Source organism: Mesorhizobium tamadayense (assembly GCF_003863365.1).
In the GTDB taxonomy this organism is placed as follows: Bacteria; Pseudomonadota; Alphaproteobacteria; order Rhizobiales; family Rhizobiaceae; genus Mesorhizobium; species Mesorhizobium tamadayense.
Genome location: NZ_RQXT01000019.1, coordinates 50,001 through 107,671 on the forward strand (window position 1 = coordinate 50,001; position 57,671 = coordinate 107,671).

Below are 57,671 nucleotides of genomic sequence, written 5' to 3' on the forward strand. Positions count from 1 at the left end.
TTAATATTCGTGGGCCTGGAGGTAGTGACGGATCACACAAGTTGTCCAATCTTATCGGATTGAAAGGGCAGCGGAGTGGTTCCAGGAAATAGCTCCTCCTTATAGACCGTACCCGAAACCGACACTGGTGGTCTGGTAGAGTATACCAAGGCGCTTGAGAGAACTATGCTGAAGGAACTCGGCAAATTGCACGCGTAACTTCGGAAGAAGCGTGACCCTTTTCTGCGCAAGCAGAGGAGGGTGGCACAGACCAGGGGGTAGCGACTGTTTATCAAAAACACAGGGCTCTGCGAAGTCGCAAGACGACGTATAGGGTCTGACGCCTGCCCGGTGCTGGAAGGTTAAGAGGAGGGGTGCAAGCTCTGAATCGAAGCCCCAGTAAACGGCGGCCGTAACTATAACGGTCCTAAGGTAGCGAAATTCCTTGTCGGGTAAGTTCCGACCTGCACGAATGGCGTAACGACTTCCCCGCTGTCTCCAGCATAGACTCAGTGAAATTGAATTCCCCGTGAAGATGCGGGGTTCCTGCGGTTAGACGGAAAGACCCCGTGCACCTTTACTATAGCTTTACATTGGCATTCGTAGTGGCATGTGTAGGATAGGTGGTAGGCTTTGAAGCCTGGGCGCCAGCTCAGGTGGAGCCACCCTTGAAATACCACCCTTATTACTATGGATGTCTAACCGCGGCCCGTTATCCGGGTCCGGGACAATGTATGGTGGGTAGTTTGACTGGGGCGGTCGCCTCCTAAAGAGTAACGGAGGCGCGCGATGGTGGGCTCAGAACGGTCGGAAATCGTTCGCTGAGTGCAATGGCATAAGCCTGCCTGACTGCGAGACTGACAAGTCGAGCAGAGACGAAAGTCGGTCATAGTGATCCGGTGGTCCCGCGTGGAAGGGCCATCGCTCAACGGATAAAAGGTACGCCGGGGATAACAGGCTGATGACCCCCAAGAGTCCATATCGACGGGGTTGTTTGGCACCTCGATGTCGACTCATCGCATCCTGGGGCTGGAGCAGGTCCCAAGGGTATGGCTGTTCGCCATTTAAAGCGGTACGTGAGTTGGGTTCAGAACGTCGTGAGACAGTTCGGTCCCTATCTGCCGTGGGTGTAGGAATATTGAAAGGATCTGTCCCTAGTACGAGAGGACCGGGATGGACGGATCTCTGGTGGACCTGTTGTGGCGCCAGCCGCATTGCAGGGTAGCTATATCCGGACGGGATAACCGCTGAAGGCATCTAAGCGGGAAACCCACCTTGAAACGAGTATTCCCTGAGAACCGTGGAAGACGACCACGTTGATAGGCCGGGTGTGGAAGAGCGGCAACGCTTGAAGCTTACCGGTACTAATAGTTCGATCGGCTTGATCGTTCTCATTACTAATATCCATTGAGGCGCAATCCGAAGGATTGTCGCCGGCACGAATAGACAGCTTCTCGATTTGAACGTGCGTTTTGCCGACCTGGTGGTTATGGCGGAGCGGCTGCACCCGATCCCATTCCGAACTCGGCCGTGAAACGCTCCAGCGCTGATGGTACTTCGTCTCAAGACGCGGGAGAGTAGGTCGCTGCCAGGTCTGCCAAGCGCACGTTCACCTCACATCCGGATCAGGATCCAGATGGAGACAAATCTTCTCCTTACGATAAGGCCCGCCAAACGGGATCTTGGGCCGCGCAAGCGGCCCTTTCATTTGGCGGTCCCTTGAATTCGGTAAGCTCAAGCTTACCTCTATGGTTGACGCGGGGTGGAGCAGCCCGGTAGCTCGTCAGGCTCATAACCTGAAGGTCACAGGTTCAAATCCTGTCCCCGCAACCAGTCTCGACCAAAAACTCCAGCAAACTCAATGAGTTGCTGGAGTTTTTGTTTTTGGCGGCGCAATTGCTCTCAACAAAATCAAATACTTAGTTTGCAGGTTCAAATCACAACCAACCCACGTCGGCCCCAAAGCCCAGACTTTGGCTATGGTCTCAATCTGAAATTGTCGCCGGTTGAGTGCGGGTAGCCGAACACTGGCCGCCCTCTGGATCCACTACCGTATCTCCTTGGGTCAAACCATCCCCTTCGCACGTTGTCGCGCCGATCACCGCACGGATCGCTGAGCGGCCTTTCGACGCCGCTGCGGGGATATGTGTTGCCGTATGCGGGCCCCTCGGCACGCAAAGAGCAATAAAAGGACATCTTGGCATTGGCCCCGGCCATCGGGTGCGCGCTTCGCGCGCTCAAAGATGGATCATAACAATCGGGAATGATGTTATCTCCGCGGGGAATTAGATAGCCGCCGCGCCGGTGGCTAGCTGTTTAGCATCTGATCCCGTGCGCCTAGGTCAGCAGCGCGAATTCACCGGGGAGTTCGACGGTGCAGCCTCCGCGAGCCGATTTTTCAGCAGCAAGGCCCATGACGACGGCCCACCAGCCGTCTTGCAGGGTTACCTCCACTTTGCCTTGTCCGCGCACCGCCGCGACGAAGCGAGCATGTTCGAAATAGGTGGAGCCGTTGTGGTCGCCGGCTGCCAGCAGCCGGGCATCGACCGGAATCTCAAGCGCGCGCGGCCCCGGCGGTTTGCGAGGACTGACGATCAGTTCCGGCGTGGGGGCGGCGCCCAGATGCCGTGGCCAGAAGCGACCTGGTCCGGGAACCCGGCATTCGATCTTGCCGTTGCCGCCGACGGCGCAGAGTTCCTCCTGATAGCGACTGCCTTCGCCGAACATGCACAGCTCCAGCATGGCGCGGGCGCCGCTGGCGAAATCGATCAACACATAGCCGTGGTCGAGAATATCCGGCGTTTCGCCGGCATAGCGTTCGTCGAGATGGTTGACGGCCTGTCCCGCACTCGCCATCACGCGGACAGGGTCGGATCTGAGGATCAGCCGCATCAGGTCGAAGAAGTGGCAGCACTTTTCGACGAAAGTGCCGCCGGTATTGCGGTTGAAGCGGTTCCAGTCGCCGACCTTGGCCAGGAAGGGAAAACGGTGCTCGCGAATGGTCAGCATGCGAATGCCGCCGGTGGCGTCGCCGGCCTGTTCGACGAAGGCGGCAACGGGTGGCATATAGCGGTATTCCATCGCCACCCACACCAGCGGAAGCCTTGCCTTTACCGCCGCTATGCGCTTCTCGTCTTCGGCGGCCGTGAAGAGCGGTTTTTCGACCAGGACCGGCAGCGGCCGGCGCGCGGCGATCTCCTCCAGTTGGCCGAGGTGGCGGTGGTTGGGGCTGGCGATCAGAACGCAGTCGACCCCGTCCATGGCCAGCAATTCGGCGATCGACGCCGCCGGTCGTGCATCTGGCGCCAGGGCCAACGACGCTGCCAACATGCCTGGATCCGGCTCGAAGATCGCGGCCACATGCGCGTCCGGCAAAAGGGCGATGTTGCGGATATGCTCCTGGCCCATCATGCCGCAGCCGACAATGCCGTAGCCGATCGATGATTTGGTCACTCGGCGCCTTCCTTCCAGCTCTTATTTGAAACGCGTCACATAGCGCGCCACGCCGGGATCGAACCAGCTGCGCGAATATTCCACGCTGGCGCCGTCGCCGGCCCAGGCGATGCGTTCGATGAACCCCACGACAGTTTGCGGCTGGGGCTTGAAGTCGGCCGGAGCCCAGTCGGGCACAGGTGCTACGGCAATGTGATCCTCGGCGCGAGCGATCGAGAAGCCGAGCGCCAGCCGGTAGTGGAGATAGAGCGATTCCGAAAGATCGTCGCGCTCGAGCCGCTCGGTGCGGCTGGCATCGAGCCATATCTCCTCGATGGCTGCCGGCTGGCCGTCGAGCCGCCGCAGCCGACGGATGCGGTGGCCTTCCCGCGCGCTGCCGAATTCCGGTAGGTCGGAGGGCTTCCGGAGCCGCTCGACCGACAGGATTTCGGCGGTCGGCAGTCCGCCACCGCCGATACGCTCCAGCCGGAAGAAGGCATAGATTCCGATCAGCTCGGCGCGCGCCCGCACGTAGTTCCCTGACCCTTGGATGCGGTCGAGAAGCCCTTTTCCGGTCAGGTCGGCAAGGGCGCGTCTCAGCGTGCCGACAGCGATCCCGAGGCTCGCAGCCATCTCGCGCTCGGGCGGCAGTCGCGCTCCGTCGGCCAGCCGTCCGGCGGCAATCTCGCGGATCAACATCTCGCTGATCTGCAGGTGCACCGGCAAGGGGCCGCGCATCTGGCTCGATCGGTGGCCGGGGTCGGCCCTTGTCAATTGCATTCCGCTTCCCAATCCAGGCTGTCGGGCTGGCATCCCAAAATTGATACAGTATTGATCTACATCAAAACGGATGCTACGCAAGCCCCAATCGCAGCACCGAAACCGACGAACGTCCTCAAAGAGCGACCATGACCATCGTCCCAATCACCTCGCCGGATCTCGATGCGGCCGAAGTCGCCTGGTTCGCCGCGCTCTGCTCGGATGACTATCGCTACCTTGGCGTGCCGGACGGCGCGCTGCGCTCAAGCTGGGCGCATTGCTCGCAGATCGTAACGACGTCGGAGGAACTCGGCTTCCGCAACATCCTTTGCCCGTCGTCCTATCAGGTCGGCCAGGACACGCTGAGCTTCGTTGCTGCCTGCGCGCCGATCACCTCGAAGATCAATCTGCTCGCCGCCGTGCGCTGCGGCGAGATGCAGCCGATCATGCTGGCACGCACCATTGCGACGCTGGACCACATGCTGGAAGGCCGGCTGACGGTGAACGTCATCTCGTCGGACTTTCCGGGCGAGACGGCCGACAGCGCCTACCGCTATCAGCGCTCGCGAGAAGTGGTGCAGATCCTGCGCCAGGCCTGGACCAGGGACAGCATCGATTTCGAGGGCGAGGTCTATCATTTCAAGGGGCTCTCGACAGCGCCGGCAAAACCCTATCAGCAGAATGGCGGCCCGCTGCTCTATTTCGGCGGCTATTCGCCCGACGCGCTCGAGCTTTGCGCCGAACAGTGCGACGTCTACCTGATGTGGCCGGAAACGAAGGAGGAACTCGCCGGCCGCATGAGAGCCGTGCATGAGCGCGCCGCGCGCCATGGGCGGACGCTCGACTACGGCCTGCGCGTCCACATGATCGTGCGCGATACCGAGGCCGAAGCGAAAGACTATGCCCGGGAGTTGGTGTCGAGGCTGGACGATGAGCAGGGCAGGGTGATCCGCGAGCGGGCGCTCGATGCCCGCTCGCTCGGCGTGTCGCACCAGGCCAGAAACCGCGAGATCGCCAACGCGGAAGGCTATGTCGAGCCGCATCTGTGGACGGGCGTCGGACGGGCGCGCTCGGGCTGCGGCGCAGCACTTGTGGGCTCGGCCGATCAGGTGCTGTCGGAGATCGAGGCCTACATGAAGATGGGCATCCGCGCCTTCATCTTTTCCGGCTATCCGCATCTCGACGAGGCGCGGCACTTCGGCACCAAGGTGCTGCCGCAGCTCAAGACCTGCTCGCTGCCGCATGCTTATGGCCGGGTGCCGGACAAGACGCCGGCGACGCCATTGGGAACCGGGGAGCGCCGCTGATGGAGCATGTCGTGTGCGATCCGCGCCTGTTGCGCAACGCGTTCGGGCGCTTCGCCACAGGTGTTACCGTGGTCACCACCGGCGCGCCCGACGCGCCGGTCGCGATCACCGCCAACAGCTTTTCGTCCGTGTCGCTCGATCCACCTTTGGTGCTGTGGTCGATCGGCCGCCACTCGCGCCGGTTCGATGCTTTCGCCAACGCAACCCATTATGCCATCCACGTGCTGGCAGAAGATCAAATGGATCTGTGCTGGCGCTTTTCGAAGTCGGGGACCGACTTTGCCGGTCTCGACCTTGCGTGGAACACACACGGCGTGCCGCTGCTGCCGCGGGCACTGGCGCGGTTCGAATGCAGCGTCGCCGACCGCTTCCCGGCAGGGGATCATCTGATCCTGCTTGGACGCGTGCTCGAACTGGAGACGCAAGACGGTTCGCCGCTGCTCTTTGCCGGCGGCTCGTCGCGGCCTCAAGGTGCCGGCTGATGACGACCCACGCCGACACGGGCTGGCGCCGTCGACTGGCGTTCCACGAGGTAGCAGGCGAGCTCGACCCGGCGCGGCGGGAGCACCGAATGGGCCATGTCGTCGAGCAGCAGGCTGAGCGCGGCCGATCCGATCTCGTGCATCGGAATATGCATCGCCGTCAGCGGCGGGTTGCAGAAGGCCGCCAGCGGCAGATCGTCCATGCCGACGACGGACACATCGCCGGGCACCGAATACCCGGCTTCCTGGATGCCGGCGATGACGCCGAAGGCGAGGCTGTCGCCGGCTGTCAGCACGGCGGTGAAATCGAGACCGCGCGTGGCGATGCGCTCCTTCACCGCTTTGCTCGCAAGCTCCGGCAGCCAATCCTGCACCTCGATCACAAGATCCTCGAAGTCAGCGACACCGCCCGCGATCAGCGCGTCGCGCCAGCCTTCGTAGCGGCGCTCGATCGTGCGCCGGCCGCGTCGCATCAGGAACAGGACGCGGTGGTGGCCGAGGCCGATCAGATGCTGAGCGGCAAGCATGGCGGCGGAGCGGTTGCAGGGCGTCACGCTCGAATGGCGCATCGAGGGATCGTCGCCGTTGACGAGCACGATCGGCTTGGAGAAGCCGGCCGCACGCGTCAGAACATCGTCATCGTCCAAGGTCAGAAAAAGGCAGCCGGCGACGCTGTCGTCGCACTCGGATTCGCGCAGAAGGGCTGTTTCCTCTTCGGGCGTCGCGACTGGCCGGGTTACCAGCTCGACCCCGAGCATGCGGGCGCGTTCGTTGAGCCCGTCGAGGACATGATAGGTAAACTGGTTGCGGGCACTGTCGACCATGGCGACGCTACTTGCGGCCAGGATGACCTTGCGGCCGGCGACCGAGGCCGGGATGGCATAGTTCATCGACTTCGCGGCTTCGATGATCGTGGTGCGCAGCTCATCCCTTACGCCGCCAACGCCGCTCAGCGCGCGCGAGGCGGTGCTGACCGAAACACCACAGCGCGCCGCGATCTCCTCGAGACGGATGCGGCGGCTGGGGCGACCGCGTTTGCCTTGTATGGTCATGTTTTGTCGCGCTCCAGCAAAGCTGCTCCAATCTGCAAAAAATTTTCAGATTGCGCAAGAAAAATGCCTGTGGGACAGTTCTGATGGGAGTGGAGGAACGGGAGGAGTGATGCCGCTGTCGGCTGAACGCCTGAATTCCGCGCTTGCCAGCCTCGTGGCCGGCATGACGGGCTTGCGCCATGACGGGCGGTTCCACGAGCCGAATCTCGACGGGACACCGGGCGACTATGTCAGCTTCGACAGCTGGGAATGGCCGCAAGGCATCGGGCTCTATGGGCTGGTCCGGCTATGGGCGCAGACCGGCGAGGAGGATCGGCTGCTGCAGACGATCGAGGCCTGGTACGACCGACGCATCGCGGCCGGTCTTCCTGCGATGAACGTGAACACCACCGCACCCCTGCTGGCGCTGAGCGAATTGTGGCGGCGCCGGCGCCAGCCGCGCTTCGAGCCGGTCTTGCACGAATGGGCCGAGCGGGTGGTCACCACGATGCCGCGGACGCCAGAAGGCGGCTTCCAGCACAATGTTTCGGACCGGGTCAACGACGACGAATTGTGGGACGACACGCTGTTCATGGTGGCGCTGTTTCTTGCGTCCTACGGTCAGGCCGCCGGTCAGCGCCGCTTCGTCGAAGAGGCGGAACGGCAGTTTCTCGTCCACGCCCGTTATCTCGCCGACCCGGCATCCGGGCTGTGGTTCCACGGCTGGACGTTCGACGGCCGGCACAATTTCGGCCGCGCGCTTTGGGGCAGGGGCAACGCCTGGATCACTGTGGGCATCCTCGATCTGTTGGAATTCGCCGAGATCACGCCCTCAGTGCGGGCTTATCTGCTCGGCGTGCTGGAGACGCAGCTCGAGGCCTTGCTGAAGGTGCAGGCTGGCTCAGGCGCATGGCACACCTTACTCGACGATCCGAGCTCCTACGAAGAGATCTCGGCCACGGCCGGTTTCGGTTATGGGCTGATGAAGGCCGCGCGGCTCGGAATCGGCCCGACGGAATGTCGTGCCGCCGGGCTGCGCGCCTTGGAAGCGGTGGTGGCGAACATCGACGATGAAGGCGTGGTAGCGAACGTCTCATACGGCACGCGCATGGGGCACGACCTGCAGTTCTATCGCGACATCCCGATCCATCCGACGGGCTACGGGCAGGCGCTGGCCATCCTGTGCCTGACCGAAGGCGCACGGCAGTCGAAGGTGGAGGCCGCATGATGCGGACGCTCTACGGCGCATCGCCGGCCGACGTTGCCGGCATGGATACGGAGCGGCTGAGAGCCGAATTCCTGGTCGACGGCCTGTTCCGGCCAGGCGCGATCGAATTCGTCTATACCCATGTCGATCGCATGATCGTCGGTGGCGCGGTTCCGCTCGCCAATCCGTTGACGTTCGGCAACGGGGCCGATGTCGGCACACCGCTCTTCTTTACGGCGCGAGAGATGGGTATCGCCAATCTCGGCGGCAGCGGCTCTGTCACTGTCGACGGCACGCGCTTCACTGTCGCCAACCGCGACATCGTCTATATCGGACGCGGGGCGCGCGAGGTGACGTTGGAGACCGACGATCTGCAGAGGCCGGCGCGCTTCTATATGAACTCGGTGCCGGCCGGCGCCGACATTGCCCATCGTTTCATCGCCAGCAGCGAAGCCAAGCCACTGGTGCTGGGTGAAGAGGCACGCGCGAACCGGCGCACGCTGCGCATGTACATTCACCCCGAAGTGGCTCCATCATGCCTTTTGCTGATGGGCATCACCGACCTCGCGCCGGGTAGCGTGTGGAACACCATGCCGCCGCATCTGCACGAGCGGCGCATGGAGGCCTATTGCTATTTCGATCTTGCCGCTGTCGACCGTGTCGTTCACCTGATGGGCCGGCCTGACAAGACCCGCCACATGATGGTCGCCGACGGCGACGTCGTCCTGTCGCCCGCCTGGTCGATCCATATGGGGGCCGGCACCGGGCCCTATGCCTTCGTCTGGGGTATGACCGGCGAGAACCGGGCCTACACCGATGTCGATCCAGTTGCCGTGAAGGATTTGCGATGAGCGAGGCCGCGCAAAACGTTCGGGCGGACTTTACGCTGCGCCGGCCGCTCATGGCCGGGCAGCCAATCGTCTATTGGCGGCTCGGGTCTATCGCCGAGCAGCGCTATGATGTGGCCGATCAGCCCATGAAGGGGGAGATGGACCCCTTCTTCTTCCTGACCAAGCACAAGAATTTCATTCCGCATGAATATCCGTGCCGCACGCAATTCGCAGCGGAACGTCGTGGCAAGCGGCCTCTGGTCAGCTCCGAATTCAACGTCGAGCGCGTCTGGCTGCCCTTCGCCTCGCCGCGCATCGATCTGTCGGGCTTCTGGTTCCGGCCGACGGTGCTTGGAACCTGGGCCGAGACCACGATCGAGGCGGCCTCGACTGGCGAGGCGCTGTTGCGGCTGCGCACATGCGGCGGCGCCATACTCTTTGCCAATGGTGAGGAAGCCGGCTGGATGGCACCCTACGGCCGCAATCTGGAAAGTGCCGAGCATTTCAAGATAGCGCTGAGGGTCGGCCGCAACGACATTCGCATATGGTTCGACGATCTCGCAGAGCGTGACGCCCGCTACTATTTCCAGCTCGACTATCTGTCGGGTCCGGCTGCTTTGGTCGCACTGCCGATCGAGGTGGAGGGCGACGCCGCCGGTGCGATGGAGGCGGCTCTCGACGACATGCATTTCGAGCGGCCCGCCTATGACGGCGGCGAAGTGGCATTGATCACCAGCGTGGCCCTGCCACGCGACGCGCAAGTCGAGGTCGAGATCGAGGGCGATTTCATGTCGATAGAGGCGCCGGTGCGCTTAGCTTTCGATCTGCCCAAAGGCCAGACGCGTCTGCCGATTGCCGAAACAGAGCAACTGCCCGCCGACTTTCGTCACTTCAAGGTGACGTTGACGGTTGGCGACTACAGCGCATCCCGCGTGTTCGGCGTCGAGATCTGCCACGCGCGCCGTCAGGGGGACGCCAAGGAGGCGCTTGCCGCGCGCATTGATGAGGCGCTCAGCGAAATCGCCGGCCACGCCGAAGCCGACACGGTGCGGGCGCTGGCGCGCCTGGCGATCGGGCAGGCGGGCGCCGAGACCGACGCCATGATATCGGGCGCGCTGCCGGCGATCGAGGACTGTCACGATTGCGCCGACTTCATCCTGGTGCCGATGCTGTGGTGCCGCAAAGTCTATGGCGAAGGTCTCGACGCAGGTGTGCGTGCGCGCGTCGACAACGCGATCCTCGGCTATCGCTACTGGATGGACGAGCCCGGCAACGATGTGCAGTGGTATTTCTCCGAGAACCACGCGCTGCTCTTTCATACCGCCGCCTACATTGCCGGCGGGCTTTTGCCAGAAGCGCGCTTCGTGCGGTCGGGCCGCCTCGGCCGCGAGCAGTCGGCGGTGGGCGCAGCGCGGGTGCGGGCTTGGCTCGACCATTTCGAGGCATGGGAGATGGCCGAGTTCAATTCGGCGCCCTACTTCCCGATCGACCTCAAGGGCCTGTGCGCGCTCTATGCCTTGGCTCCGGACAAGGACATCGCCGAACGTGCCGGAAACGCGGTCATCCGCCTGCTGGAAATCGTCGCACGCTCGGCCCATCACGGCATCCTCACCGGCGCGCAAGGGCGCTCCTATGAGCATACGCTGCGTGCCGCGCGCTCGCTCGAACTGTCGGGCATCTGTCGCATGATGTGGGGCAAGGGCAATTACGGGATGCGCTTCCATGCGCTGCCGCAGCTCGCGCTCTGCCTGCGCGACCACGGCTTGAGCGTTCCGGTCGAACTGGCGGCGATTGCCTCGCTCGCCGACGATACGGCGTGGGAATGGACCTTCGCACAAGGACAGGACCGCTTCGCGCGGCTCTATCACCACAAGACGCGTGACCATGCGATGGGCAGCGCGGCCGGTTATCGCTGGAACCAGTGGGGTTATCAGGAGACCGTCATTCACGCCCGGCTCGGCAGGAATCCGGACGCGCAGATCTGGATCAATCATCCGGGCGAAGTGCTGCAATCGGGATATGGCAGACCGTCCTACTGGGGCGGTTCCGGCACCTTGCCGCGGGTTCACCAATACCGCGACCTCGCCGTCGTCAGCTTCTCCTGTTCGGACGAGCAGCCAGACTTCACACACGCCTGGTTCCCGGCAGGTGCCTTCGATGCCGTGCAGGTGGATGGCCATCGGGCGTTCGCACAATCGGGCGACGCCTTCGCAATGCTGAAAACGGATGTACCGCTCAATGAGGTCAAGGGTGGTCCAACGGCCGGCAACGAGTTGCGGGCGGCGGGACGCAGGACCACTTGGATCGTCCGCCTCGGCGACCGGGACGCCGATCTGCCGACGCTCGACGCCTGGGCAGCCGCCATTGCGGACCTGTCGGTGCGGTCAGGCCAGGACGGCGAGCTGATCGTCGAGGATCCGGAGTACGGCACTGTGCGCTTCCTCGCCGACGCGAGGGTCGTGGCTGAGGGTCGGACGCTCGATCCGGCCAACTGGACCGTGCGCGGCGAGGCGACACGCATGAAACGCCGAGAATAGGGAGGAATCGGCTGCGGCCCTCAAGAGGAGAGGGCGGGGCGGCCTGAACGGTCGGGGCGCGGCCCCGGATAAAGGAGGAGACGAAGCATGACCAAGACCCGCACTTTGCTGGCCGCGCTATCGGTCAGCCTGCTCGCATCGACCAGCGCGTTTGCCGGCGACGTGCGCATCATGTGGTACTCGGACGGTGTCGAAGGCGATGTCATCCAGGACCTTCTGAACCGCTTCATGAAGGACAATCCCGACATCCACGTCACGCTCGACAACGTCGCTTACAAGGTGATTCAGGAGCAACTGCCCATCCAGCTCGAGGCCGGCCAGGGGCCGGACATCGCCCGCGTCACCAACATCAAGGAACTCGCCCAGCACTGGCTCGATCTCAGGCCGCTGGTGGCCGACCCGAAATACTGGGACGACAATTTCGGCGACACGCTGGACTGGATGCGCCCAGACGGCTCCAAGGCCATCACCGGTTTCATGACCCAGCTCACGCTCACCGGCGGTTTCGCCAACAAGACGCTGTTCGAACAGGCCGGCGTGGCGCTGCCCGGCGAGAAGGCAACCTGGGACGACTGGATCAACGCCGCCGCCGAGGTGGCGAAGAGCCAACAGCTTCCGGCGGCGTTTGCCATCGACCGCTCCGGCCACCGCATTTCCGGTGCGAATGTTTCCTATGGCGCCAACTATATCGGACCCGATGGCAAGCCCGCGAAAGTAGACGACGGCACCAAGGCGTTTGTCGGCAAGCTCGTCGACTGGACCGCCAAGGGCCTGATGCTGAAGGATACCTGGGTTTCTGCGGCGGGCTCGACCTACCGCGCGGCCGCCGACGATTTCATCAACGCCCAGCTCCCGTTCTATTATTCGGGGAGCTGGCAGGTCGCCAATCTGTCGACCAAGATCGGCGATAGCTTCGACTGGGTGGCAACCGGCTCGCCCTGCGGCACGGCCGGCTGTTCGGGCGTCAAGGGCGGCGCGGCACTGGTCGCCATCAGATACACCAAGAACCCCAAGGACGTCGCCAAGGTCATGGATTACCTAGCGCGCGAGGACATCGTGAAAGAGTTCAGCGAGCGCACGCTGTTCCTGCCGGCGCACAAGGGCGTCATCGCGAAAGGTGGACTGAAGTGGGGCTCGGCCGACAAGAATGTCGGTCCGGCGCTCGACAAGTTCGTTAAGGCGGCGGGTGAAACCCTGCCGGCCGCCGACGCGCTGCCGCCGTGGAAATGGGCCAACGCCTACTTCGCCGCGCTGGTGACCCGCGTCAGCCAAGTGATGGCCGGCGAGCTCACTCTCGACGATGCCTGGGGCAAAATCGACCAGGATATCGCCGACAAGGTTGCCGAGGCCAAGTGAGCGCCGCCGCGACGCTGAAGGCATTGACTGGCGCCGCTCTCGCGGCGCCGGTCGTCTGGCTGGCGTCGATCGTCAACGTGCCGCTCAAGTGGTGGCAGCGCGTGACGGGAACCGGCGGCATGGCCGCCTTCTTCCTTGCCCCGAACATGGCGATCTTCGGCATCTTCGTGGTGGTGCCGCTGGTCATCAATTTCTTCTATTCGGCCACGTCAGGAACGGCCTATTTCCTACAGGACCGCAGCTATGTGGGGCTGGAGCAATATCAGCGCCTGCTCGATTGCGGCAGCTATCTGGATACCGCCACCTGCCGCGAGGATCTTTTCTGGAAGGCCGTGCACAACACGGGCCTGTTCGTCGTCGTGCAGGTCGCGCTGATGACGATCGTGTCGATGATAACGGCGCTGATCCTCAATCGCGAGATGGTCGGGCGCAGCTTCTGGCGCGCGGTGTTCTTCTTTCCAGTGCTGCTGTCGCCTGTCGTAACCGGCCTGATCTGGCGCTGGATCCTGCAACGCCAGGGCCTGCTCAACCTCATCGTCCATGATCTGGGAGGCGAGCCATACAACTGGCTGACCGACCGGTTCTGGGCCTTTACCGCCGCCGTCAGCGTCTCGGTCTGGGCACATATGGGCTTCTACACGCTCATCCTGCTTGCCGGATTGCAGGCGATCCCGCGCGACCTCTACGAGGCGGCCGAGATGGATGGCACCAGGCCGGCGCGGGTGTTCTGGCGCATCACGCTGCCGCTGTTAATGCCGAACCTGCTTGTCGTCATCGTGCTGGCGCTGATCCGCGCCGTGCAGATCTTCGACGAAGTCTATGTGCTGACGGGCGGTGGCCCGGGAACCTCGACCCTCTATCTCACGCAGTACATCTACGAGATCGGCTTCGCCTCGCTGCTGCGCAATCCGGGACTGGCTTCGGCGGCTTCCATCCTGATGGGACTGGTGCTGGTCGTGCTCACCCTGCTTCAGCTGCAGGTCGGGCGCCGGGGCGAACGGAAGGGGGCGCGCGAATGAGCGGCGTCATGACGTTCCTGACCCGCCGGCGCGGCGGCCGTTTCTGGCACTGGACGGATATCGTCAGCTGGCTGTGGCTCGCCGGCGGTCTCGTCATCATGTTCGGCCCGGCCGTCTGGCTGGTGGGCTCCTCGTTCAAGACACCGGCGCAACTTGCCGAGTTCCCGCCGACCATCCTGCCCTATGTCAGCCAGCAGGCGACGGTAGAAGGTCACGACAAACCGCTCACTCTCTACAGTGTGAAGCTGCCGGACGGTTCGACCAAAGTGCTGGCCGAGTTGCGCCGTATCGGCATCGTGGCGCAGATGGTGGACCCGAAGGCGCCGGACGATATCGTGAAGGTCAACATCGCGAACCGTGAACCGGTGCGCGAAATCGGCTTCGCGACGGAGAACTACACCGAGCCCTTCGTCCATTTCGAGTTCCTGCGCTATCTGCGCAATTCGGTTTTCGTGACGGCAATGGCGACGCTGATCACGCTGCTGACCAATTCGATGGCTGCCTTCGCCTTGTCGAAATACAGGTTTCGCGGCCGCGATCTCACCATGCTATTGATCGTCGGCACGCTGATGGTGCCGCTGTCGGTCATCCTGGTGCCGCTCTATTCGGTGGTGAGCGCTGCCGGCCTGCTCGATTCGCTGTGGGGTGTGATCTTGCCGACGGTAGCGACGCCGACCGGCGTGTTCCTGCTGCGTCAATACATGCTGACCATCCCGGACGAGCTGCTCGATGCGGCGCGCATGGACAACGCCTCGGAATGGCAGATCTACTGGCGGATCGTGTTGCCGCTTGCCGCGCCGGCGCTCGCGGTGCTTGCGATCTTCTCGGTCGTCTGGCGCTGGAACGACTTCTTGTGGCCGCTGGTGGTGCTGTCGCGCAAGGAACTCTACACGCTCCAGGTCGGGCTCAACACCTATGCCGGTCAGCTCAACGTGCAGTGGCACTTCATCCTGGCGATGACCGTGGTGACGATGATCCCCGTCGTCCTCGTCTTTGTCTTCCTGCAGCGATACATCACCTCCGGCATTGCCGGCACCGGGTTGAAGTGAGGGCGCCATGGGACGGATAACCCTGACCAACATCGATCGCGCCTACGGCAAGATGAAGATCCTGCACGACATCAACCTCGACGTCGGCGACGGCGAGATGCTGGTTCTTGTCGGCCCTTCGGGTTGCGGCAAGTCCACCCTGCTGCGGCTGATTGCCGGGCTCGACCGGCCGACCGGCGGCAGGATCGAGATCGATGGCGCCGACGTCACTGACGTCTCGGCCGCCCAGCGCGGATTGGCCATGGTGTTCCAGTCCTACGCGCTCTACCCGCATATGAGCGTGCGCCAGAACCTTGCCTTCGGTCTCGAGAACGTTCGCATGCCGAAGACCGAGATTGACGCGCGCATCGCGGAAGCGGCGCGCATGCTAGAGATCGCTCCCTATCTCGACCGGCGGCCCGGGCAACTTTCAGGCGGCCAGAAGCAGCGCGTGGCGATCGGCCGTGCGGTGGTGCGCAATCCGACAGCCTTCCTGCTCGACGAACCACTATCCAATCTCGATGCTGAGCTACGCATCTCGACGCGCGCCGAACTCGCGGCCCTGCACAAGCGCCTGGCGACAACGATGATCTATGTTACCCACGATCAGGTCGAGGCGATGACGCTGGCGGATCGTATCGTCGTCATGCGGTCAGGGCGGATCGAGCAGGTCGGCCGGCCGCTGGATCTCTACAACGCACCGGCAAACCTGTTCGTCGCCGGCTTTATCGGTGCACCGCGCATGAACCTTCTGCCGGTCAAGGTGCGTTCCGCCAACGGCTCGCAAGTGCATGTCGAAGGTCCGGGCGGACTTTCAGCGGTGGTCTCGGCCGACGGGACTGCGCTGAAGCCGGAAGACGACGCGACGCTTGGCATCCGGCCGCACGACATCGAACTCTCGGACGGCGGAAAGGGCGCGGTCAGCGCGAAGGTCACGCTGGCCGAAGCGCTAGGCCCGGAAACCGTCATCCACGCCACCATCGCCGGCGACAACAAGCTGGTCGCCGTGCTCAAGCGACAGGACGTCGAAGCGCAAGATGCGCCGATCAGCCTGACCCTGCCGTGGGAGCGGATGCATCTCTTCGATGCTGCCGGACTGCGCGTCGCTTCGCGTTAGCCGGCGGCGCCCAGGATGGTCAGGCGAACCGGTTCGGCTCCTGCCGCAAGCAGCAGCCGGTCGCAATGAGTCCGGCCCCGTCCGCGAGTACAACCTCGCCAGAACGTGCATCGATGCTGGCGACGTTCGCATTGAGACCCAGGTCGATCTCGTTCTTTGAGCAAGAGCTTCCCCGCGGAGCGGATTCCAATCCTCCGGTGCTTTGCCGGTATCCGATCCGACCGCGATCAAACAATGGTTAGTTAGGTCCGCTTCCAAGTCGCCTTGCCCACCCGTCTTATTCTCGCAATCCGCAAGATAAATCGCCTCGTCGGTCAATATCTGGCGGGTTCGCTCTCAAATCGATAACTGAAGGACGACCGCAGATTTTCGCCTCAAGTGAGTCCATGCCGGACAAGATGGCGAACGACTGGTGAGAACATCTCATGGCCGATAAATGTTCCAGTATTCGCATGCTCGAAAAGTGGTTCGGCCACCGCCGCGTCCTCGACCACAGGGATGCCTGCCTGGCGCGCTTGAGCCATTATCTCGTCGGCCGCGCGGCCCTGGCCCTTGCCGACGACCGTCGGCACCGGCGTTTCGCCCTTGACGTAACGTAGCGCCACGGCCTGGTCGCCGGATAAGAAGACGATGACCGCATTTTTCACGCCTAGCTTCGCCGGTTGCATCACCGCCTCGCGCCGCTGCCGCTGCTGTTCATGGCGGATCAAGGGATCTCCCTCGAGATCCTTGTGCTCGCGCTTGTATTCGGTTGTCGTCATGCGCATGTCGCGGAGGAACAGCCAGCGTTGAACGGGAACATCGATCAGGCCGATGACGACGAAGGCCAAGCCGGCGGCGATTCCGAGAGGCGTCAGCACTGCTCTGATCATCGGGGCCAGGCACGACGGACCGCAACCCGGCGCATCGAAAAGCGGCTGCAGCCATGTGATCAGCACGAACACGAAGAGGCATGCCAGCAGCACCAGTTTGATCACGCCTTTGGCGAACTCGATGACGTTGCGCAGTGACAGGATCTTCTGGAGGCCCTTGGCCGGGTTTATGTAGTCGAACTGCGGCTTGAGCGGCTCGAACGAGAAGACCGGCCCGAACGTCCCCAGTATGCCGAAGGCGGCGGTGAGAACGACAACGATGCCGGCCAGCGGCAGCGTGGCAAGCATCAGCAGCGAGAACGAATGACGGATGGCGCGCAGGCTTACATCCCCGAATGAGCCGCTGGGCGCGGTTACGGTCTGCACGAGTTCCGATAGGTGCTTGAAGAGCGTCGGCCAGAAAAAATAGAGATACGCGAGCGCTGCGAAAAAAGTGAAGCCGGAGATGAGGTCGCGGCTCTGTGGAACTTTGCCTTTGCGGCGGGCGTCGCGAAGCTTCTTGTCGGAAGCCGGTAGTTTCTTTTCCTCAGCTTCTTCGGCCATGTTGCAATCTTACCGCACTGTTGTGGTTCCAGTCTGTCGATGCTCTGTGTAAGGTGGGGGCGGGCTTGAATACGGAGAGGTGGATATGCGGTTGCATGTCGTATTCTTGCCAATCGCCGTCACGCTGGCGCTGTCCGGTTGCCAGACGAGCAAAACCAGCTCGATCAACGCGAAGGCCCAAGCCCCGTCCTCGCAGTCGGATCGACTGATCAAGCTTGCCGACGATATCGATGCGCGCGGGGACAATGGTACCGCGATAGCGCTCTACCAGCGTGCGGCAGCGATGCCGGACGCCAAGGCGAGCGCGTTCGTCAAGGCGGGCGACGCCTATATGCGGGCGGGATACCCGGCCGATGCCGCTAAGGCCTATCAGGCCGCGCTCGCAAAAGCTCCCAACAACGGCGGGGCGATGCTCGGTCTTGGCTCGGCCATGATAGAAGCCGGCGATATCGATGCCGGCATGCGTGCGCTCACGCAGGCGGCGCCTTTGGTCAATAGCAGCGCCGCTTACAACCGATTGGGCGTAGCGCAGACATTTGCCGGCCAGACTGCCGAGGCGCAGGCGACCTTCGCCCAGGCGTTGAAACTTGCGCCTGGCGATCTCGACGTCGAGACCAACATGGCGTTGGCGGCAGCCCTTGAGGACAATTCCGCCACGGCACTTCCGATGGTGCAGAAGATTGCCGCCGCACCCGGCGCGCAATTGCACCATAAGCGCAATGTTGTGATGGTCTATGGACTTCTTGGCCAGGCCGATCAGGTCAAGGCCTCGCCACCCATCGGTCTGACGACCAAGGAAGTGGCCACTTTGCTCGCGCGTGCCAGAACCATCCGGTCGAAGGGCAGCACGCAGGCCAAAGCCAAAGCGCTCGGCTCCATCCTCGGCTAAAGCACTTCCAGGAAAGGTGCGAAACGGCTTTCCGTCCGGAATAGCGTCAAAACAAAGAGATAGAGCGGTTTGCCGTTTCAGTGAAACGGTGAACCGCTCTGATGCGCGGGAACGGAAGGCCTGAAGCGTTCTTCCGCCGGGCTTGACGCGCAGAGCAATGCCACGCGGGCGATGACCGAGGCGGCTCACTCGACTGGAAGCGTCGTTTGCGGCGTTGCCGGCGCGCTGTTGGCGCCGCCGATAGGAGCCTCCTCGCCGTCAAGGTAACGACGGGCCGCGCGCGCGGTCGGCGCGGCGGCCGCCGGCCCCATGCGGCGGCCCTCGACGAGGTCACGCTGGCTTTCGGCCATGCGCTGAAGATTGTAGGCATTGGCGCAGCCGGCCGGCAGATGGGAGCCGACGCCGGAGACGATAGTGAGGTCGGTTCTGGCGGCGGAGTTGTCGTCGTCGGCCGGTTCGGCCAGACATGCATTGGGAGCCAGGATGGAGCCGCTGCCTTTCTCGGAGCCGCCGGCATCGGTCGAAACATAGCTGTAGCCGGGCGAATAATCCTGCCGCTGTTGCGGGCTGTTCACGCAGCCGGCAAGAAACAGCGCGGGAAGCACGGAGCAGAAAGCGGTGCGCAATGTCATGGTCGTTTCCCGCTATTTGATGATCAGACCGGTCGCCGACGCGTCATTGGCGTGCTTGCGACTGAGCCGCTTGGCAGCCGGACGATCGAGTGGGGTGGCGAGACTGTCCCGCACCGGCGCCACCAGATAGGGCGTGATCAGGATGACCAGTTCGGTCTCTTCGTGCTGGAAGCGCTGCGATTGAAATAGCGGACCAAGCACGGGCACATCGCCCAGAACCGGAAATTTCTCCAGGTTGCGCGAGGTCCGCTGCTGGAAGAGGCCGGCGATCGCAAAGGTCTGACCGCTCGCCACCTCCACCGTCGTGTCCGCTCTTCGGACCACGAAGCTCGGCATGGCAAAGCCGTTGGCGGTTACGGAGCCGGCATCCGACAAAGAGCTGACCTCCGGCTGGACGTGGAGCGCGATGCGATTGCGGCCGATGAGCGTCGGGGTGAAGCCGAGGGATACGCCGAAAGGTTTGTATTGAATGGTTGTGACGTCGGATCCCTGCGCAATAGGCACCGGAATTTCTCCACCGGCTAGAAAGTTCGCCGTCTGTCCGGTCACGGCGGTCAGGTTCGGCTCGGCCAGTATCTTGACGACGCCATTGCGTTGCAGGGCTTCGATGAGGACGTCGAAATTAAGGCCGTGCCCCTGGTCGAGGCTCAGACCAAAATTCCCATCGCCCGAAGGCACGCCATTGTCCTGGAACATGTTGAATTCGAAGCCGCCGCTCTTGTATCCGACAGACCAGTCGACGCCGTACGACTGCAACTCCGTGCGCGAGACTTCGGCGAAACGGACGCGGATGTTGACCTGCTGCGAACCCTGCACGGTCATGTTGTTCAGTGGCGGCTGTTCCGGCGGCGAGAATGTGCGTGCGACATTGTCCAAATCCTTTGCTTCATCGACGCCTCGTGCCTCACCCGTGATGACGATGCGGGTTCCGAAAATGTGGAGATTTGTCGCCGAATTCGGCTGCATTGCATGCTTGGCTTCGGAGGCGGGTGTGACATCGGGTGTGACGCGGAATTGAGCCGTTGCCTCGATCCGCTCGTCGGCAGTGACCGCAATGAGATTGGTCAGGCCGGGTTTGAGGCCGAAGACATAGACCATGCTTGGCGACACGACTTGGAGGTCCGCGATCGTGGTGTCCGCCACCAGGACGGATTCGACCGGTTCATTGAACCGCAACAAGCGCCCTTGCCCGACCGGCAGGTCGAGCGATGGCTTGCTCGGCAATGGCGATGCGTTCTGTGCCGTCGCGTCGGCAGGTGTAAACAAAAACGCCAGCAAGAAGCCAACCGTCGCGATAGCGAGCCAGCGCATATCCGACCGCCCGGCGGAAGCAGCGGATCGAGCGCGTGCTGCGGTATCGTGGATTGTCATGCCGTTCCTCTCCTGAGCATGTGAATTCCCCAACTGTCCCCCTCCGTCGGCCTCGCGTCATGAGGCAGCCTCTTGCGCGGCTTTCGCCTGAGCCGACGGCAGCGACTGGGAGGCATTGCGCGCGCCAGCCCTGCCGGAGCGTCCGGCGATCGTGGCCAAGGGCTGGACGTTGAATTCCTGAGCGAGTTCCTGGAAGGACAGAACCGGAAGCTCGATGGCATTGTGCGTGAGCAGGCTGCGCATGTGACGGCGCACATCCATCGCGGCGAGGACGACCGGGGAGACATCGGTGGAGTTCTGCGACTGCGCTCGCTCGATTTCGGCCACCAAAGCCTGCGCATCATCGTCCGAAAGGTTCAGGAATGTGCCGGTCGATGTGCTTTGCACAGCGTTGCGCAGAACATCCTCCGCCGACCGCTGCAGCACATAAGCCGCGATGATGTTGTTGCGGCCGGCGGAGCGGAAGCTGATCTGGCGCTTCAGGGATGTGCGGACATATTCCGTCAGCAGGACGACGTCCTGTTCGCGTTGGCCCCATTCGATCAGCGCTTCGAGGATCAGGCGCAAATTGCGGATCGGCACGTTCTCGCCGACAAGCCGGCGAAGCACTTCCGCGATCTTCTGCAACGGCACGATCTCCTGTGCCTGCCTGACCAGATCCGCATAATCCGGCTCCATGTCCGACAGGAGCCTGCGTGTCTCCTGAATCCCGACGAAATGGCCTGCATAAAGCCGAAGTGCATTTCCGGTCCATCTGGCCGCTGTTTCCGCCGGTGCTGAGAAGACGAAACCGGCTTCTTTCAGTGCCGATATCTGGCTGTCGTCGACCCACACGAATTTGCGCTGACCGGCAATCGAAGCACCTTTCTCGTAGGTTACTTCGAGCAGATCGAGATGCGTTGCGTCCGCTTCGACAAGAACCCGGTCGGCAGGAATCTCGGCACCCAGGATGGGCGCGCCCTCCAGGTCGACACGGATGCATCGTGGCGAAAGCATCTCGTCGACCTGCATGCCGATAGCCGGAACGTCGACGCCGAGATCGCCGAAGAGTTCGCGGCGCACGCCGTCGGCGAGCGCGGCAAATTCGGACTCCGGGATCGAGCGTCCGAGTTCGGTTCCGAGGCGTACGACGATGCGATAAGAGGCGGGTAGCGTTCCGGCGGGGATTGCTGAAAGCGACGCGGAATTCCCCGGTTGTTCGTGGAGGGTGATCGGGCCGATGTCTTTAGCTTCGGATTCCTGGGCGGTTCGGCGATTGATTGCATAAGCGCCGGCTCCGAAGCAGGCGCCAAGGATCAGGAACACGATGGAAGGGAAGCCTGGCACCATGGCAAGGCCGACCATGATCACCGCGGCGAGTGCCAGCGCTCGGGAGTCCCGCAGGAGCTGGCTGGTAATTTGCCGGCCAAGGTCGCCCGTTCCATCCGCGCTGCCGACGCGCGTCACCATCGTGCCGGCGGCGACAGCGACGAGCAGTGCCGGTATCTGCGCCACCAGTCCGTCACCCACGGTGAGCAGCGAGTAAGTCGCAGCCGCGTCCCCCAGGGACATATCGTGCTGCAGCGTTCCGACCGCGAAACCGCCGACAAGGTTGACCAGAATGATCACGATGCCGGCGATGACGTCGCCCTTGACGAATTTCATGGCGCCGTCCATCGCGCCGAACAACTGGCTCTCGCGCTCCAACTGCTGGCGCAGACGGCGTGCCTCCGCCTGATCGATGTCGCCGTTGCGCAATTCGGCATCGATACTCATCTGCTTGCCAGGCAGCGCATCGAGTGTGAAGCGCGCGGCCACCTCGGCGACGCGTTCCGCACCCCGCGCAACCACGATGAACTGTGCGACGGTGATGATCAGGAAGATGACCAGGCCGACCGCAATGCTACCGCCGACGACGAAGGTACCGAAGGCGGTAATGATCTCGCCCGCATCGGCCTGGAGCAGGATCAGTCGCGTGGTCGTGATCGTGATCGCCAGCCGGAACAAGGTGGCGATGAGGATGACCGACGGCAGCGACGAGAACTGGAGCGGATGAGAAACGTAGAACGAAGCCAGCAGGATAAGCACGCTGATGGCGATATTCGCGGTGATGAGAATGTCGACGAGAAACGTCGGCAATGGAATGAGCATCATCACCACAGCGAAGAGCATCAGGACGGCAATGACCAGGTCGCTGCGGCGTGACAGCCTGGCAAGGAATTGCAGGAGGCGCTCCGACACGGTCATCCGACGCCTCGTTGCGACAGGAAGTTGAGCAAGGCACTGTGCGCCTCCGCCTTGCGGCCGGCCACGAGCAAGGCGCGGCTCTTCAGCAATGCAAGCGCCGGGTGATCCATTCCTTCCAAGGTCTCCAGCCTGGCAATCGTGGCGAGCGCCTTTTCCGCCTCGCCATCAAGTATGAGCAGGTGCGCCAATGTCCTGAGGACGCCGGCATTTCCCGGCGCGAGCTGTGCGGCGATAAGCAGGTACGCCGCGCCCCGCTTTGCCTGCCCGTGACACCCGTAGAGATAGCCCAGGACATGCAGCAGATGGACCGTGTCATGCGGGTCGGTCAGATTTCGATTCCTTCCTGCATGCGACCGAGCAGATCGCGATGACGCTCGATTTCGTCCTCCATCAGCGTTCTGGCTAAAGTCTTGAGTTGCTCGCCGCCCTCAAGGTCTGGGACCAGGTGCGTTACAAAATGCTGGAGGATAGGGACAGAGCGACGCAGGATGGCTGGCTCGGGAATAGTGGGCATGACGAAGTTGATGAGGATCTCGTCGAGCGATTCGCCGGTCGCACCTTGAGAGGGGTGGAACTCCGCGGTTTCCGGCTTTTCCGTACCAGCCGCTGACTTCGTCCCCTGAGCACGGTTCGCGGCTTTGTCGACGCCATTCATCCGCCGCCGGTTAATTGCCTGACCGCGCACACCTTCCGCCTGCCGCGCCTCACGGCCGGCCGTGTCCATCCTTGCCGAATCTAGTCGCGGCCCTTCGAGCCGGCGGTTCAAGGATATTTCAGCGCGACCGTGGCGCCGCCCTTGGTCAGGAGAAGTTCCGTCTCGCCGATGTGCTTGATGGTCCAGCCGTCATTCGTGAATGCGCCTTCGTGATAGCGTGCACCGTCGGCGGCGATGACGTAAGGCCGCTCACCATACCAGATTGCCTGCAGCGTCAGGTGCGGAGCCTGCTCCGCGCTGCCGACCATGACTTTGGAAACGAGCGGCACGTGAGCGCCGAACGCCTGATCGAACCAGGACTGCGTTTCCGTCCAGACGCTACTCTTGTCATTCGGGATCATACCCGAGACCACGAGCCGTCCCGGCGAACGCTGAACGGTCAATGTGTTTATGCTGGACTGCTCGAGACGCAGCCTGAGCTGGCTTTCCGCTTCGGCTGCGGTCTGCATTTGCACCGGCGATGAATCGTCCAGAATCTCTTGCCTTGGCTCGCCGGCGAAGGCCAGTCTGACCGGTTCGCCGTCCTGAGAAGATGCCTTTGCACCAATGTCTGGCTTGGCGAAAGAGAACCCGTTCGCAGCAACGGAGACGGTGAACACGGCAAAGAGAACGCTGCCCGCTACCAGGAGAGGGCGATTGGAAAAGGACCACCGTTTAGGAGGGCGTTCCGGGTTGACCAGCCGGATACGGGCGTCGCCGACGCTTATGGTGAGCGGCAGCCTGCAGCGGCTGCCATGTCCCTCATGGATGGTCTCGCCTGTTGCGAGCGTGACATCGCCGCCCACGGCTTCGATTTCAAACTGGCTGCCCTTGCGCCGCAGCCTTGCGTGGATCGGTGCGATGCCGGCATCCCTGAGGACGATGTCCGATTCCGTGCCGGAGCCGATCGTATACTGCGGTTCGACCAGGCTGAGTTCGGCGCCGGCGTGAAATCCATGGATTACGCTGAGCGCAATGGAATGTCCGGATGCCGGGGAAGGGGCGATCATCGATCGGAGCCGGCGCGCTGGCGCCGCATCCAAATATCTGCCGATAGGACTAGCGGTCATGCCACTTCATCTCCCGCCGATGACGATTTCAAATGCAGCCTGACGATGGCGTTGAAAGACTTCTGCCGCGCAAGTACGCCGCCGTTGCTTGCGGCGGCGTATGGGTTCGAGAATCCTCTGCCTAGGCCTTTTCAGCCGACTGGCCGAGCGTCCTCGCGGTGCTCATCAGCATGTCATGCTGGGATTTCGCGATCTCTTTCGTGATCTCCAGCCCAAACATGCGCTCTTGGTGCTTGATCATCTTGTCCAGGTTCTGTTCCGGCGATCCTGCAGAGCTGGACGTAATGGGAGGGGTAGCAGCCATCATTGTCTCCTTGAGGGACTATTCAAGTTACAAACTCCGGACTCACACCGCTGCGATCCGGCAGGTTGCGAAACCAACTTAAGGCAGCATGACCGAAATTGAAAGTCCAGTTGGAATATTCGAGCCACTTCAGTTCCAACTGTTGCGTTGCCGGCGTTCCAGGAGTAACCTGCCAGCCGGGTGAATGGGGTATTTCAGGATGGAAAAAGGTCCTTTGGCGGAGCTGTTGGTCGAACGGTTCGAGAATATGCCGCCGCAACTACGTGTCGCCGCGCGTTTCGTGCTGGATCATCCCAAGGATGTCGCACTGATGTCGATGCGCGAGCAGGCGCACCAGGCCGGTGTTTCGCACAGCACGATGATGCGGCTGGCGCGATGGCTTGGCCTTGAAGGCTACGAGGACATGCGCAGCCTTTATGCGCACGCGCTGCGCGAGACGATCGCCGGTGAGCCGGCGCGACGGGATATCGGACAGCATGGCGACCCGGGATATTCGACCACCGGGGTCGTTGCCGACACGCTAGCGGCCCAGATCTCGAGTCTCGGTGAATACGGCAATGCCATGCAATTCATCGCCGCTGCCGGGCTCCTTGCGCGATCACGCAATCTGTTCGCTCTCGGCTCGCGCTCCGCCTATCCGGTCGCGAGCCATTTCGTTCAGATCATGTCGTTTGTGGCTGGCGGCGACCGCAAGGTGACGCTTGTCGGCGAGATGGCCGGACAGGGTCTGGATGCCCTTCAGCACGCGGGACGTGGCGACGTGCTCCTTGCTGTAGGCATGTCGCCTTATGAACGCACGACGATCGATGTGGCGCGCCAGTCGGCTCGCCAGGGCGTCGGCGTGGTGGCAATCACCGACAGCAGCGTGTCGCCGCTGACCCGGATCGCGCGGGAAACAATCATCGTCACGTCAAATTCGCAGTCGTTCTTCCGCAGCATGGCGCCGGCGTTCGCCGCTGTCGAAATCCTGACGGCGCTGACGGCTGCGCAGTCTGAAACGAATGCCGCAGAACGAGTGAAACAGTCGGAAGAGCAGCTTGCTGCTTTCGGCATTTATTGGAAGCCCCCTCGATAAGACCTGAAAGGGTTGCGATCGGGCGGGCGTGACGGCGGCCAGGCTGCCGGCAACAGTGATTTCCGGAGATCGTCCAGATGGTCCGCCCGATAACGCTCACCAAGCCGCCCGTCCAGCCACAAAAGGTCAACGCCTCGGCAAACGCCACGCAGATAGCGCGGATGGAGGCGCAGGCAGCGCAGCTTAGGGAGCAGATCAGGCTTGCCAATAGGATGGGCGAGCGTGATTGGGCTGCACAGGCTCGCCAGGAGCTGGCACAGGTCAATACGCAACTAAGTTCCCTTCAATCGCCGCCAATTGCGGCTCAGGCGGCGCCAGGTGTCAACGTCGAGAACGCCAGCAATGGCACATCAGGCAATGGCACGACGGTGACGCCGGCTCTCTACGTGCGGTCTGATCTCGCAGCACCTGCGCTGACGCCGGTGAAGCTTGACGAAGGTAAGCCCCAAGACAGTGCCGAGGAAGCGACGACTGCCCGCAATATAGTCAACGACGTCACCGGCGGCAAAAGCATCGACCAGATTGCGTCTGCCCGCGGCATGACGCGCGAACAGGTCATCGCTGCGCTCAGGTCTGGCGGCATGACCGTGTCGACCACCGATCCGACCAGCGGCAATGGCGACGTGCAGACGACGAAGATCACCGATGCCAGCGGCCGCACCGTCACGCAGTACTACGATTACCAGCACGACAGCTACTACACGAGCGTCCAGCAACAACCCAACGGCGCGGCGACCACCACACCGATCCGCGATGGGCTCGGACGCAAGGAAACCAGCAGCTACAATCCCGATACCGGTGCCATCACGACGCGGTATGAAGACGATCTTGGCACCGGTACCGTCACCGAGCGGACGTCGCTGCCCAACGGCGCTTCGGTGGAAACGGTGACGCCGGGCGCCGGCCCGTCCCTTCCAGTAACCACCGTCATAGGACCGGACGGCCACAAAACCATATTGGCGCCCTCCCAGGACCCAGGCGGATCCAGCACGCAGGACATCAAACACGATCTTGCCGACGGAAAAAGCATCGACCAGATCGCAAAGGAAAATGGCCTCACCGACGAACAGGTGATCGCCGAATTGCAAGCCGCCGGATATCAGGTTACGAGCACAAGCAGCAGCGACGCGCAGTCGATCGAGATCATCGATCCGCGCTCCGGCGACAAGACTGTCTACTCTCACGACTACCAGCACGACGTACGCACCGTCACGACCACGTCGGACGGCAAGGAAACGTCGCTATCCATCGATGGCAATGGAACCGAAACCAAGACGGTCACCGACAAGGACGGTCGGGTGACGACGACCACCACCGAGAAGATCAATGGCGGCAAGCCCGTCGAGTACGAGGTCAAGCCGGACGACAACCTGACCCAGATTGCGCGGCAATATGGCGTTACGCTGGATGACCTCAGGCGTACGAATCCGGAGCTTTTCGATTCGCCCCGAGATCCGGACATCATCAACCCCGGAGAAAAGGTCACCATCGAAAACGGGACGCGCACGACCGTGGCGGTCACTTTCAACGGCTATACGCTGACCACCAAGCCCGACGGCAGCTCGACCTTGCACAACAATTCAACCGGCGTCGACCTGAAGATCGAGGCAGGAAGCACGCAGGAGGCCCTGGCCCGGACGCTGCTGGCTGTGAATCCCAACAGCAGCAATGCCGAGGAAGCAAAAGAAGGACAGGTCGTGAAGACCTTCGTCGAGGGGTTGTTGGCCGGGGAGACCTTGCCAAGCCTGATCGATGCCGCGGAAAAGGCCGGACAAGACAAACAGGACCTGATCGAGAAATACGGTCTGGGTACGCCCGCCAAGCCCAAACTTGACGGGCAGAACAGGGTTGTCGATCCATTCGGCGATCCACCGCAGGGCAACGCGCCGTCCGGGGGAAAATGGGTGCCGATGAAGATGGATGGCGTCTGGACCTGGGTCGATCCCCAGGTCGCGCAAGCCATCATCAACGGGAACGTCGCGCTGTCCCGCATCACCGAGACGCGGGCTCTGGCAGGCCAGCGGCAGGAGCAGTTCAACGTCGATATGCTCGATCCCGCGTACAAGGATGCCATCGACGGCGCACAGACTATCCTGAACAAGGCACTGGCACCTCACGGCCTGCAATGGAACGCTCAAAAACCGAAGGGCACGCTTGCCGATGCATGGGAGCGGCTGACCAAAGCCAACACCTTGCTTCAGAACGCGCAGGATGCCCGCGGCGAATATGAGAATGCTGGACGCGTCCTCAAGGATGCCATCGCCGGGCAGAGCCCGCTGACGCCCCTGGGCAATCCGGATGCACCAGCCGTTGGCCCTGTGAACGGCCCGAACCGACACACGCAATATGCCCAAGGCGTTGCCGACCATGCCGCTGTCGACAAGCTGTTTTCCGAAGTCGGCCTGCATCTGAGCAAGGGCGACAAGCTGACGATCGACTATCTGGTCGGGCAGGCCGAGCTTGCCGGCGTTCCCGCGGACTCGAAGGAATACAAAGACCTGATAGCGCTGCAGACGACAGCAGGCAACCAGCTCGAACTGGCGCAGGCCTATCAGAACTACTTCGACGCCCATGCCAGTGCCGCGCAAGTCGGCGCGCAGCAGACGGATCTCGAGCAGAAGCTGCTCAGCGAGTACCTTGGCAAACAGAAGTTCGACCCGAATGAAGAATACAATCGGTACAGCGGTGACTACCTTGGGCACTACAAGACCTCGACGCTCGAGATCCGCGACGGCCAGCTTTGGGTCGTCAACCAGTTCGACAAGGGAACGACAGAACAACAGCTTACCTACAGCCTGAACGACAAGAACGTCAGGGACGAATATCGGGACCGCCAGCTCAACAAAGACTGGCAGCAACTCCTGAGCGGCTACAGTTCCAGCGCAAAGGTCTGCACGGCAAATGGCCTGCAATCGGTGAAGGCCGGCGAGGAGCAGGCGGCCAAGAGCCTGAACGATGTCCTGGATAAGCAGCTCGGCGACAGCATTGCCGATCTGAAGACCCAACTGACGACTCTGCAGACCGACTTCGACAATGCGCTGACGCAACACAAACCAGGAACAGTCGATGCGCCTCCGGGCACGCTGCCCGATGGTGCGCAGCCGGTCGAGATCGACGTCGGCGGGCAGACGATCAAGGTGGCGCCCGACGTTGCCCAAAACTACGATCAGAAAGGGATCGATGCGCTGACCCGGGGCGGGAAGGCGATCTGGATCGACCTTGATACCAAAGACGACGATGCCAGCGGCCGCTGGGTCGATCCCGAACTGGCGGTCGCCAAGCTCAAGCTGGATGCCGTTAGGCTTCAGATATCGCAGGCCGAGGACCTGCGCCGGGTGGTGCAAGGCTTCAGCGATTATCACGAGCTTCGGCTCAGCGATCCTTCGCTGTTGGCCGACCAAAACACCACGGTCGACAAGACCTATCTGGACAAGCATGAGCCGCAGGCGCTCGACGGCATCTACCAGCCGAAGTTCCAGGAACTGCTCGCCAAGGGCTACGACAACGAGTTCCGGGAACAGCGTGGCACGGATCTCGATAACACGGTGGCCAGGACGCTCGGCCTGGACAGTTCGACCGATGACGGCCGTGACGCGGTAGAGAATGTGACGGACGAGATCCGCGATATCGGCGGCGACAATCCGTATGTGCGCAGCGTGCCGATCTTCTATGTCGACGACCAGGTCGGAACGCAGCAGGTCACGCTCTTTGCGGTGCGGGACGGGGACGGCAACACCCGCTACGTCGACGCGACCGGCAAGAAGTTCGACGACCTCGGCGATTTCCAGGACAACAACAGCCAGTTTGGCGAGAATGGCAAGCTCGTCGTTCCCAAAGGCCTGGAGATGAAGGCCGGAGCCGACGGCAAGATCGCGCTTGAAGTGGTGAAAGCGCGAAACGTCTCTGTTTGGGACAAGGTCGTCGATCCGCTGGTTGGCATCGGCACCGGCATTGCCACCATCCTGTCGTTCACTCCGGCCGCGCCGGTCGCGGCACCGCTGGCCTATACGGGCGCGGCCTATCTCGGGACTAGAGCCGTCATAAACGAGGTCAACCACCTCGACCATGGCGGCGAGTGGGACGATACCGAGTCACTGACGAACATCGCCAGTGCGGCAACCACGGTTCTGCCCATGGCGTCCAGCGGCCTACGCACGATCGGCATGGCGGCGAAGAGTGAGTCTTTCTTGGCAGGCGTTGTTGCCAGTCCCCGCGCCTTCGCTGGCAGCATCGGCGCAACACGGTCGAACTGGGCGTTGGCATCCGAAACCCGCACCTATATGCAGTCGACCGCTCGGCTGAACAAGGCGGCGTGGGGAATGGATGTCGGCTCGGTGATTGTCGGCGCACCTTTGCTGGCGACATCTGCCTACGATCTCGCCGTCAACGGGGACCAGATGAACGGTCTCCAACTTGCCAACGCGCTTACGGGTCTTGGCACCGGCATCACCGGCACGGGACTCGGCATCCATGGTCTGCGGACGCTGCGGCCAGGAACGGGCACTGAGGCGAATCCCAACGCTCCCGGCGCCAATTTGCCGCCGGGCAACGGCGGACCGCATCAGCAGCCGCCCGGCGGCAAAGGACCGCGTCCGCCGCAACCGGCGCTGGGACCCGGCCCTTCGGGTCGTCCGATGAATGTCTACGAAATTGGCGCCGACGGCGTTTACAGGCCGACGGGAGAGCAGGTCTTCCACGACCCCAGCCACCCGGTGATCCCAGGAGAAGTGATCAAGACCGATGACGCCAGCGGCAATGGCTCGACGGCGCTGCCGGGCCGCGATCCGGATGGCTCGACTGTCTCCGGCACACCGCACCCCGCCGATGGCGATCCCATCGTCGTGCCGGGCGCGCCGACAGGAAAGGACAGGTCGGTACGCCTTGTCTGGGATCCGGAGACACGCAGCTTTACCGGCATGCCCGAACGCGACACGAGCGGCTACATCTACACCAGCGGCAAGGATCCGAAGACGCCATCGGCCTATCTCGACGGCCTGACCGTCGAGCAGCTCGTCACCCGCCATGAACAGGAGAAGGGCTATTATTCCAGCCGCGAGATGGCCGAGCGCTATGGTCCGGATGGCGTTCAGATACCGCGCACGCCGCTCCGCGAGACATTGCCCGACTTCCGCGTCGGCGTCACCTTCCGGGTCCGGCTGAACACGGGCCAGGCGTTCGGGATCGGGTCGCCGACCGTTGCTGCCGTTGGCTTCGGCGTCGGCACCAAAACCGATTTCGGCATGATCGGATGGTCGATCGTCGACAGCGTCAGCCAACGCAGCCTGACGCCGGTCAAGGACGCGCTCGGCACTCAGGGCGTCATCTCCTATCGGCCGCGCGAGTACAGGAACATCACCGGCCTCCAAGCCGGCGTCTGGCCTGTGTCCAATCAGACGGCATTGCCGGTCCGCGCCAGCGATCTTTCGTCGGTGGCGAGCAGGGCTGTGTTCAGCGACGGGACCGGCTATGACGCCAGACCGCTGGATGCCGCGATTGTCGGGATGACGCCGGATGGCGAAGGCACCGTGGTCGAGATGACCTACACGCCTTTGCTCGAAGGCAAGGAGGTTACCCTCGCACCCGGCAAGCATGATTTCTTTGGCGTGCCGGCGGAAAACAGCTCCGGCCACGTCACGCTGCAAGCCGCGCTTCCTTTCGATCGCGTCATGACCGAGACCAAGGCCGGCATACGTCTCCCGATCGTGGCCAATCATGTCGCGGCGGTCGATCAGATGCCGCGCATTGGTTTCGAGAAGCGTCCTGAACTGCCTGTCAAGGACACGCTGCAACCGGGCGACATTGTGTCGGCGCAGGCGTTTCACCAGATCCAGTCGGCCCTTGGTTCGACAAACCTGAAGATCCAGTTCGCCGTTAAGGACCCGGCGAAGGCATCCGAACTCGTCACCGCGATCGGGCAGGGCGATGGTATCCGATCGATCCGCGACCTCGTCAAGTCCGGTCAGATCGATCCGTCGAACACGGTTTCTCTGGTCGATGAGCCGACGCTGAGCGGACTGCGGCTTTCAGCTGTGCCGGGCAAGTCGCCCACGGCGGACATTGTCTTGCTGACCGGCGAGAAGGCACGCGTGGTGAACCCCGAGGCGATGCTGGTCGACGTCATCTTCAACGATCGCAACAGGCTGCCCGGCGCGCTGGGTTTCAATCCGGATCGGGTGGTCACTTCAGTGACCTACAAGGTGAAATCGGCAGTACAGTCCCGGCTTCCGGCGCGTTTCAGCCCAGACGGCTCACCGCAGCCGCGCTACATGCCGAGCGCCGGCAACATCTACCGAAACCTCTATGGTTCCGACGGGACTTCGGCGACGCGCTACACGATTTCGTTCTCCACGCCTCCGCTGCCGGCAGGCGCCGTGGCGTTCAGTGCGGAGGTGAGATTCCAGTACAAGTCGAAAGCCGCCAAGACCGCTCCTTCGATTGCCAAGGATGAAACGGCGACGCTGACCTTCGATCGCGCCGACGGACAATCCGAGCAGTTGGCGATTCCGGCCTGGCTCGCCCGTGCGGTGGAAACGTCGCGTGACGGTGCCTCGACGGCGATACCCAAGGGCGGGAAGGCCTCGCTGGATCAGTCCCTGGTCGACCTGCAGAAGACGGCGCGGCCGGATCAGCTCGTCGCGATCGAGCAGTTCAAGAGCGATTTCGGCGCTTCGATCGTCGACGGCGGTTTCATGCGCCAGGACGTTGCCGACGGCGTGCTGACGTTCCTCTCCTCGCAGGTGGGCAGCCGCCGAAGCGGGCCGATCCAGATAAGGGACGAGAATGGTCAATCCGTGACCGCCACCCGTTACGGACCGCTGCCAAAGAGTGCAGAGAACGTCTATGTGCCGCCAGCCGACGGGCCGCAAGCGCGTGGCGACGAACCGGAGTTGATCCACAAGTCGCATATTCTGTTCCGGGACCCGGAGACGGGAGAAGCATACGTCCTGCCGTGGATACGCGGCGCCTCCGAGGACCATGTGCCGGGCGGTCAAGGAACGCCAAAGGGAGAAGCGGTGCCGCCGGATACAGTCAGGAAAGCCATCGAGGCGGCTCCACCGACAACCTACTCGCTGCAGCAGATCCGCAACATGCAGCAGCCCGAAAAGTGGAAGGCAGGCGAGATCTATACGCGCGAACTCAACGGGTCGCTTGGAGAAGCACATTTCCCGGTCGAGGCCAACCCGGACGGTCCCTACGCCGTTACCGGCCAGGGCGGGCGTTACGTGGATGCGCCAGTCTTCAAGAGCCAGGATGTGATCGAGGCGATCGAGGTCAAGACCTACCATCGCTGGACGACGATCAACGGTGTCGCGCAGATGCGCGAAGTGCCGCTCACGCCGAAACTGCAGGAGCAGATCAACAAGGAAGTGGCGCTGCGGAATGAGAACCCAGGCTATCAACCGCGCTGGGTTTTCCTCGACGCGCCGCCTTCGGCCGAGTTGCAAGGAGCGCTCGACGATGCCCGGATTGTCGGAAACATCTTCGGACATAACAAACCTGCCGCTGCAACACCGCAACCCCAATCCGCGTCGACCAAAAGCGGTTCTGGCCGGACCATTCAGCTCGAAGACGAGAGCGGCAAGGTGATTACGGCGGCAATGCTGGGCACCGGGCCGAGGAGCCCGGAGCAGGTCTATATTCCGCCCTCAGACGGCCCGAGCGTGTGGGGCGATGCCCCGGAGGTGGCGGACAAGACGCACATACTGGTGTACGACCCCGATACGGGCGAGGCCGTGGTGCTGCCCTGGATACGCGGAGCTTCCGACGGTCACGTGCCGGGAAGCCTGGGCCGTCCGGAAGAGAACAATCACCAGACCAATACCGCCGCGCGGCCTTCGCGCGGTAAGGGGCAATCCGCACCGAACAATGGACCGCTCACCCGGGACGGCGTCAGAGCTACCCCGCTTGATCAGGTGCCGGATCTCGTCATGGGCGATTTCCAGCCGAACCAGATTCCCTGGCTGAAGCGCGAGCAGGTGGCCGAACTGACGGAACAACAATTCCGCGACATGGATCAGGCCGGCTTGCTGCCCTCTCTGACCAAGAGCCAATTGCGGGGCATCCCGAAGGCAAAGACAGGCTATGTCAACATAGCGGGCCTCGTCGAGAGGCAGATTCCTTGGCTGACCGAGGGCCACATCCGCAATCTGACCGACCAGCAATTCCATGATCTCGGCAAATCGGGTTTGATCCGTCACCTGACGAAACCACAGTTGCAGGCGATAAAAGGAGACAAAGTCGGGCTCGTTGACGTGTCGAAGTTGGATGCGCGGCAGGTGCCATGGTTCAAGCCCGGCCAGGTCGCGAAGTTCAAGTCGCCGCAATTCAAGGATCTGGGCGAGGCGGGATTGCTGAAGAACCTCGTCGAGCGCCAGGTTCAGGCCATCCCTGAACCCATGATCGGTTCCGTGGACATGGCGAAGTTCGATCCCAAGCAGGTGCCGTGGCTGACCGGGAAGCAGATCCCGGTGCTGCCCCGCGATCAATGGGGCGCCTTCACGATCCACCACACCGAGGCCCTGACCCAGTCGCAGATCGAAGCGGTGACACCAAAGCAGTTCGAGGACATGAGCCCCGGCCAGTTCCGCAAGTTCACGCTTGAGCAGTTCGAGTGGATGATCGGGGATCAGTCGAACGCCCTCTCCGTGCTGCAGCTGACGACCTTTCGGGCGACCCATAAAAAGGCGATGACGCCGGATCAGGCCGCCAGCGTCGATCTGGCGCTGAGCCATGCCAGGATGCGCGAAAACGCTCAGGCGCTCGCCACCTTTGGCGGCATGTCGACCACCTCCTACATGTTGTGGAGTTCGTTGCCTCCAACCTGGACCGCCACTGCCGGAGCCGTGGCATTTGGCGTGCGAGGCCTCGTTTTCGGCACGCAAGCGATCTTCCCCAACGCGACTGCAAGTAACAAGCCGTTCGGGCGATTCCTCAACGCGCTCGGCGGAGCCACGTTCATTGCCGCGGCGCCAGGTGCCGCGACCGGGATGATCCAGGGCAAGGATCTCGTCGTCAACAGCACATTCTCGCTCGGCAACGTCGTCTACGGCACGAAGTCGATGCTGCAGTCGTTCACCGGCAGGCCGGTGATCCGAAACCTGGCCGAGTATCTGGCTGGACCCGGCTATGTGCTTGGCTGCGCCGTCTATACGCTGCACTCCTGGCCGGCGCCGATCGCCACAGTCGCCGGCACCATGTTCACGTTCGGCTGCGCGGAGTTCTGGGCGTCGGCCATAAGGACGGACCGGATGAATCGCCGTTCGGTGCCGCGAACCGATGCCGATATCGCGGCGGCGGCAAAGTCCGACAAGCGATGGACCGCATTGGATCGGTGGACTCTGGGCATCACCTTCGGGGTCGGGATGCTTCTGTTCTCGCTGGACTCGCTGCTCGCGCAGCCCTGGGACCCGAAAACGGCCCCTCCGCCCGATCCGAAAAAGCCGGAAGGCGATGCGTCGTCCCAGCAGCCTGATGATCACTCGGATGTTCCAGGTGGGCCGAAGACCCCGCCCGAGGACTTCCCGCAACTCGTGGTGTCGGCGGATGACGGCCTGAATTTGCGGAGCCAACCTGACGACGACTCTGCCGTGGTGACGGTGCTGCAACCTGGCACGTTCATCGAACAGACAGCGAAGCCTTCGACCGATCCGTCAGGGGATGCCTGGATACCCGTCGAAGGGTTCGGACCGGACGGCAAAAAGCATAGCGGCTGGGTTTCGGGCGACTATGTCGAGGTTCATACCGAGGGCAGCACCAATCCGGAGGGCCGCACGAATCCGACGTTGGAGAAAGACGGCTATCGGTGGGTCGAGGTCAGGGACGGCGACAGCATCCGCCTGATCGCCAAGGCGCATTCAGCCGATGTGGCGGATACGGTGGTGCTCAACATGGATCACATTCTGAGCCCAGATATGATTTTCTCTGGCGACCGCATCTACCTGCCAATTGCGTCGGTCGGCTGAGACGCTACGGGCTCAGCTCTGAGTTCGTCGGCAGGCTGCGCCTTGCCGATTCTGGCGGCATATGCATGTGCGATGCAACCAGCCAGCTTTGCCGCCCGCTCAGCTATCGGATTGGATGGTTCGGAAGAGTACGAAGCGGTGAACCGCAGGTCGGAGGGATGCCATTCGCAGTCGACGATGCACAGGGCGCCGCTGGCCGTGTAGTCTTGGACAACTTCCCTGGGGAGGGAGGCGATACCGATCCCGTTCAGCGTCATCTTGATGGAAGCGGCCAGCGAATTGGCCGGAAAGATACGCGGCGTCGCTTCAAGTTCGCCGGTCAGCTTGCGGTAAAGCTCACTGTAAGGTCTCGTCGTGCGCGCATAGCTGATGATTGGGAATTGCATCAGGTCGCTCACCGTCAGCTTGCCTCGGTTGGGTAGTTTCAAGGTGGGCGAGCAGACCCATACGAGCGGAAAGGATGGCAGCTCCATGTTCTCGATGCTGTATTCCTGAATGGGGCCCATCAACACCGCAAGATCGAGCCGGTGGGACATGAGCTCGTTGCGAAGGGTCGTCGTCGTGTCGACGACGATATCCGTATCGACAAGCGGATAGTTCGCCTGCAATTCCTTGAGGAAATCAGGAAGCCAGGTGTGCACGATGGTCTCGGCAACCCCGAGTCTGAGCACTCCCGCGGTCTCCGAAAGAGAGTTTGCCGTCAGTTGCAGCCGCTCGGCCACGCGCAGAACCCGTTGCGCAGGTGGCAGCAGCCGCTGTCCCTCGGCGGTCAGCCTGACGGTGCTGCTCTGCCGTTCGAACAGCTTGGCGCCCAGCGCTTCCTCAAGCCCGGCAATTCGCGTGGATACCGCCGGCTGCGTCGTGTTCAGGCGTTCCGCCGCCTTTCGAAAGCTTCCGAAAGTCGCCACCAGAAGAAAGGTTTCGAGCTGCTTGATATTGAAAGGGATCACGATTCAATGCCGGACAATAATCTGAGCGCCGATCTTCACTCGATCATACAGGTCGATAACGTCTTCATTGGTCATGCGAATGCATCCGGATGAGTTGGCCTGTCCGACAGTCCATGGCTGGTTGGTGCCGTGGACGCGATAAAGCGTGTTGCCGATATACAGCGCGCGTGCGCCCAATGGGTTGTTCGGCCCTCCCGCGACATGCGCGGGCAGCAAGCGGCCTTTTGATGCTTCCCTTGATCGCATTTCTGCCGGTGGCCGCCAATCCGGCCAGTCCTTCTTGCTCGAAATCGTGTCGCGACCGGACCACTCCAGCCCTTCCTTGCCAACGCCCACCGCATATCGCAGCGCCTTGCCGTCTCCCAGGATGTAGTAAAGGCGCCGCTCCGTGGTGTTGATCACGATCGATCCCTTCGGTTGAGCCTCGCTGAAATGCACGATCCGCCTGGGGATCACCGACCACTCTGGCTGCATTCCTTCGTCGGACGTCTGGCCGGGAGCGGACGGGGAGACCAGCACATTTCTCGCCTGATCATAAGTCCAGCTTCTAGGGTCATAGCCGCTGTTCGATTGGGCCTGCGCAGATGCCGTGGCAGCAACCAACGTTGCAGCGACCAGGGCTGATGCAGTCGATTTCGGGGTAAGGCGCGATCTAGACAGGATGCTGTTTCCCGCAACGCTGACGGGAACAACCATGCTTGCAGGCAGGGTCCTGTTTGCCGCCACCGAGACCGTTCCCTTTCTGCATGCAGGCGTTGAAATCGGCGATCACATTTTGGTCTCGCTTGATTCCAGCGCGCACCATATCGCTTTGCTCACTGTTCGCAACATTTGGCACCGAATGAACGAAAGCAATCCAATTGGACTTCCAATTTCACGGTACGCACGATAGAGTGAATTGGCGGGTAAACCATGAGACAAGCGACGAGTGCCATCGCTCGTGCGTCCCTTTGTGATAGGACTGATGTTGACGGGACGCGGTATCTGCCACGCGGATCGGTTATCGGGAGCAAGGGCTGCCTTTGTCGCCTGCGGCTTTGCCATGGTCCTGGTGTTCGGCCTTATCCCGCAGCACGCCTACGCCTCCGAGCCACGCTGGCCTGCCGGCCCCTACAAATACATCACCGTCGATCAGTCGGTGACAGACGCGCTCGTCGAGCTTGGCCGCAACATGGGGGTGCCGATGCGTGTCAGCAAGCTTGTAAAGGGACGCCTAAGCGCCGGCATGCCGGTTGGAACGGCCCGCGAGTTCCTCGAAGAGATCTGCAATCGATACGGGCTGGTCTGGCATTTCGACGGCATCGTCATGAACGTCGCGACCGAAGCCGAAGTCCAGACGGAGATGATCCCGCTTGACGCCAACACGGCTGCCGGGGCGGAAGATCGGCTTTCGCGGCTGGGCGTCATCGATCCGAGGTTTCCGATCAAGGTTTCCAAGCAGGACGATGTCGTCTCGGTATCGGGACCGCCGTCCTACATCGAACTCGTCAGGAAAACACTCGGAGTTCCGGCCATGCCGAGCCCGAAGCAAGAGCCCGGCAATGTTACCTCAGTCCGCGTTTTCCGCGGAAAGCAGGCGGAGGCGCAGAATGTTCCCTCCGGCAAACAAAACTAACAGGAGGGCAGGATCATGCAAATCGCGCCGATTGGAGCCCTGGAAGCCACGCTGGCAAACTTGACCACCAGCATGAGCGCGCACCAGCAGATCACCGCCGGAGCGACAGCGCAGCCGGCTAACCGAATGGTGGGCGCCAACCAGGAAAAACACGATGCCGCGAAGGTCAATACGCCTGAGCGCAGCGATGTCGCCACGCGGGCAGGTCAACAGGTGGCACAGGCATCGTCAGGCACCAATCCGGCGATGGCCGGACAATCCTCCAAATCGGAAAGGACCGAGCCGATCATCGAACACAAGCTCTTCGACTATCTGGCCGAGGTAGAGAAGGCTGGGGGTGGGGTGTTCACGGATCCGTCGGCTCTGCTCGGTTCTGCCGTTCAGTCGCTGGAAGGAACCATGCAGCAGGTTCAGAAGGCCCTTGGCCAGGCGAACGCCCCCGTGAATGCTGAAACGACTGCAATGCAGGATGCCGCCGGCAAGACGTCAGGCAAGGCGGGCGAAAACGCCTCGGCAAAGAACGCCGAGCAACTGCTCGAACGGTCCATTTCGGTGATGTGGGCGGCAGCCAATCTCGAAGTAGTGACGAGCAGCGTGACGGCCGTCACGTCGTCCGCCAGCACGCTGATCAAACAACAGTAGGCGCTGCGGAGTGCTCGTGCCCAAACCAGCCTTGCCGCGGCGCTCAACCCTATTAGATCGATGCGGCGCCCGGTGCCGCGTCGCACTTGTTGTCGTGGGCATGCTCGCGCTCCAGGCCTGCTCGGTGGAGCTGTATTCCAACCTCAACCAGCGGCAGGCCAACGAGATCGTGGCCACGCTGATGCGTCACGGGATTCCGGCCCAACGCGAGGCCGGCAAGGACGGCAAGATGACGGTTTCCGTACAGAAGGGCCGTTTCGCCGAAGCCATGGCGATTCTCGACGAAAGCGGATTGCCGAAGCAGGAATTCCAGACGCTCGGCGAGGTGTTCAAGAGAGATGGGCTTGTGTCCTCGCCGGTGGAAGAACGGGCGACCATGATCTATGGTCTGAGCCAGGAGCTTTCGCAGACGATCTCGGACATCGACGGCGTGCTTTCCGCGCGCGTTCATCTCGTCCTGCCCGAAAACGATCCCCTGAAACAGCAGTTGGTCCCGTCGTCCGCCTCCGTCTTCATCCGGCATCGCGCTTCCGTTCCGATGAATGAGCTGATCCCGCAGGTCAAGATGCTGGTGGCCAAGGGTATCGCCGGACTGACCTATGACAATGTTTCCGTGACCCTCATTCCGGTCGCCGCGACGGCTCCGGAGTTAGAAACCAGCGAGACAGGGTTCACAACCTTCCTCGGCCTCTGGCTGCATCCCGACAGCGTCGCCGCCGCGATGTGGCTGTTTTACGGGATGGCGGCGGCCATCCTCGCGCTGGCTGCCAGGCTGGCTTACCTCCAGTGGTATCGGCGGCCCGATGTCTATGCGCTCGACGCTTCGGCAATGCCTGTCAAGAAGACATGACCCGGAACGGCTCGAAGCAGACTGCCAGCCCGGAATGGCAGGCATTCATTTTCAACCCCGCATCCTATGTTGATGCGGCCCGGCTGGCGGAATGCTTTGACGGCACGATCAGCGAGGCCGCCTGCGAGCGCATGCTGCGCTCGCAGCGTCTGCATGAGCGATTGTCGGAGTTTCTGCTGGATCACTATCGGCTCTCTTGCGCGGTCGATGAACCGGCCGACGAGGTGGATCGGGCGATCACCTTGTCGTCGAGCGAGGAGCTGGAGGAGCTCGCGCTTCGCTCGGGCGCGATCTACTGGGCCGGCAGCTTGGCTGCTGTCATTGACGGACGCGGGGCCGATGCATTGCAGGCGGCGCTCGGCGCGGATCTCTGCACCTTCGCGGTTGCCAACCGCGATCTGGCCGGTCCATTGCAACCGTTGGAGCCCCTGGAAGATGTGCGTCGTCGTGTCTATGCCGACGGCCTGAGTTGCCTTGGCGCATGGTGCCAGGCGATGCCTGGCGAGACGAGCATGAGGGTTCGCCTCAAGCTGATGCCGCACGAGCTGGTCGACCAGACGGCCCAACCATTTGCCGAAGCCGGTCCGGCGATTGTTCGGCGGGCGATGGGTTAGCGTGATGGTCGAACCAGGCACAGCGACCAATGACATGCCGAGGCGGCCCTACGCCCGCATCCTGCGCGCCGGAGAGGCGCGCGCCTGGCAGGATGGACACGCCTTTCTCGACGAGGCGAGGCGTGATGCCCAGCAGTTGCGTGACGCGGCTCGGCGAGCCTATGCGGCCGAATATGCCCAGGGCTACGAAGACGGCAAGGCGCAAGGCGATGCGGATGCCTCGCGACTGGTAAGCGAAACAACGGTCAAGGTGGATCGCTATCTTGGTAGGCTGGAAGCCGAAGTCATCAACCTTGCCCTAGATGTCGTGAGGCGAATTCTGGGAGAATTCGACGTCAGCATGCTTGTCGCCAAGGCCGCAAGGCAGGCCGTGACGGAAATTCGCCGCGCCAAATATCTGAAAGTCCGCGTTCATCCCGCTGCCGTCGACAGGGTTCGCGATGAGCTGGACGCGCTCTTGCGCGAGGGCGATCTGGGCATGACGGTCGAGATCGATGCGGACGATGCGCTGGCGGCCGGAGCCTGTATCGTTTCGACGGACTTTTCCGTCGTCGATGCTAGCGTCGATGCGCAGCTCAATGCCATAGCGGCCGCGATTTCGTCAAAGGCCAAGGCCCCATGACCGCGCCCGTTGCCGACATCGAAAGCCGTCTGGCGTCCATCATTCCGAACCTGCGCTCCGGCCTGCGCGACGATGCCAGCCGGCCCAGGAAAGGGCGTGTGCGGCGGGTGACCGGCACGGTCATCCACGCGACCGTGGAGGAGGCCCGGATCGGCGAGATATGCGAACTGGTCGATCCCAGGACCGGCAGGACGACCAAGGCGGAAGTCGTCGGCCTCATGGACGAGATGGCGATCCTTGTTCCGCTTGGCGATCTGACCGGCCTTTCAAGCCTGACCGAGGTCGTTGCGACCGGGAAGGACCAGCTGGTGCCCGTCGGGCCTGGCCTTCTGGGTCGAGTGATCAGCGCGCTCGGCGAGCCATTGGACGGCAAACCGCTTTCGCCGGATGGCATTACCGGCAGCTATCCGGTCAATGCCTATCCGCCATCTCCGCTCGAGCGCAGCTTGATCTCCGAGCCGATCCAGCTTGGAATCCGCGCCCTCGATGGGCTGCTCACCTGCGCGCGCGGACAGCGCGTCGGCATCTTCGGTGAACCCGGCGTTGGCAAGTCGATCCTGCTTTCCGACATCGTCAGCGGCACCGATGCCGATGTCGCCGTGGTCGCTCTTGTCGGCGAGCGCGGGCGCGAGGTGCGCGAATTCCTCGAACACCAGCTTGGACCGGAAGGGCGGGAGCGGGCAATCGTCGTCGTCGCGACGTCGGACCGGCCTGCCATCGAGCGCGTCAAGGCCGCCTATGTGGCGACCAGCATTGCCGAATATTTTCGCGACCAGGGCAAGCACGTGCTGCTTGCGATGGACAACATAACGCGGTTTGCCCGCGCGCAGCGCGAGATCGGCCTGGCTTCGGGCGAGCCGCCGACGCGTCGCGGTTTTCCGTCTTCGCTGTTCGCGGTCCTGCCGCGTCTGCTCGAACGCTCTGGCCCTGGCCGCGTCGGTTCAATCACCAGCCTCTACAGCGTTCTTCTGGAAGGCGACGGCACGCTGGATCCGGTCGCCGAGGAAATCCAGGCGCTTCTCGACGGCCATGTCTTCCTGTCGAACGACCTTGCACAGCGCAACCATTTCCCCGCCATCGACGTGCTGCGCAGCCGAAGCCGCCTGATGGATGCCGTTGTGCCGCCGGCACATCGGGCCGACGCCAGCCGCCTGCGCGAGCTGCTTGCCCGCTACGCCGATATCGAACTTCTCCTGCGCGTCGGTGAGTACGAAAAAGGCAGCGATGCGGTGGCGGATGAGGCGGTGGCGAAGATCGACGCCATCAACGCCTTCCTGCGCCAGGCATCCACTACCCGCGAGAGCATCGAGAAGACACGCCAACGCATGCGGGAGATCGTCAATGAAGGAGCGTGACATGATCGCTCGATTGCGCGACCTCAGATATCGCCGTGAAAAGCGCGCAAAGGAAGAGGTGATCAGAAGGCACGCCGCTTCGCACCGGGCCGTAAGAGAGGGGCAGGAGGCGGCCGCTGCAGTCACGGAGCACCTCCAGCGCACGGTTGAAGCCGAGGAAGAAGCCTTCGGTGCACTTGTTGGACAACCGGTAAGAGCAGCCAGCCTCAACCGTCTTCAGGGACGGTTCGAAATCGCCGCCAGAAAAACCGAGGAGTTGCGGGAAAACGAGAAGATGGCCGGCGTCGCCGAGCAGCGACGGAAGGTGGAGTTGTCGGCAGCCCGCAATGATCATCGCGCGAGCATGAAGGCCGTGGCAAAACTGGACGGACTGCTGGAGCATCTGACCAAACGCACCGCGCGGCGTCGCCTGGCGCTTGCCGAGCTTTCCGAGGAGGAGGAGCGCGGCCCACCGCGCTCGCCCGCAGAACGATAGCCCAATCCGTGACCGTGAATATGGATGTGATGCCTCGAACCTTCGCGTCAGCAAAAACGAAAGCGCGGGTAAAACCCGCGAAACGCGCGGCCACACGGTCGAGCGTCAGCGAGCGGCTGAAGTTGGAAACTGTAGCGTCTGTGGACGTTGGGGCATTGAATGCCTTCTATCGCCGCCGTGCTCCCGCGGAGATCACGATTGCCGGGAAGGCGATGGCGATCGCGGCCGTTTGGCCGGCGCCGAATCCTGAGGACCGAAGGCTGTGGACCATTGCGTTCACGGTCGGCGACGCGGAGGGCAAATTACGCCTGCCGCTTTCCGTCGTCGAACGGGGCTTCGCCAGGGCGGACGATCTGCTCGACATGAAACGACTGGCGCCCGCGCACGCCGCGCTGCTGCTGGAGTCCTCGTTCGAAGACGACCTCGAATGGATCGAAGGCAAGCTGGGTGAGGGGATCGCGATCACATCGGTCGCACCAGGAAATGCCCTTCCGGGCGAAACCCCGTTCGCTTTTGTCCTGACCGGCAAGGATGAAACGACGGACTGCGTCTTGAGCACGAATGACGCTGGCCTGGTGGTGCGGATCGGCCGCCTTCTCGACGAACTCGTCAAAGCGAGGCCGCCGATCCCGGCCGAATTTCCGCTTCCTGTCTGCCTTCAGCGTGGCGCACTCAAGATCACCCTTGGCGAGCTTCAGAGCTTGCAGCCTGACGATGTGGTGCTTTTCCGGGATGCGGAAGAAGAACGCATGGCGGCGCTCATCATTGGCGAGCGCCTTTATGCGCCGGTGGCTTTGACTGCCGCTGGGCCGCAATTGCTTGCCGCGCCAACCGCAATCGCTGGATCGAATTGGGAGTGGATCATGAACCAGAACAAGCCGCCGCCGGCAGGCCAGACTTTGGAAGAGTCGACTCTGGACGAGTTGCCGGTCGCGCTTGCCTTCGAGATCGGCCGCACGGCAATGCCGCTCGGAGAAGTAAGGCAGCTGGCGCCCGGCGCTGTCGTTGCGCTCGCCGATGTGACGGACGCGACTGTCGACATCATCGCCAACGGCAAGCGTGTCGGGCGTGGCGAGATCGTGCGGATTGGGGAAAGCCTGGGCGTGCGGATCGTTCGTATGTTCGACGATGCTTGACAATTCACCCAACCTGCTTGGGATACTGATCGCCGTCGGCGTCGTCGGGTTGCTGCCGCTGGCGGTCGTCACGATGACAGGCTTCCTGAAGATTTCGGTCGTGCTGTTTCTCATCCGCAACGCGCTCGGCGTCCAGCAGATGCCACCCAATCTGGTGCTCTACGGCATAGCGCTCGTGCTCACGGTCTATGTCACGACGCCGTTGCTAAGCGAGATGTCGGGCCGGCTTCAGGAAGGGCAGGTTCAGTTCCAGACCACGGACGACCTCGCCAGGGCGGCGCAACTGGTCAGGGAACCTTTGCAGCGACACCTTATGAAATTCACCCAGCCGCAGGAGCGGCAGTTCTTTCTCGATGGAACGACCCGTCTGTGGCCGGAACAGGCGCGGCAGAATCTGAAGGACGACGATCTGTCGATCCTTGTACCCGCCTTTGTCGCATCCGAGCTTACCCGTGCCTTCGAGATCGGCTTCCTGCTTTATCTTCCTTTCCTCATCATCGACATCGTCGTCGCCAATGTCCTGATGACGCTCGGCATGATCATGGTCTCGCCGGTCCTCATTTCGATCCCGCTGAAACTGTTCCTTTTCGTCGCCATTGATGGCTGGTCGCGGCTGATGCATGGCCTCATCCTGAGTTACGGCTGACGCTGGGGGTTTTGCATGAGCAATGACTTCATCCTGGCGAAAGTCCAAAGCGCGCTCCTGACGGTGCTGTTCGCGTCCAGCCCGGCGATCATCGCGGCGCTGGCCGTCGGCATCCTTGTCGGCCTTGCCCAGGCGCTGACGCAGATCCAGGACCAATCGCTGCCGCAGACGATCAAGCTGGTCGTGATCCTGCTGGTTATCATCGTCTTCGGCCCGTTGCTTGGCCAGCAGATCGCGGAGCAGGCCTCGACGGCGCTGGACGAATTCCCCGTCGTCACGCGTTGAGGCACGCGATGCCGGTCGAACCACTCTTCGGGTCCATCAAAGAGCTTCAGTTCTATCTTCTGGCAGGCGCTTTCGCGCTCGCGCGCATGACCGGTTTCATGCTGCTGATGCCGCTGTTTTCGCGTGTGCCGCTATCTGGGCTTCTGCGCAACGGCGTTGCTCTGGCGCTGGCGGTTCCGATCTTTCCGATGATCGTGAACAAACTGACGAGCACCGACATCACGACGACGATGATCGTCCTCTACATGCTCAAGGAGGTCGTGGTCGGGGTAACGCTCGGGCTGGCGATGGGCATACCGTTCTGGGCGGCGGAGGCCGCGGGCGATATCCTGGATCTGCAGCGCGGTTCCTCGATGGGGACGCTGATCGATCCGATGATGACGCATGAGACGAGCGCCACCGGCACCTTGCTTGCCGTCATCATGGTCACGCTCTACCTGGCAGCCGGCGGCCTGCAACTGTCCCTGACCAGCCTCTACGACAGCTACGGCCTCTGGCCTATCGACCAACTTCTGCCTGTGTTCAGCAAGGATGCAGCCGGCATCTTCCTCGGTCTGCTGAACCGCATCCTGATGATGGCGCTGACCCTTGTTTTCCCGCTCGTCATCAGCATGCTCTTGTCCGACATCGTGCTGGCTTTCCTGGCGCGCGCCTCGCCGCACCTGAATGTTTTTGCGCTGTCGCTGGTCGTGAAGACGCTGGTCTTCAGCCTCGTTTTTGTACTCTACGCGGCTTTCCTGCTCTTCTACATGAACCGCGACCTTGGCTTCCTGCACGAGGCAGGCCGGCAGATAGAAGTGATCGGCTGCCGCGCCTGTCAGTGAGAACAGGCAAGGTTTATGCGCAAACGCTAATGATAATGGCAGTCTCTGTTGGTCGGCCAATAAATACAATTTATCATTGATGAAAGATTCTGACAATTTGACAAGCGGGCGACCTGCCGATGATCTTACGCCCTCCCGACGTGTCTGTAAAAGTGCATACTCTCGAAGGCCATGGCTCGCCAGACCACCGCATTGATCTATGACAATTTACGACTGGTCGATGCGGATAGGCTGCGCAGACTGGTTAGAACGGGTGCCTATGAAGGGTACACAGGAGGGCTTGCGAGCGGCAAGCTGCAGGCCAATGTTGTGATTGTACCCCGCAGGTTTGCCGGCGATTTCCATCAGTTTTGCGCCCGCAACCCGAAGCCTTGTCCTTTGGTAGGAGTCAGTCGCGCCGGCAGCCCATTGCTTCCAGCCCTAGGGGATATCGATATCCGAACCGATGCGCCTCAATATAACATCTACTGCTTCGGGGAAGTGATCCGTCGGAAAACGGACATCATCGACCTGTGGCGGGATGATTTTGCCGCTTTCGCGCTCGGCAGCTGGCTTACCGTCGAGGCTGCGCTTGCCGAGAAGGGCGTGAAACTTCGCCGTATCAGCTACGGCAAATCGTCCCCCAAGTTTCGAACCAGGATCGAGACCTGCCACGTCGGACCGTTTGGCAGCGAAATGGTTGTCTCCATGCGCCCGATAAGACAGTGCGACGTCGACAAGGTTCGCGCCCTCACCGCACGCTTCCCTCATGCCCACGGCTCTCCCGTCCATGTCGGCGATCCGTCGATCATCGGAATAAGAGATTTGATGACTCCCGACTGGGGCGATGCGGTCGAAATCATGGAAGGAGAGGTCCCGGTATTCTGGGCCAGCAGCCTGACCGCGCAAGACGCTCTCGCTCGCGCCGAACTCGCAGTCTCGATCACAGTATCGCCGGGGCACATGCTGATCACCGACTTGAATGCACGAGCGGACGTGGGCGCTTTCAAGGTCTACTAGCAAGCGCAAGGCGGGCATCTTCGACCCTAGCCTCTACGGCCACTGTCACGACCCAGCCCGACTTTCCTTGGTCCGATCCGCCACTGTTGTGCCCGATTGGGATTTAGCAGTTCAGCAATCCATAGGCTGGCGGAGCCATGCGGAACAATACGGGAAGACGTCAGATTCTGACCCACGAAAAAGCCAATGAAATCAAGGTTCTTGCTACGCCCTCCGGGCCCACCAATTATATATCAATGACTTAGCAACGCTTCAGGGCTCGGTTAGCCAATTCTATCTGGCGAACCTTACTGCATCGCTTTGATTTCATTGACTTGTGGTGGGCTACCGACAATTCGAGGAGGCAGTTGGCGAGATGGTGCGCGCTCGCCCAGAATTCGCCGCCAGCGGCAATGCTCCCGCCTTGTCGACTTCGATATCCATGGGGGCTGCCGGGATCGCGCCTCGTGTCAGGGGAGGGGTGCGCGCATCATTGTTGGCTGGATCAGAATCGAGGCGTCTTCGTTTATATCCCCTCCGGGGGATAGTAGATGGGCATGAGCGAGCAACCCATATCCACGAAACCCACCCCGATATCATCAAGCGGCTGAAGCGCCCTGACGGGCATCTCAACGGTGTCATCGAAATGATCGAGATCGGCCGGCCCTGCCTCCATATCGCTCCGCCGCTTTGTGCTGTCGAGAAGGCCATCTCGCAGGCCAAGAAGACCTTGATCCAGGATCACCTCAACCACTGCCTTGAAGACGTCGTCGGGCCGCTGGCGCGCGAGCAGCGCCGCTCGATCGACGAGTTCAAGGACATCGCAAAGGACCTGTGAGAAAACGCCACTTTAGGCCAGTGAACCAAGCCATGGGCAGCCATGGACATGATCATGGCGATGAAGACAATGATGATCCCGGCCAGATCCTCGACACGGGCCCGCAGGTATAGCGCTGCTCGGAAGAATGCGATGAGCGAGGTCGTCCACACCTTCACGATCTGAAGCCAGAGGCGGGACGAACCTCTATTTTACGCTGAAGCCGCCATCAGCCATCAGCACCGCGCCGTTGATGATTGCCGCTTCGTCTGACGCAAGATAGCGTGCGGCCGCTGCGATTTCGGAAGGCTTGGCAAAACGACCGACGGGGATGTCCTTTCTGGCCTTTTCTCCCTTTTCGCCCGACCAGCCGATAAGCGCCATAGGCGTTTCGACCACCGTCGGCGCGATCGCGTTGGCGGTGATACCGAATCTGGCCCATTCTATCGCCATCACCTTTGTCAGATTGATCAGGCCCGCTTTGCTGGCGCCATAGGCAGCATGCTCTTCGATGGCGAGGACAGCGGCTTGCGAGGAGATGTTGATGACGCGCCCGCGGCCCGAAGCCTTGAGATAAGGCAGAGCAGCGACAGCGACGAGCCAAGGCCCCCTGAGATTGATCCGCATCGTCTTGTCCCAGGCTTCGAATTTTGGTTCCCCGACAGGGAAAACGATGCCGAGTCCGGCATTGTTGACAAGAATGTCGATGCCCATCGCCGCACCAATCTGATCGACGACAGAAGCGATGGCGCCCGGATCTTCAAGATCGAGCACGAAGCCCTTGTGGGGAGCTCCGAGGCGTGATGCCAGTTCCGACGGATCATGGATGTCAACAAGCGCCAATCGGGCACCGGTTGCTGCGAAGCATTCCGCCATCGCCTTGCCAATTCCGCCGGCAGCCCCGGTAATCATTACCGTACGACCCGCCAAGTCATTCATGGTAACGCTCGCTCCCGTTGACGCAATCGAGGCTTCTGGCTGCCCCTTTTCCCCGTTCAGATGTCGAAGTTGGTGGGCAGGATGACGATGTCCCTGATCGTGACGTTGCGCGGCCGGGTCAGCATGAACATCACCGCATCGGCGACCTCTTGTGGTTCGATCAGGCTGCCGTTCTCCTTGGCTTTGCGGAGATTTTCTTCCGGCCAATCGGCAAGGAGGGCGGAGATGACCGGGCCTGGAGAAACCTCCCCGACGCGAATCCCGTGCTTGTTCAACTGGCGGCGCATCGTCTGCACAAAGCAGGTCATGGCCCATTTGGATGCCGAATAGACCGGCTCCCATGGCACGGGAAAATGACCGGCAACCGAACTGGTGACGATAATGTCGCCGCCGCCGCGTTCGATCATGTGCGGGATCACGGTACGGACGTTCTTCATGACCGCGTTGACGTTCAGGTTCAGCATCCGATCGATGGCATCGAGATCTGTCTCGGTCAAATCGCCCCCGATGTACGACCCTGCATTGGCGTGGAGGATATCAAGATGTCCTGCCTTCTCGACGACACCACTCAGAAGCGTTGCGCAGCTCACCGGATCAAGCAGGTCGACCTTCAGCGGAATCGCGTTCTTGCCCAGCTTCTCGCAAAGCGCCTCCATGGCCTGTTGGTTACGATCGATCATGACCACAGTTGCGCCTTCGCCGAGCATGGCCTCCACGCTCGCCAGTCCGATACCTGACGCGCCTCCGGTGACTGCCGCTACCTTGCCTTCGAGTTTCCCTACCATGACGTTTGTTCCGTTTTCTCGTGGTGAATGTTTGCTCAGTGGGTGGTGTAGCCGCCGTCCGCCGTCAGCACGGCGCCGGTGACATAGCTTGCTGCGTCCGAACACAGGAACAGCGCACAGGTGGCCATTTCCTCCGGCTGAGCGAAGCGGCCCATCGGCGTGTTCTCGGTCCAGACCGTGCTCCACTCTCTGTTGGCAATGCCGCCTTCGGTCATGTCGCTGATCACATAGCCAGGAGCCAGGGCATTGACGCGTATGTTGCGGGCCGCATACTCGAAGGCCATGACCTTCGTCATTTGATGAATTGCGGCCTTCGAGGAATTATACGCGACCTGCAGTTGCGGCTTGTTGGCCACATCGGCGGAAATCGAGCCAATGTTGAGAATTGTGCCGCCAGCCTGGCGGAGCATCGGCCTTATCGCCTCTCGCGCAATTCGAAAGGGAGCGACAAGGTTTGTATCCAGAATGAAGTTGAGGCGCTGGTCATCGAATTCATCGAAATTGCCATTATCGGCAACGCCGGCGTTGTTGACGAGAATGTCGAGCCGACCGAAACGTTCGAGCGCCGCGCTGACCAGTCTGCCGGGCGTTTCACGATCGCGGACATCACCGGCGATCCAGGCGACACGGACGCGATGGCCCTCCAGAAGGTCCTTCACCGCATCTGTGCAGGTGCGGCCGGTGATCACCACGTTCGCGCCTGCCTCCACGAAGATCTTCACGATGGCCAGGCCGATGCCACGGCTCCCGCCCGTAACCAACGCGGTCTTTCCGTCAATCCTGAATTTGTCCAACGCCATCGTCTGCCTCCGGTCTGCAATTGTGCTTAGTGATCGACGGTCAGGTGCCACACGCCCGCTCGTAGGTTTCAATGCTTTGCCTGACGCGACCGATCACGATCTCCTCGCCGTCGCAGTCGAGGTCAGCCCAGGCAGCCGCCGAAGGCATGTGCTGGTGAAAGAGCGTCGCCGGCACCTTTCGCCCCTTCAGCATCTTGAAGAGTCGATCGCAGGCGGTGCGGGCCTGCGCAGAGGCCCAATAGTATCGGATGCGGTCGGAATAGGAGTAATGACGCAGGACCCGTTTCTCGTCATCGCTGCCATGATAGTGGCTTTGCCAATTCTTCGCGGCGCCGCACATCAGTTCCTCCATGGCGTGATAGAGTGGACGCTCGCCATAATCGGGCACCATGTCGGAAGCGATCAGGTCGAGCGCGTAAAGCGCTTCGCGCAGTTTGAAGGTCAGTTCCGGGCCGACTTTAAGGATGGCAAAGCCGTCCTCGACGAGTTCGCGCAATGGGCCTTGGCCCTGATAGTCTGTCGAATGGGCTTCGAAGATCAGCGGCGGCAATTCGCTCAGCGTGGCCGCCAGAGCGTGGGCTTTCACCCGATCGTAGAAGATCACGTTCTGGTTGCCGAATTCCACGCCCGGCTGCACCACAAGTCCAATGGCGCGGGAAAAGGCGTCCTCGATCCCGGCAGACTGGAACGCTTTGGCGTGAATGGCGTGCGTTTGACGGGCAGCCACGGGGCCGGTCGGAGTGATCGCATCCAGCGCATGATTGGCACCGCCGGGTGGTGGCACTTCCGTGCCAATGATGTAGATCGGGCTCGCCCCGCCACTTTCCGCCGCCGCCCGTTCCGCAACGCCCGCCAGTCTGGCCGCGCGCTCGGCGATGGTGTGATCATCGAGCGCGATGGGTTCGCCTTTGCAACCCATCGAGGCATCGAGGTGTATCTTGCGGAAACCGGCACGGACATAGGCGTCCACCATCGCCTGCGCTTGCCCCATTGCCTCCTCTGCATCCCGGTCCTTCCACGGATTGGGGCCCAGATGATCGCCACCAAGTACGATCAGATCTTTCGGGCATTGCTCCGTCACCGCGAGCGTTTCCACCATGGCCGCGAAGTCAGATGGCGTCATGCCCGTATAGCCACCCAGATGGTTGACCTGGTTACATGTCGCCTCGATCAAAACGGTGGTGCCGGTGTCCCGGCCGTGGCGCAGTGCGGCTTTCAGCACCAATGGATGCGCGGAGCAGACCGAGGTCACCCCTAGTTTCTTTCCTTGCCTATGCAACAACGGCAGATCTTCAATCGTCACGCGCATCAGCTTCTTCTCGCCGTTCGTGTGATGAACTCTTCCAGTTCGGCGCGCGTGCCGGCGCCCTCCATTGGACCAAGGCGCGTCACGTTGCGTGCGCCAGCCGCATTGCCGAATTCGAGCGCCTTCTCCAGGGGCATGCCCAGCCGCCGGCATGCTACGTATGCTCCGCCAAAGCAGTCGCCAGCGCCGGTCGGGTCCATCTCATCGACGAGAAATCCGGGACAGTTTGTATGGGTACCCCCTCGGTGGTAGGCCGACGATCCATCTTTGCCGCGCTTGATCGCGATCTCTTTGACGCCGCGATTGAACAGCATCTCTATCGCGCGATTCTCTGTTTCCACGCCCGCGGCCAGGAACAACTCCTCGCCCGACGGCAGCAACAAGTCTGCCTTGTCGACGAGAGCCGCGAATTTCTCCTCGGTCTGACCGTGGGTCAGCAGTTCCTTGCGCAGGTTCGGATCAAGCGACATCGTGCCGCCGCGCGCCTTGATCAGAGCGATCGCGTGTTCGGTGATCTCCCAGGCTGCGGGGCTGGCGAAAACAGTTCCCATGACGTGGATATGACCGCAGCGCGTGATGAGTGCTTCGACCTCATGGGTCCATTCCAACCGCGCTGCGGCGGACTTGGCGATATTGTAGACAAAGTCGCGGCTACCGTCCTCGCGGTAGCGGACGAAGGCGCTGCCGGTGGGGTATTCCGGCGAAACAGCAATAGCGGAAGTATCGACGCCATCCCGCTTGAGACGCTCGGTGTTGACGACGCCAAAATCATCGTCGCCAACCGTGCCGACTATTGCAGCCGCTCCGCCCACACGCGCGCATTGATCGATGAAGATGGCGGGCGCACCGCTCGGGAAGGGACCGATAAGATCGATGGGCTCCAGGAACCCAGTTCCTGTTTGTTTCGCAACGATCTCGACCAATATCTCTCCGACTGTCACGGTCGGTCCGAGTGAATCTGGCGCCAGCGTTTGGATAAGGTCGTTCGTCAAATGCCAAAATCCTGCGTTTGATGCGTTTCACTCTTCAGGCTTCGAAAGTGTCGGCGCCCGAAACCGCGTCCCTGTTGAACATCTGGTTGTCGAGCGACATGAACCGCTGGTGCATGATGCAAGCAGCTCCGAAAGCGGATCCGTAAGCGGCACTCTCGTGGAAAACGATCTCTGGAATGGGGAAGGTTTCAGCCTGAAGGTTGCGGATATGTGCGTCCACGCGCGCCGCTACCAAAGGGTAGAGTTCTGCAACAGAACCGCCCACAACGATGCGGTTGGGATCAATCAGTCGCGATATCTGAACGACGGCAAATGCAAATAGGGTGGCCCATTCCTCTGCAAGCTGCACCGCTTGTGGAACGCGGTCTCGAACATCGCCCAAAAACGCGTCCAGGTCGGCTTGCGGATTAAACTGACGGTAGGAAGACAGAATTCGGTCGCGTCCGAAGGCCTGCTCCAGATTCCGGTAGGTCGGGTTTCGTGTCTTGAGGTGGCCGACCTCGCCTGCCAGGCCATTGCCGCCACGAAACAGCTTGCCGTCGATCACGATTCCGCCGCCGACGCCGGTCTCGATGACCATGAAGAAGGTGACGCCATTCGCTGCTTCCGGTTGGCTGTAGGTGATGCCGATGCCGAATGCATTGCCATCGTTTTCCGCGCCTATCGGAATTTCTGCCGGAAGGACGCTTCGGGTCAGGGCTGTGAGATCGAGGTTTCGCCATCCTAGTATCGGTGCGACGTGGATGAAGCCGTTCTGATCCATTTGCCCCGGCACCGTAATCCCGAGCCCCTGGCATCGCGTCAGTCGCTCCTTGCCGACCTCGGAAAATGCCTGGTCAATCGCCACGCGAACCGCCTCTTCCGGGTCGCTGTTGTGCCCTTCGAAGCGGTTGGTGGCGCTGCGGATGATCTTGCCGGCAAGGTTGATCTCAACGCAGGTCATATGCTCGACGCCGATTTCGACACCGATGAAGAAAACAGCCTCGGGTACAATTTCGACCAGGATGCCCGGTCTGCCAGCTCTGGGCTGGCCTGCCGAATTGGTGAAATCGCTCTCCGGGACTTCACGAACTAGCCCGGCCTCGACGAGTTCCAGAACGATATTGCCGGCCGACGAACGGTTGACCCCCATATGCCTGGCAAGTTCTGCACGACTTAATGGACCGAAATGATGGAGCGCGTTCAATGTCGCCACCGCATTGCTCTGGCGGATTCTGCGGGGAGAGCTGCTGGCAAAGGTCGCTTGGTTCATGGCGGGCTCCTGCATGTTCGCTCTCAGCCTATACCTCACCAGTGCCCGGTTGGCCGCCCTGCGATGCGGAGCCTTGGACCATCTTGTTTCTATGAGTTGCCGGACGTCTTTAGAAAGTGCGCTGCGCCGGACGCTGCACACCTGCGAGACGCAGCCAGCTCTTCGCGTCGCGCTGCCGTTGCCATCGCCAGATGATATTGTCTGCAGCTTACTCATCGAGCATTCCAAAGGAGGGAGGATGCCGCATGCGGCATCCTCGAGTTCTGTCAGTTGCCTGAAAGGACCTTGTCGACATTCTCTGTGGTGACGGCCAGCCACGGCACGTAGTAGTGCTGTTCCTTGCCGCCGTTCCAGGCCGGTTTGCCGCCATTGACGTCCCAGACAGCTGCGCGCGGCTTGTAGCCATCGATGAGCTTGTTCAGCGCGAGGTCGATGGCGCCTTGTGCCTGGCCGTTGGCGTCTTGCAGGATGGATATCAGCTGCTCGCCGCGCTTGACGGCTTCAAGCGCGTCCTTGATGCCGTCCACACCGGCAACGGGAATCTGCTTGGCGTCCAGGCCGTGGTTGCGGACGCCCTCGATGGCGCCGACCGCCATCTCGCCATTTTCGGCAAGCACGCCCTGGATCGCGTCGCCATGCGAGGTCAGGAAGTTCTCGGTCAATGTGATGGCTTCAGCACGCGACCAGTTGGCGGTGTTCTGCTCCAGAACGGTGACGCCGGGATTGGCCTTCAGCACCTTCTGAATCCCTTCAAGACGATGGCAATGCCGGTATCGAGAGCCTCGGCCGGTGAAGAGAAGTTCACCTCGCTTCCCTTGACCATCACGGATCCTGCATCGCGCCGCAGTATTCCCATCAGGATGCCGAGGAAGGTCGACTTGCCGGCGCCGTTTCCGCCGCAGAGCGCGTTGACCGTGCCGGCGCGCAGGTGGATCTGGCCGTCGATTAGGGCCGGAACGCCACCAAAACTCTTGGCAAGATTCCGGGCACTGAGCAGCAGCGGCACAACACTGCCGCCGCGCCCATCAGCAATGCCTATGTCCTGTTGCATCCTCCCGTCCTCCTCGAGCCGGGCGGCACGGGCTGAGACCGGCCCGCGGCCTTGGTTCTTCAGGCAGCCTTATTGATCTCGGCTCGGCGCACTGCCTCCGCCCAATGGCTCTCGATGAAAGCCCTGGCGTGCGCGGCGAGTGGATTGTTGTCGTCCCAGGTATCTCGCCAGATGCCGCAGACGCGTGACAGGGCTTCGTCGACGATGGCGCTGGAGAAGCTTTCGAAGGTGATGTCGCGGTTGTGAAAACCGATGTCGACCAGCGCGGAAAAGATACTCGGAAAGTCGATCGTGCCGGTGCCGAGATAACCACGGTAGTTCTCGTTGAAATGGAAATAGGCGACCTTGTCTCCAGCCATGCGGAGGGCGTCGGCCGGGCTTGCCTCCTCGATGTTCATGTGGAACGTGTCGAGATGCAGGAAGACGTCGTCGCGACCGGTATCCTTGATGAATTTGAGCCCTTGGGCGGCCGTGTTCAGAAGGTTGGATTCGAAGCGGTTGACCACTTCGAGAACGATCTGCACGCCACAATCCTTCGCCACATTGGCGGTTGCGGCGACGGCTTTAGCACTGTTCATCCAGCCGTTGCGTGTCGGCATCCGGTCGTACTTGCCATGCTTCGAATAGAGGATGCCGCCCAGGCGGATCCCGCCAATGTCGCGAACAGCCTTGACCGCGTCGGACAGCATCGACGTACCCTTGGCGACCACGGCCTTGTCTTCGCTTGAGACGTCCGCGTCTGCCGGCAGGCCCATCGTGACGACGATGTCGACATCCAGTTCCTTGGCCTTTTTCGCCAGACGATCGAGGTCGAACTTTTCAGGACGCAGATAGGCGAATTCGATCAGGCGAAAGCCATGCTCCGCCGTCTTGTCGAGTGCCATTTCGAGGCCTTCTTGGGTCTGGCCGTTTGTCCAAACAAACGAATGGATACCTAGGCGCCGCATTAGTTTCCTCCGCGGATGATTTTGCATGGCAAAGCTACAAACTGAGAGTCAAATGCTCCAATTTCGACGTTGGCGCAAGAGGGCGTCATATCGCTCAGCGTCATCATCGGAGTTAGCGGTTTGAGAAAGATGACGTTAATCCAATATGTTATCGTGTAACTGGAGAGTGGTAAAATTTTTTCTTTTCGCATGTGCAGCAAAAATAATATGCAGCTTTTCGCAACAAACCTTGCGTCAGCTAGATTTTTGCTCTAGGGAGTTGGCACGACGGCATCGGGCCGTTCGTTGTTTGGGAGGAATGCAGATGAACGTTCGAGTGAAACTCGGCGTGACTGCTTTTGCGGTCGCGCTGATGTCGGGAACTGCGCTGGCAGCCAGCAATGACGACTTCTGGGCAAAGGCAGCCGAACCCTATAAGGGCGTCGTCCTGCACGGCGTCACGGAAAGTACACCGCCATCAAACTACATCAAGGACGTTCTCGCGCCCGAGTTCGAGAAGAAGACGGGCATAAAGGTCGAAATCGAAACCACCTCGTGGGACCAGATGTACGACAAGGCTATCAAGGACATGGAAGCCGGCACCGGCATCTATGACGTGGTCTATATCGAGCAGGACATCATCTACTCGTACCTGGCGCGGAACTTCCTGACCGACATCACCAAGGCTCTGAAGGACAAGCCCGAGTTGAAGGCGTCGACTTACGACGACGCCAAATTCACCAGCTTTGCCAACTACTTCAAGCAGGGCGGCGACCTCTACGGCGTGCCGATGGAGGCGTTCCTGAAGGTCTACTGCTATCGCAAGGACCTGTTCAACGACCCCGAGATCCAGGCAGCATTCAAGAAGCAGACCGGGCATGATCTGAAGCCGGCCACGACCCATGAAGAATACACCGAAATCGCCGACTTCTTCACCCAGTGGGGCAAGGACCACAACATGCAGCTGTGGGGTTCGACCGCACAGGCCCACACCGGCCATGCGGCTTCATGGTATGAATACTTCGAGTCTGTCGCCCCGACCTTCGGCGTCTACAACTGGGGCATTGATGCAAGCAAGAACTACGCCGCCACGGTCGAGCATGGCGGCGGAATGAACAGTGACAAAGCCAAGGCTGCCCTGAAGTGGTGGTTGCACCTGCGCGACATCGCTCCGCCGGAATCGGCGCAGTCGACCTGGAGCGAGGTCGCCACGACCTTCGCCGCCGGCCGTGCAGCTCAGGGTCTGGTCTACGGGGAGAATGCCGCCTGGATCGCGACCGACGCTTCGAAGTCGAAGGTGACGGGCCAGGTAGGCTTCGCCCTGCCGGTGCTGTCGCCGGGCGTGCTGGACGACGCGAAATCGGGCAAGGGCTATGTCGGCTATTACGACGGCGGCGCCTTCGGCCTTCCGGTCAGCTCGAAGAACCAGGAAGCGGCGTTGCTCTTCCTCGAGTTCATCGGCCAGGACGAGGTGCAGCCCGGCTGGGCGGTCGCCGCGCCGCGGATCACCAACACGGCGACCTTCGATGCCCCCGAGGTCAAGGCAATGGATGCCAAGCTCGGCGGCTTCTATACGATGCTGAAGGATGAGGGCAAACTCTTTGCTGGTGCTCCGCCGTATCCATTCCACGCCCAGGTCCGCGAAGCCACGGCGCCGATCTTCTACGACATCCTGACCGGCAAGGTCGGGCCTGACGAAGGTCTCGACAAGATGGCGGCCAAGGCCGAAGAGGAACTGACCAGTCTCGGCTATCGCAAATAAGCTACTCCCTCGATAGTCGAGCGGGCCGCCGCCCTCGCGAGCGGCGGCCCGAACACAACAGGACATGGTACGTTGCGACAGGTGCGGAGCAGTTGATCGCAAGGGAGGATAGGAAATGAAGTCCAACACGTTTGGCTGGATTCTGCTGGCTCCGACCATAGTGGTTTTGTTCTTCTTCGGTGTCCTGCCATTCCTCTACGTGGTCTATGTCTCGTTCCACCAGTGGAATCCCTTCGCCGCCAATCCGAACATGATCTACAACGCCGCCGGCAACTTCCGGCAGATCGTGTTCGATAGCGCGTTCCTGGCATCGCTCGGCGTGACCGT

Annotated in this window: 49 protein-coding genes, 1 tRNA gene, 2 rRNA genes and 1 pseudogene (2 of these 53 cut by a window edge); 30 read left to right on the forward strand and 23 right to left on the reverse strand. The window is 61.8% G+C overall.

The window, feature by feature from the left end; translation table 11 throughout:
* The 3 genes from EH240_RS16875 to EH240_RS16885 all read left to right on the forward strand — a co-directional run.
* Nucleotides 1-1,368, forward strand: a 23S ribosomal RNA gene (locus EH240_RS16875); it begins 1,432 nt to the left of the window's first position.
* 90 nt (nt 1,369-1,458) lie between these two features.
* Nucleotides 1,459-1,573: ribosomal RNA gene (gene rrf, locus EH240_RS16880) — 5S ribosomal RNA — on the forward strand.
* 162 nt (nt 1,574-1,735) lie between these two features.
* Nucleotides 1,736-1,812 (forward strand) — tRNA-Met (locus EH240_RS16885).
* A 504-nt stretch (nt 1,813-2,316) separates the two neighbouring features.
* Here EH240_RS16885 and EH240_RS16890 read toward each other — a convergent pair.
* Nucleotides 2,317-3,432, reverse strand: coding sequence for a Gfo/Idh/MocA family protein (locus EH240_RS16890; protein WP_125000103.1), 1,116 nt, complete (start codon nt 3,430-3,432; stop codon nt 2,317-2,319).
* A gap of 21 nt (nt 3,433-3,453) precedes the next feature.
* Nucleotides 3,454-4,191 carry a GntR family transcriptional regulator gene (locus tag EH240_RS16895; RefSeq protein WP_245436121.1) on the reverse strand — a complete coding sequence of 246 codons (738 nt, stop codon included), beginning with the start codon at nt 4,189-4,191 and terminating at the stop codon, nt 3,454-3,456.
* A 128-nt stretch (nt 4,192-4,319) separates the two neighbouring features.
* On the opposite strand from EH240_RS16895, the gene EH240_RS16900 reads away from it, so the two are divergent.
* Both EH240_RS16900 and EH240_RS16905 read left to right on the forward strand, forming a co-directional pair.
* Complete coding sequence (locus EH240_RS16900) at nt 4,320-5,477, forward strand: LLM class flavin-dependent oxidoreductase (protein WP_125000105.1); 1,158 nt, start codon at nt 4,320-4,322, stop codon at nt 5,475-5,477.
* Nucleotides 5,477-5,959 carry a flavin reductase family protein gene (locus EH240_RS16905; protein WP_125000107.1) on the forward strand — a complete coding sequence of 161 codons (483 nt, stop codon included), beginning with the start codon at nt 5,477-5,479 and terminating at the stop codon, nt 5,957-5,959. Before EH240_RS16900 ends, EH240_RS16905 begins: the two co-directional genes overlap by 1 nt.
* On the opposite strand, the gene EH240_RS16910 is transcribed toward EH240_RS16905, so the two are convergent.
* Nucleotides 5,944-7,011 (reverse strand): LacI family DNA-binding transcriptional regulator, encoded by a 1,068-nt coding sequence (locus EH240_RS16910; protein ID WP_125000109.1) that lies wholly within the window; start codon nt 7,009-7,011, stop codon nt 5,944-5,946. The two genes, EH240_RS16905 and EH240_RS16910, sit on opposite strands and share 16 nt — an antisense overlap.
* A gap of 109 nt (nt 7,012-7,120) precedes the next feature.
* On the opposite strand from EH240_RS16910, the gene bglB reads away from it, so the two are divergent.
* From bglB to EH240_RS16945, 7 genes are all read left to right on the forward strand, one after another.
* A complete protein-coding gene (gene bglB, locus EH240_RS16915; protein WP_125000111.1) occupies nt 7,121-8,218 on the forward strand; it encodes a beta-galactosidase BglB in 1,098 nt (365 codons plus the stop codon).
* Complete coding sequence (gene kduI / locus EH240_RS16920; protein WP_125000113.1) at nt 8,215-9,048, forward strand: 5-dehydro-4-deoxy-D-glucuronate isomerase; 834 nt, start codon at nt 8,215-8,217, stop codon at nt 9,046-9,048. The genes bglB and kduI overlap by 4 nt, the downstream gene beginning before the upstream one ends.
* Nucleotides 9,045-11,564, forward strand: a complete 2,520-nt coding sequence (locus EH240_RS16925; RefSeq protein WP_425374807.1) for a hypothetical protein — start codon at nt 9,045-9,047, stop codon at nt 11,562-11,564. Before kduI ends, EH240_RS16925 begins: the two co-directional genes overlap by 4 nt.
* 87 nt (nt 11,565-11,651) lie before the next feature.
* Complete coding sequence (locus EH240_RS16930; protein ID WP_125000116.1) at nt 11,652-12,920, forward strand: ABC transporter substrate-binding protein; 1,269 nt, start codon at nt 11,652-11,654, stop codon at nt 12,918-12,920.
* Nucleotides 12,917-13,939, forward strand: coding sequence for a carbohydrate ABC transporter permease (locus EH240_RS16935; protein ID WP_425374808.1), 1,023 nt, complete (start codon nt 12,917-12,919; stop codon nt 13,937-13,939). The genes EH240_RS16930 and EH240_RS16935 overlap by 4 nt, the downstream gene beginning before the upstream one ends.
* Nucleotides 13,936-14,988 (forward strand): carbohydrate ABC transporter permease, encoded by a 1,053-nt coding sequence (locus EH240_RS16940; RefSeq protein ID WP_125000118.1) that lies wholly within the window; start codon nt 13,936-13,938, stop codon nt 14,986-14,988. Before EH240_RS16935 ends, EH240_RS16940 begins: the two co-directional genes overlap by 4 nt.
* A 7-nt stretch (nt 14,989-14,995) precedes the next feature.
* The gene (locus EH240_RS16945; protein ID WP_125000120.1) at nt 14,996-16,084 is read left to right on the forward strand and encodes an ABC transporter ATP-binding protein; all 1,089 of its coding nucleotides are present in this window, start codon (nt 14,996-14,998) and stop codon (nt 16,082-16,084) included.
* Nucleotides 16,085-16,458: 374 nt separating this feature from the next.
* On the opposite strand, the gene EH240_RS16955 is transcribed toward EH240_RS16945, so the two are convergent.
* Nucleotides 16,459-17,499 (reverse strand): EscU/YscU/HrcU family type III secretion system export apparatus switch protein, encoded by a 1,041-nt coding sequence (locus EH240_RS16955; protein ID WP_125000122.1) that lies wholly within the window; start codon nt 17,497-17,499, stop codon nt 16,459-16,461.
* 85 nt (nt 17,500-17,584) lie between these two features.
* Here EH240_RS16955 and EH240_RS16960 point away from each other — a divergent pair, with 85 nt between their 5' ends.
* Nucleotides 17,585-18,388 carry a tetratricopeptide repeat protein gene (locus EH240_RS16960; RefSeq protein WP_125000124.1) on the forward strand — a complete coding sequence of 268 codons (804 nt, stop codon included), beginning with the start codon at nt 17,585-17,587 and terminating at the stop codon, nt 18,386-18,388.
* Between the two features lie 185 nt (nt 18,389-18,573).
* Here EH240_RS16960 and EH240_RS16970 read toward each other — a convergent pair whose 3' ends face one another.
* From EH240_RS16970 to EH240_RS37960, 8 genes are all read right to left on the reverse strand, one after another.
* Entirely contained in the window at nt 18,574-19,020 is a 447-nt protein-coding gene (locus EH240_RS16970) for a hypothetical protein (protein WP_125000128.1), read from the reverse strand.
* Nucleotides 19,021-19,032: 12 nt separating this feature from the next.
* Complete coding sequence (locus EH240_RS16975; RefSeq protein ID WP_245436122.1) at nt 19,033-20,391, reverse strand: type II and III secretion system protein family protein; 1,359 nt, start codon at nt 20,389-20,391, stop codon at nt 19,033-19,035.
* Between the two features lie 57 nt (nt 20,392-20,448).
* Nucleotides 20,449-22,617 (reverse strand): type III secretion system export apparatus subunit SctV, encoded by a 2,169-nt coding sequence (sctV, locus tag EH240_RS16980; protein WP_125000130.1) that lies wholly within the window; start codon nt 22,615-22,617, stop codon nt 20,449-20,451.
* A complete protein-coding gene (locus EH240_RS39025; RefSeq protein ID WP_245436124.1) occupies nt 22,614-22,805 on the reverse strand; it encodes a hypothetical protein in 192 nt (63 codons plus the stop codon). The genes sctV and EH240_RS39025 overlap by 4 nt, the downstream gene beginning before the upstream one ends.
* Before the next feature lie 137 nt (nt 22,806-22,942).
* On the reverse strand, nt 22,943-23,341 hold the full coding sequence (locus tag EH240_RS16990; protein ID WP_125000134.1) for a hypothetical protein: 399 nt from the start codon (nt 23,339-23,341) through the stop codon (nt 22,943-22,945).
* A 38-nt stretch (nt 23,342-23,379) separates the two neighbouring features.
* Nucleotides 23,380-24,321 carry a SctD/MshK family protein gene (locus EH240_RS16995; protein WP_167484046.1) on the reverse strand — a complete coding sequence of 314 codons (942 nt, stop codon included), beginning with the start codon at nt 24,319-24,321 and terminating at the stop codon, nt 23,380-23,382.
* Between the two features lie 181 nt (nt 24,322-24,502).
* Nucleotides 24,503-24,685, reverse strand: a complete 183-nt coding sequence (locus EH240_RS17000) for a hypothetical protein (RefSeq protein ID WP_125000138.1) — start codon at nt 24,683-24,685, stop codon at nt 24,503-24,505.
* A gap of 22 nt (nt 24,686-24,707) precedes the next feature.
* Entirely contained in the window at nt 24,708-24,944 is a 237-nt protein-coding gene (locus EH240_RS37960) for a hypothetical protein (protein WP_167484043.1), read from the reverse strand.
* On the opposite strand from EH240_RS37960, the gene EH240_RS17005 reads away from it, so the two are divergent.
* Together EH240_RS17005 and EH240_RS17010 are read left to right on the forward strand one after the other, a co-directional pair.
* Complete coding sequence (locus tag EH240_RS17005; protein WP_245436131.1) at nt 24,933-25,760, forward strand: MurR/RpiR family transcriptional regulator; 828 nt, start codon at nt 24,933-24,935, stop codon at nt 25,758-25,760. The genes EH240_RS37960 and EH240_RS17005 overlap by 12 nt on opposite strands.
* Nucleotides 25,761-25,837: 77 nt before the next feature.
* Nucleotides 25,838-35,722: a LysM peptidoglycan-binding domain-containing protein gene (locus EH240_RS17010; protein ID WP_125000142.1), complete on the forward strand. Its 9,885-nt coding sequence runs from the start codon at nt 25,838-25,840 to the stop codon at nt 35,720-35,722.
* On the opposite strand, the gene EH240_RS17015 is transcribed toward EH240_RS17010, so the two are convergent.
* Together EH240_RS17015 and EH240_RS17020 are read right to left on the reverse strand one after the other, a co-directional pair.
* A complete protein-coding gene (locus EH240_RS17015) occupies nt 35,695-36,672 on the reverse strand; it encodes a LysR family transcriptional regulator (protein ID WP_125000143.1) in 978 nt (325 codons plus the stop codon). The genes EH240_RS17010 and EH240_RS17015 overlap by 28 nt on opposite strands.
* A gap of 3 nt (nt 36,673-36,675) precedes the next feature.
* On the reverse strand, nt 36,676-37,368 hold the full coding sequence (locus EH240_RS17020; protein ID WP_125000146.1) for a L,D-transpeptidase: 693 nt from the start codon (nt 37,366-37,368) through the stop codon (nt 36,676-36,678).
* A gap of 268 nt (nt 37,369-37,636) precedes the next feature.
* On the opposite strand from EH240_RS17020, the gene EH240_RS17025 reads away from it, so the two are divergent.
* The 13 genes from EH240_RS17025 to EH240_RS17085 all read left to right on the forward strand — a co-directional run bounded on the left by EH240_RS17025 (nt 37,637) and on the right by EH240_RS17085 (nt 47,552).
* Nucleotides 37,637-38,287 carry a type III secretion protein gene (locus EH240_RS17025; RefSeq protein WP_245436126.1) on the forward strand — a complete coding sequence of 217 codons (651 nt, stop codon included), beginning with the start codon at nt 37,637-37,639 and terminating at the stop codon, nt 38,285-38,287.
* A 15-nt stretch (nt 38,288-38,302) separates the two neighbouring features.
* Nucleotides 38,303-38,929 (forward strand): hypothetical protein, encoded by a 627-nt coding sequence (locus EH240_RS17030; protein WP_125000148.1) that lies wholly within the window; start codon nt 38,303-38,305, stop codon nt 38,927-38,929.
* Nucleotides 38,930-38,945: 16 nt separating this feature from the next.
* On the forward strand, nt 38,946-39,779 hold the full coding sequence (gene sctJ, locus EH240_RS17035; protein WP_281035131.1) for a type III secretion system inner membrane ring lipoprotein SctJ: 834 nt from the start codon (nt 38,946-38,948) through the stop codon (nt 39,777-39,779).
* On the forward strand, nt 39,776-40,393 hold the full coding sequence (locus tag EH240_RS17040) for a SctK family type III secretion system sorting platform protein (RefSeq protein WP_125000149.1): 618 nt from the start codon (nt 39,776-39,778) through the stop codon (nt 40,391-40,393). The genes sctJ and EH240_RS17040 overlap by 4 nt, the downstream gene beginning before the upstream one ends.
* A gap of 4 nt (nt 40,394-40,397) precedes the next feature.
* On the forward strand, nt 40,398-41,015 hold the full coding sequence (gene sctL, locus EH240_RS17045; protein ID WP_125000151.1) for a type III secretion system stator protein SctL: 618 nt from the start codon (nt 40,398-40,400) through the stop codon (nt 41,013-41,015).
* Nucleotides 41,012-42,370, forward strand: coding sequence for a FliI/YscN family ATPase (locus EH240_RS17050; protein ID WP_125000153.1), 1,359 nt, complete (start codon nt 41,012-41,014; stop codon nt 42,368-42,370). Before sctL ends, EH240_RS17050 begins: the two co-directional genes overlap by 4 nt.
* The gene (locus EH240_RS17055; RefSeq protein WP_125000155.1) at nt 42,357-42,845 is read left to right on the forward strand and encodes a hypothetical protein; all 489 of its coding nucleotides are present in this window, start codon (nt 42,357-42,359) and stop codon (nt 42,843-42,845) included. Before EH240_RS17050 ends, EH240_RS17055 begins: the two co-directional genes overlap by 14 nt.
* 8 nt (nt 42,846-42,853) lie before the next feature.
* Nucleotides 42,854-43,981, forward strand: coding sequence for a type III secretion system cytoplasmic ring protein SctQ (gene sctQ / locus EH240_RS17060; RefSeq protein WP_125000157.1), 1,128 nt, complete (start codon nt 42,854-42,856; stop codon nt 43,979-43,981).
* Nucleotides 43,974-44,627 (forward strand): type III secretion system export apparatus subunit SctR, encoded by a 654-nt coding sequence (gene sctR, locus EH240_RS17065; protein WP_125000159.1) that lies wholly within the window; start codon nt 43,974-43,976, stop codon nt 44,625-44,627. Before sctQ ends, sctR begins: the two co-directional genes overlap by 8 nt.
* Nucleotides 44,628-44,642: 15 nt before the next feature.
* Nucleotides 44,643-44,912, forward strand: coding sequence for an EscS/YscS/HrcS family type III secretion system export apparatus protein (locus EH240_RS17070; RefSeq protein WP_125000161.1), 270 nt, complete (start codon nt 44,643-44,645; stop codon nt 44,910-44,912).
* 8 nt (nt 44,913-44,920) lie between these two features.
* Entirely contained in the window at nt 44,921-45,736 is an 816-nt protein-coding gene (gene sctT, locus EH240_RS17075) for a type III secretion system export apparatus subunit SctT (RefSeq protein ID WP_125000163.1), read from the forward strand.
* A 171-nt stretch (nt 45,737-45,907) separates the two neighbouring features.
* Nucleotides 45,908-46,735 (forward strand): D-glutamate cyclase family protein, encoded by an 828-nt coding sequence (locus EH240_RS17080; RefSeq protein ID WP_125000165.1) that lies wholly within the window; start codon nt 45,908-45,910, stop codon nt 46,733-46,735.
* A gap of 523 nt (nt 46,736-47,258) precedes the next feature.
* Nucleotides 47,259-47,552, forward strand: coding sequence for a metal-sensing transcriptional repressor (locus EH240_RS17085; protein ID WP_245436133.1), 294 nt, complete (start codon nt 47,259-47,261; stop codon nt 47,550-47,552).
* Nucleotides 47,553-47,738: 186 nt separating this feature from the next.
* Here the strand turns inward: EH240_RS17085 and EH240_RS17090 are convergent, their stop codons facing one another.
* The 9 genes and pseudogenes from EH240_RS17090 to EH240_RS17130 form a co-directional block, all read right to left on the reverse strand.
* On the reverse strand, nt 47,739-48,470 hold the full coding sequence (locus EH240_RS17090; protein ID WP_125000167.1) for an SDR family oxidoreductase: 732 nt from the start codon (nt 48,468-48,470) through the stop codon (nt 47,739-47,741).
* 56 nt (nt 48,471-48,526) lie between these two features.
* A complete protein-coding gene (locus EH240_RS17095; RefSeq protein WP_125000169.1) occupies nt 48,527-49,255 on the reverse strand; it encodes an SDR family oxidoreductase in 729 nt (242 codons plus the stop codon).
* A 35-nt stretch (nt 49,256-49,290) separates the two neighbouring features.
* On the reverse strand, nt 49,291-50,055 hold the full coding sequence (locus tag EH240_RS17100; protein WP_125000172.1) for an SDR family NAD(P)-dependent oxidoreductase: 765 nt from the start codon (nt 50,053-50,055) through the stop codon (nt 49,291-49,293).
* A gap of 40 nt (nt 50,056-50,095) precedes the next feature.
* Nucleotides 50,096-51,364 carry a D-tagatose-bisphosphate aldolase, class II, non-catalytic subunit gene (locus EH240_RS17105; protein ID WP_125000174.1) on the reverse strand — a complete coding sequence of 423 codons (1,269 nt, stop codon included), beginning with the start codon at nt 51,362-51,364 and terminating at the stop codon, nt 50,096-50,098.
* On the reverse strand, nt 51,364-52,353 hold the full coding sequence (locus EH240_RS17110) for a tagatose kinase (RefSeq protein WP_125000176.1): 990 nt from the start codon (nt 52,351-52,353) through the stop codon (nt 51,364-51,366). The genes EH240_RS17105 and EH240_RS17110 overlap by 1 nt, the downstream gene beginning before the upstream one ends.
* Nucleotides 52,354-52,387: 34 nt before the next feature.
* A complete protein-coding gene (locus EH240_RS17115; RefSeq protein ID WP_125000178.1) occupies nt 52,388-53,605 on the reverse strand; it encodes an ROK family transcriptional regulator in 1,218 nt (405 codons plus the stop codon).
* 266 nt (nt 53,606-53,871) lie between these two features.
* Nucleotides 53,872-54,342, reverse strand: coding sequence for a substrate-binding domain-containing protein (locus EH240_RS17120; protein ID WP_245436128.1), 471 nt, complete (start codon nt 54,340-54,342; stop codon nt 53,872-53,874).
* A gap of 17 nt (nt 54,343-54,359) precedes the next feature.
* Nucleotides 54,360-54,656: pseudogene (locus tag EH240_RS17125) on the reverse strand (ATP-binding cassette domain-containing protein); the annotation flags it as partial.
* A 59-nt stretch (nt 54,657-54,715) separates the two neighbouring features.
* Nucleotides 54,716-55,603: a sugar phosphate isomerase/epimerase family protein gene (locus EH240_RS17130; protein WP_125000180.1), complete on the reverse strand. Its 888-nt coding sequence runs from the start codon at nt 55,601-55,603 to the stop codon at nt 54,716-54,718.
* A 289-nt stretch (nt 55,604-55,892) separates the two neighbouring features.
* Here EH240_RS17130 and EH240_RS17135 point away from each other — a divergent pair, with 289 nt between their 5' ends.
* Both EH240_RS17135 and EH240_RS17140 read left to right on the forward strand, forming a co-directional pair.
* Nucleotides 55,893-57,344, forward strand: coding sequence for an extracellular solute-binding protein (locus tag EH240_RS17135; RefSeq protein WP_425374809.1), 1,452 nt, complete (start codon nt 55,893-55,895; stop codon nt 57,342-57,344).
* 115 nt (nt 57,345-57,459) lie between these two features.
* A protein-coding gene (locus EH240_RS17140) for a carbohydrate ABC transporter permease (RefSeq protein ID WP_125000184.1) crosses the window boundary here: on the forward strand, nt 57,460-57,671 show its 5' portion. Its footprint extends 667 nt past the window's final position; the window shows 212 of its 879 coding nt (coding positions 1-212); it begins with the start codon at nt 57,460-57,462; its stop codon lies beyond the right edge, outside the window.

Excerpts from the sequence above, each read along its gene's own strand:
- EH240_RS16930 (WP_125000116.1), top strand. The coding sequence starts at position 11,652 with ATGACCAAGACCCGCACTTTGCTGGCCGCGCTATCGGTCAGCCTGCTC.
- EH240_RS17005 (WP_245436131.1), top strand. The coding sequence starts at position 24,933 with ATGCCGCCGCAACTACGTGTCGCCGCGCGTTTCGTGCTGGATCATCCC.
- EH240_RS16900 (WP_125000105.1), top strand. The coding sequence starts at position 4,320 with ATGACCATCGTCCCAATCACCTCGCCGGATCTCGATGCGGCCGAAGTC.
- EH240_RS16925 (WP_425374807.1), top strand. The coding sequence starts at position 9,045 with ATGAGCGAGGCCGCGCAAAACGTTCGGGCGGACTTTACGCTGCGCCGG.
- EH240_RS17055 (WP_125000155.1), top strand. The coding sequence starts at position 42,357 with ATGAAGGAGCGTGACATGATCGCTCGATTGCGCGACCTCAGATATCGC.
- EH240_RS16895 (WP_245436121.1), bottom strand. The coding sequence starts at position 4,191 with ATGCAATTGACAAGGGCCGACCCCGGCCACCGATCGAGCCAGATGCGC.
- EH240_RS17130 (WP_125000180.1), bottom strand. The coding sequence starts at position 55,603 with ATGCGGCGCCTAGGTATCCATTCGTTTGTTTGGACAAACGGCCAGACC.
- EH240_RS16905 (WP_125000107.1), top strand. The coding sequence starts at position 5,477 with ATGGAGCATGTCGTGTGCGATCCGCGCCTGTTGCGCAACGCGTTCGGG.
- EH240_RS17025 (WP_245436126.1), top strand. The coding sequence starts at position 37,637 with ATGTTGACGGGACGCGGTATCTGCCACGCGGATCGGTTATCGGGAGCA.
- EH240_RS17100 (WP_125000172.1), bottom strand. The coding sequence starts at position 50,055 with ATGGCGTTGGACAAATTCAGGATTGACGGAAAGACCGCGTTGGTTACG.
- EH240_RS16975 (WP_245436122.1), bottom strand. The coding sequence starts at position 20,391 with ATGACAATCCACGATACCGCAGCACGCGCTCGATCCGCTGCTTCCGCC.
- EH240_RS17050 (WP_125000153.1), top strand. The coding sequence starts at position 41,012 with ATGACCGCGCCCGTTGCCGACATCGAAAGCCGTCTGGCGTCCATCATT.
- sctL (WP_125000151.1), top strand. The coding sequence starts at position 40,398 with ATGGTCGAACCAGGCACAGCGACCAATGACATGCCGAGGCGGCCCTAC.
- EH240_RS17095 (WP_125000169.1), bottom strand. The coding sequence starts at position 49,255 with ATGGTAGGGAAACTCGAAGGCAAGGTAGCGGCAGTCACCGGAGGCGCG.
- EH240_RS16995 (WP_167484046.1), bottom strand. The coding sequence starts at position 24,321 with ATGATCGCCCCTTCCCCGGCATCCGGACATTCCATTGCGCTCAGCGTA.
- EH240_RS16945 (WP_125000120.1), top strand. The coding sequence starts at position 14,996 with ATGGGACGGATAACCCTGACCAACATCGATCGCGCCTACGGCAAGATG.
- sctV (WP_125000130.1), bottom strand. The coding sequence starts at position 22,617 with ATGACCGTGTCGGAGCGCCTCCTGCAATTCCTTGCCAGGCTGTCACGC.
- EH240_RS16960 (WP_125000124.1), top strand. The coding sequence starts at position 17,585 with ATGCGGTTGCATGTCGTATTCTTGCCAATCGCCGTCACGCTGGCGCTG.
- EH240_RS17010 (WP_125000142.1), top strand. The coding sequence starts at position 25,838 with ATGGTCCGCCCGATAACGCTCACCAAGCCGCCCGTCCAGCCACAAAAG.
- EH240_RS16910 (WP_125000109.1), bottom strand. The coding sequence starts at position 7,011 with ATGACCATACAAGGCAAACGCGGTCGCCCCAGCCGCCGCATCCGTCTC.
- kduI (WP_125000113.1), top strand. The coding sequence starts at position 8,215 with ATGATGCGGACGCTCTACGGCGCATCGCCGGCCGACGTTGCCGGCATG.
- EH240_RS16955 (WP_125000122.1), bottom strand. The coding sequence starts at position 17,499 with ATGGCCGAAGAAGCTGAGGAAAAGAAACTACCGGCTTCCGACAAGAAG.
- bglB (WP_125000111.1), top strand. The coding sequence starts at position 7,121 with ATGCCGCTGTCGGCTGAACGCCTGAATTCCGCGCTTGCCAGCCTCGTG.
- EH240_RS17040 (WP_125000149.1), top strand. The coding sequence starts at position 39,776 with ATGACCCGGAACGGCTCGAAGCAGACTGCCAGCCCGGAATGGCAGGCA.
- EH240_RS17090 (WP_125000167.1), bottom strand. The coding sequence starts at position 48,470 with ATGAATGACTTGGCGGGTCGTACGGTAATGATTACCGGGGCTGCCGGC.
- EH240_RS16940 (WP_125000118.1), top strand. The coding sequence starts at position 13,936 with ATGAGCGGCGTCATGACGTTCCTGACCCGCCGGCGCGGCGGCCGTTTC.
- EH240_RS17070 (WP_125000161.1), top strand. The coding sequence starts at position 44,643 with ATGAGCAATGACTTCATCCTGGCGAAAGTCCAAAGCGCGCTCCTGACG.
- EH240_RS16970 (WP_125000128.1), bottom strand. The coding sequence starts at position 19,020 with ATGACATTGCGCACCGCTTTCTGCTCCGTGCTTCCCGCGCTGTTTCTT.
- sctT (WP_125000163.1), top strand. The coding sequence starts at position 44,921 with ATGCCGGTCGAACCACTCTTCGGGTCCATCAAAGAGCTTCAGTTCTAT.
- EH240_RS17030 (WP_125000148.1), top strand. The coding sequence starts at position 38,303 with ATGCAAATCGCGCCGATTGGAGCCCTGGAAGCCACGCTGGCAAACTTG.
- sctR (WP_125000159.1), top strand. The coding sequence starts at position 43,974 with ATGCTTGACAATTCACCCAACCTGCTTGGGATACTGATCGCCGTCGGC.
- EH240_RS17020 (WP_125000146.1), bottom strand. The coding sequence starts at position 37,368 with ATGGTTGTTCCCGTCAGCGTTGCGGGAAACAGCATCCTGTCTAGATCG.
- EH240_RS16990 (WP_125000134.1), bottom strand. The coding sequence starts at position 23,341 with ATGGACACGGCCGGCCGTGAGGCGCGGCAGGCGGAAGGTGTGCGCGGT.
- EH240_RS17105 (WP_125000174.1), bottom strand. The coding sequence starts at position 51,364 with ATGCGCGTGACGATTGAAGATCTGCCGTTGTTGCATAGGCAAGGAAAG.
- EH240_RS17115 (WP_125000178.1), bottom strand. The coding sequence starts at position 53,605 with ATGAACCAAGCGACCTTTGCCAGCAGCTCTCCCCGCAGAATCCGCCAG.
- EH240_RS17000 (WP_125000138.1), bottom strand. The coding sequence starts at position 24,685 with ATGGCTGCTACCCCTCCCATTACGTCCAGCTCTGCAGGATCGCCGGAA.
- EH240_RS17080 (WP_125000165.1), top strand. The coding sequence starts at position 45,908 with ATGGCTCGCCAGACCACCGCATTGATCTATGACAATTTACGACTGGTC.